Consider the following 57,671-nt stretch of genomic DNA (forward strand, 5'->3'; position numbering starts at 1 on the left):
TCAAGTAACCGACCCCCAGAGCCAAAACCAATGCCAGCGCGGGCAGTGCCGCAGCCAACAGACGAGCCCAGGAGAACCGGGCGCCTTGCTCGGCCGGCGCTCCTTCCGCATCGTCGTCGGCCACTCCTTCGTCGACGTCAAGTGATTCTGCGTCGTCGGCCGCCTCCGCCGCGTCGGCCAAGTCATCGCGCTCGGCAACGTCGTTGGGCGGCAGCTCGTCGGCGACCGGATCAGCGTCACCGGAGATCGCGGAGTCCTCCTCTTGCGCAACGAGAGCGGTTCGGCTGTTGCTCACGGCACGAACTCAACCTTCGACACCTTGCCGCTATCCCCTGTCTTGTCGACGGTAAGGCGCATCCGCCACCTGCGGGGCTCTTGGTCTGCTGGCGCTGCGGCCATTGACGTCTTGACCGCTACCGCGACGAGCACTTGCGCTTGGTCTTTCGTAGAGGAGAGCAGCCCCGCCTCGGCGATGGTGCCTTCCGATTTCGACTGCACTTTCTTGATGACCTCGACGAATGGTTGCGACCGGTCCTGGAATTCATCGTGAAAGGCGCCGGTCGCCGAGTCCAGGACCCGCTTGATGTCGGCATCGACCTCGGTGTAGTTGATCGTGGTGAGATTGATCGCGGTCTGCCGCGCGACTTGCACGTACAGGTTGCGCTGCGCCTGCACCTGGTTGTCTTCGTGCACGCGGTAGACCAGCCAGCCCCCTAACCCGACCAAGGCCAGGATGGCGGCAACACCCGCCGCGATCAAGCCTCGGGTGCCCGAAACCCACTGCCGTGCTGACTTTTCAGTGTCCTGGTCCGCGACGTCTTCAGTATCATCGGCGTCGATATCCTCCGCATTGAGCTCGTCGGCGGCGCTTTCCGCGTCGACGAGTTCAGCGGCGTCTACGGATTCGGCTTTTTCGGCGGCACCATCATGCTCTGCCATGTCTTGCCTTTCGAAGTAAAAGCCAGGTCGGATTGGGTGTAGGGGCGGCCGTCGGGGCCCACGTAGTTTCCGGTCGCCGGGTCATAGGGGATGGCGACCGGCGGCCGTGCCGCCGAGTCAGCGGGTGGGTGCCAGTGCTCGCCCGGTGAATACGGTGCGCCGCCCTTGGGGTACTGCGGCACACTCTGGCCGCTCAACGTGGCGTTGGGATCACCCTTCCAGAACAGACCGTCGTTGAGCGGGACGTACTGCTCGTCGCTTTCACACATCTCGACCGTCGGGGCGCGCTTCCCCGGCTTGGTCTCGCAGGGATCGTTGCGAACACCGCGGACGTTCATGTCGGAGTCCTGCGGAATGCGGCAGTACAACTCACCGGCGGGCCGGTCGGGATAGTCCTGCCTGACCGGGATCCGCTGCTGTTGCACCGGAAGGAATCCGGCGTTGCATGGTGGCGGCAGGTTGAGGTTCAAGTTGAAGTCGAGGTAGATGCCTCGGTAATCCTGCTTGTCAACCATGTCCGGCACGATTATCGACGACATCACCGCGGTACCCTGCGGAAAGAGAACCAACAGTTCCTCGAGATCGTTTCGGTAGGCCACCGCGATCTTGCCCAGACTGACCAGGTTGGCCAGTAGCACCGGCAGCGTGGGCGCCAGCCGGTCGAATAGCGCGGTGCCTTCATCAAGTGCTGGGCCGCCAACGTTGAGCAGATCGGCGAAAGAGCTGTCTTGTGCCTTGAGCTGGCTAGTGATCGCGTTCACCCGCCGCGCCCAGGTCGCGATCGAATCTTTGGTCCGCACTTGGGATTCGGCGACGGGCGGGAACTCGTCAATCAGTTTGGAGAAGGTATCGCTGGTCTTGCCGGCGTCGATCGCCAGCGCCGTGCCACCGTCGACGAGACGGGACAAGTCCGGCCCCAAACCCGCGACGGCTTTGGAGGCTTCATCGACGACGGTGTGCAGATTGTCCTGCGGAATCGCCTGCAGAGCCTTGTTGGTTGCGTCGAGCAGGAATCCGATATCGACGGGAACTTGTGTCTTGCCGACCGGAATGACGTCGCCGTCGCGCAGTTTCGGGCCGGTGTAGCCGGCGCTGCCGGAATGTGGTGTCAGCTCGAGGAACTGTTCACCGACCGCCGAGCGGCTGTGGACTGCGGCGGTCACGTCGGAAGGTACCGCGATGCCGGAGTTGAGAGAAAGAACGGCGCGAACCCCGTCGCGGGTGACATCGACCGATTTGACGCTGCCGATTTCGCTACCGCGATAGTTGACCACCGACGTCGGATACAACCCACCGGAGGACGGAAGGTCGACCGTCACCGTGTATCGGCCAATTCCCAACAGCGCGGGCAGTTTCACGAAGCCGAACGCCATGACGCCGATGGCGATGATGGTGACCGACGCGAGGATCGCCAACTGTGTCCACACCCGACGCGACAGGCGCAGCGTGCTCGAACGCGCCATGCTAGTAACCCCCCCAGTGGTAGGGCGCGATCAACGGGTTGGCAGCGGTGTATGGGCTGGGCATCTGGCCGATGGTGCGGCCCCACTGCAATTCGAGTTCGGTGAGGTTTCCCTCCCACTTCGACCCGGTGAAGAAACCGCTGTCAAGGCGGCTCAGGGTCAGGTCGACGACGAGCGTGATGTTGGCGAAGTCACCCCGAAACCAGTTGGGGGCGGTGCTCTTCACCCACGGGAGCGTCGACAGGAAATCCAGACCTTTGGTGAGAGCAGGCCCGGCGTTAGCCAGTTCCCGCAGGGCCGGAGCAAGGTTGCGGAAATTGTCCGTGAGTGACTTTTTGGTCTGATTGATCGTCGAGGCGGCGACGGCGCTGAACTTGCCCACCGCATCGATCGCGTTCACCAATTTCGTTCGTGAATCCGACAGCACACCCAGCGCCTGCGGGATCGTGGTGAGCGCCTTGTCGACCGTTTGATCCTCCTGGGCCACCTGGCCGACCAACGAGTTGAGACTTTCGGTCGCCGTGATGATGTCGTCGGTCTGAGCGTGCAGCTGGGTAATAAAGATATCCAGTTGGCTCAGCAGGCTGCGCATTTCCTTTTCACGGCCGGTCAAGGCCGTTGCGAACGCCTGGGTGATCTCCTGAATATGACCCAGCCCGCCGCCATTGAGCAGAATCGCCACCGAGGCGAGGGTCTGCTCGGTGGTCGGATACGTCGCGGCTCTCGAGAGTGGAATCACCGAGCCATTCTTGAGTTCACCTTGCGGTGGCTCGTCGGTCGGCGGCGCCAACTCGATGTGCATGGACCCCAGCAAGCTGGTCTGGCCCACCTTGGCGGTGCTGTTCGCCGGCAAATGGATATCGCCGTTGATCCGCATGGTCACCAACGCATGCCAGTCCTGAACCTCGATCTTGGTGACGTTGCCGACGTTGACGTCGGCGACACGTACCCGGGTGTTCGGCTGGATGACGACCACGTCGGGCAACTGCGCCTGAATGGTGTACGCGCCCTTGCCGATGCCCTCGGTTCCCGGCAGCTTCAGCGTGTTGAGGCCCTTCCAGCCACAACCCGTCAGCATGCACAAGCATGAAACGACAAGCCCTGCGACCACTGTGCGTCTCACGGCGTGCCTCTCGGTGGCACGGGTGCCGGCGCAGGCACCATCAATCCTTGCAGACCCTGGCTAGGGTCGGTGGAGCGAACCACGGCCGCCGGTGGCGGTGTGCTGCCCCCTGGCAGCGCTTGGGGCGACGAAGGTGCTGCGCTGGTGTCGTTGGCGGGCTGGGCACCCGGGGGCGGTATGTGCGGATTGAGCTTGTCTTCGCTGTAGGTGATCTCGTTGGGCCGTGCCGAGGCACCCACGAATGGGTTGAGGCCGATCGGCGGGAAGTTGTACTGGCGGTTCTTCATGATCGGAGCCAGATACTGCTCACACAGTCGCGCTGACTGCTTTGCCCCTATGCGGGATGCGGACTCGATTGAACCGCAGAGGAATTGGACGGTGTCGGCGAAGTTCACCGGCGCCAGAATCCCGGTGACCGCGCTTTGCGCCGGTTGATAGATGTTGAGGAAGTTCTGGAAGACGTCCGGTGCAACGTGCAGGGTTTGCTTGATGTCACGACGGCTGTCGTTCAGCGCCGCGGTGATGGCGTTGAGGTGGTCGAAGGTGGTGCCGATGGCCTCTCGGTTGTCGGCGACGAAGGGGCGCAGGTCGTTGACGGCAGTGTCCAAGCCCTGCATCGCCTGTCCCCACTCATTGGGAGTATTGGTCATCACCGTTGTGACGTTGGCCAGGTTTTTGTTGAACGAGGCCAGCAAGTCACTGCTCGAGGTCAGCGCGGATACAAACAGCTGCAGGTTGCGCACCGTGCTGAAGATGTCGGTGCTGTGGTCGCCGAGCGCCGAAACCGCCTGGGAGAGCTTGATGACGGTGTCCCGCGCGGTATCACCTTCGCCGCGGAAGTTGGCCGCTGAGGTGTTGATGAATTCGCCCAGGGGGCTTGTCCCACCTTTGGTAGTGGGTTGCAGGGAGTCGGTCAGCTTCTCCAGCTGCCGGCGCAGGTCGTCCCACTCGACGGGAACTGCGGTTCGTTCCTCGGGAATGGTCGCGCCGTCAGCCAGTTTCGGACCACCGGAGTAGACCGGAACGAGCTGAATCGCCCGCGCGGTGACCAGTGACGGCGACAGGATCGCCGCGCGGACGTCGGCGGGCACCGGGTACTCCGAGTCAACGGTGAACGTGACCTTTGCCGCCTGGGGTTGCGGGTCGATCTGCTCCACGGTCCCCACCGCGACGCCGAGGATACGAACTTCGTCGCCGGTGTAGATGCCGTTGGTGTTGCTGAAGTAGGCGACGTAGGTGTTTCTGTTCACGCTCTTCCACCACGGCGTGACCATCATGCTGATCCCGACGAGCAGGGTCAGGACCAGGCTGACCGCAGTCCCGATCGTCACGGCGCGTCGATGGTTCCCAATCCACGTGCCGACATTGGCGAACGCCATCAGTGACCCCCGCTCGCAGGCACTTCGCCAGGCGCCGGCACATACACCGGCGTCGGCTTGGGCGGTGGCTTCAGATCCGCCGGGGGCCCTGGAGGAGGCCCACCCGGGGGCGGCGCCGGCGGCGGCTGCCGGTACGGGTAGCAGCCAGGGGCTCCCGGCCTGCCGGGCGCACTGCACGGTTGATCGCCCGGGTTCCCGGTGATCGCATCCGGTATCGACCGTCTCGGCTCGCCACCCTGCCCGGTGCGAGGATAGGGTGGCGGCAGCGGCGGTAGACCGGGCTGGCCGTTGCCCGGGTCGGTAAGTTGCGACGGCAGCAGCACATTGGGATCAAGCCCCAAATCGGAAAACGCCGCGTCGGTGAACGGCTGCACGAGTTGTCCCGGTGCCAGGTTGACCAAAGAGGCCTTGAAGAAGGGCCCGGATCCCAGCACTTCGCCGAACGACATCGCATATTTCGGAAGCAGATACAACGTGCGCTGCAGTTCCTGCTTGCGGTTGTCCAGAATCGACAGCACACCGTTGAGCTTGTCCAGGGCCGGCTTCAGTTGCGTCCGGTTGTCGTTCACCACGGCGGATATCTGCCGCGCCGCGGCGCCGAGGTTGATCATCAACGCGTCGACCGCGTTGCGTTGCGTGAGAAGCTCGGCCAGTAGCGCGTTGGCGTTGACGATGAGGCCGGCGATCTGATCGCTGCGCTTGGCCAGCACCGCGGTGACCTTGTTCGCGTTGCCCAGTAAGTTGCGCAGTTTGGCGTCACGGTCGTCGAGCGTGCTGGAGAACTGTGCCACCCCCTCCAGCGCGACCTTCAGGTCGGGTGGGGTGTCCTTGAAGGTATCGGCCAATGTGGTGAGCGCCGAGGACAGCTTCGTGGTGTCCAAAGCGCTGATGGTGCTGGTCAAGTCGCCCAGCGCGGTCGGTAGGTCATAGGGCGAGCGGGTTCGCTCAACCGGGATGGCGCCGCTCAGTTTGCCGTCACCACGTGGGGTTATCTCCAGCATTTTGGTGCCGAGCACGGTCTCGGTTTTGATTGACGCCTCGGTGCGATCCCCCAGGGCGACGTCGTCGTCGACGGTGAAGCTGACCTTCACCTTCGTCCCATCCAGTTTGACGCTGGACACCCTGCCGACGGAGAGTCCTGACACTCGCACGTCGCTGCCCGACTTGATCCCACCGGCCTCGGTGAAATATGCGGTATAACTCGACTTGCCACTGATGAACGGGATCTTGTCGTAGGAGAAGACGGCGACCACCAAGGCAACAACGATGAGGATCCCGACCACTCCGACCGTGATCCGGTTGCGGTCGGCGAGCGGCTTGATACTGCGCCGCTTCAGCTTGTCCTTCAAAGCGCTTGTCACCGAGGTCATTTGGGCAAGCACCGCCCACTAGCTTGGCTCACCAGCTTGACGAACACCGGCTGGCCGTTCTTTCCGTTCAGCTTGAGAATCACATCGCAGATGTAGAAGCCGAAGTAATCGCCGTAAAGACCGTTGCGGGACAGCACCTGATAGGCGTCGGGAAGGGTTTTGACAAGGTCATCGACGTAGTCGTGATCGGCCTCGACTTGCCCTGCGAACCGGTCGGTTTGCACAACGGTGTCCCTGATCGGTTGGCGAGCGGTCGTCAACAGGTCGGCAACGGATCCCGTCGCGGCGTTGATGTAGGCCACACTGTTGGTGATATCGGTCCTACGTTCGGCTAGTGCCCCGACAAGTTGAGACAGCTTGCCCAGGCCGTCTGAGAACTGTTTGTCCCGAGCGCCGAAGGTGTGCAGCACGGTGTTCAGGTTGGTGATCACGTCGCCGATGAGCTTGTCCCGGTTGGCCAGCGTGGTGGTGAGCGCAGACGTCTGGCCAAGCACCGACGAGATCGTGGCCCCCTGGCCCTGGAACACCCTGAGCAACTGGCCGGACAATGCGTTGACCTGATCGGGATCCAACGCCCGGAACAGCGGCCGGAAGCCGCCGATGAGAGCGTCGACGTCGAGCGCGGGAGAAGTCCGAGCCAACGGAATCGTGGCTCCTGGTAACAACTTCCGCGTCGAGCCAGCGCCTTCTTCGAGCGACAGATAGCGGTCGCCGATGAGGTTTTCGTAGCGCACCGCCGCCTTGGTCCCTTCAGTGAGCGTCAGCCCCCTGTCGATGGCGAAGTCGACGTTGACCGTCCCATCCTTCCGCAGCTTGAGGCCTTTGACCTTTCCCACCTCGACGCCGGCGATGCGGACGAAGTTGCCGCCTTTGAGGCCTGAGACATTCGAGAAGACCGCGCTGTAGGAGGAGCGGGTGTCAAACCGGAACTGCCCGAACACTGTCACCAGAATGAAGACGAAGACAAGGCACACAACGGTGAACAACGCCACACGCGTAGCAGCGCGAATGGTCCTGCGTCTCATCGCTGTTCCTTGTTCGTTCGGCGGTCAGGGTCCGGGCGGTGCAGGGGGCGCCGGCGGCGTCGCGGCCCCCGCATAGTCCGGCGCCCCGGACGGAGGTTGTCCGGGGTAGGCCGGCGCCAAGCCTGGTGCCGGCGGGCCGGGGAAGCGAATCCACGGCGGCTGCGGTGTCCCCTTGGTGTACGGGAAGTAGTTGTTGTAACCGGGGAAGCCGATGCCGGGATTAGGTCGGATATCCAAGCCGGTACCGAATCCGGTGTCGGTGACCAGGTACTTCACCGGGAAGTTCGCGCTCGCGTCGGGCAGCGAGCCACAACTCGGCCTTCCACCGGGGCCGCCCTTGGCCTGTACGAGAGGCAGGTTGTCGGGATAGCGGTACGGGTCGTCGCCGAATAGCAGCCCGCCGTCGATCATGAGGGATTTGCCGTTGCCCCCCATTGCGTCTCTGCCGCCGTGCTCCAGGTACCACTGGGCTCCCTGGAACGTGCAGGTGTAGGTCGGCGAGTATTTGTTCAGCAGCTCGAAGGTGGGCGCCACGAGGTTGATCGCGCTGATCAGGTTCGGCTGATTCCCGCCGATCGTGTTGACGCCCGAGTCGGCGAATCCGATCGCGGCAAGAAGCACCTCGTCGAGCGCGGTCTTATTTTTCGCGATCGTGACGCTCGTCGTCGAAACCGAATCCAGGGTCGCCAGGATGTCCTGTGCCGCATCCGAGTACGCCTGGGTGGTCTTGCCGAATAGCTGCCAATCTCGCCGAACGGTAGGCATTTTCGGGTTCACGGCGAGCAGGGCTCTATTGCCTTCGGTGATCGCCTGACCGATGCGATCACCCTTGCCACGCACCCCTTCCGCCACGGCCGACAGCACACCGTTCAACTTCGCCGGGTCGATGGCGCGGACTATCGACTCAAGGTTCTCGAACACGGTGTTGACCTCAACGGTCACGTTGCGGCTGCGTAATACAGCACCCGCTACTAGTGGTCGATGGCTGGCGCCGTCAGAAGGAACGATGAGATCGACGTACTTCGCACCGAACGCGGTGCTTGACTTGATCTCTGCCTCGACGTTGCTTGGTAGGTAACGGAATTCATTCGGGAAAATCTTCAGTTTCAGCTTGGAAAGATGGGTGCCGGCCGGATCGGCGTAGGAATCCACCGTCGCCACTTCACCGATCTGGACGCCGCGCAACTTCACCTTCGCGCCGTCCTCCATGACCAGGCCGGCTCTGTCCGAAATGACAGTGAGCGGGATGGTTTTGCGTAGTGTTCCGGAGAACATCAGTGCGGTCAGAGTGCTCACTGCGACGACTACGAGAAGCAGCACCGGGGCCCACCAAATCGGATCGATTCCCCCCCGCCGGGGCGCGTTGCTCATGCCGTCACCCTGACAGGTGGAAGTTGCCGGACTGCCCGTACACCGACAGTGTGATGGTCAGCAGGATGAAAACCCCGGCGGTAATCGAGGTGCGCACCGCGCGACCGACCGCCTCGCCGACGCCGGCCGGACCGCCGGTCGCCGTGTACCCGTAGTAGGTGTGCACCGCCATCACCGCGGCCGCCATCGCTAGCGCCTCGCTGAACGACCACAACATGTCAGTGGGGTGCAGAAACGACGAGAAGTAGTGGTCGTACACGCCGCGGGACTGCCCGTAGATGATCGTCGTGCCGAACCGGGTCGCCAGGAACGACATCAGTACGGCAACGGTGTAGATCGGGATGACCGCTAGAACTCCCGCCACAATGCGGGTTGATGCCAGGTAAGTGATCGGCCGGATGGCCATCGCCTCCAGCGCGTCGATCTCTTCGTTGATGCGCATGGCCCCGAGTTGCGCGGTCGCCCCGGCACCAATGGTGGCGGCCAGCGCCACGCCCGCAGTTGCCGGCGCGATGAATCGAACATTGAGAAAAGCCCCCAGGAATCCGGTGAGGGCCTCGATCCCGACGTTGGACAGCGTGTTGTAGCCCTGTACGGCGATCAACGCGCCGGTGGTCAGCGTCAGAAATCCGACGATGACCACCGTGCCGCCGATGACGGCGAGCGCCCCGGTGCCCATCCCCATGACGGCGATCAGCCGCAGCACCTCCCCGGGGTAGCGGCGGACGGCGTCGACGGTGAATCTGAGCGCGTTGCCATAGAAGGCCGTCTGCTCACCGAGAGTCCGGGTCGCGTCGACCACTCGAGCCAGGGCCTCGCTGCCGGGTAGGGGTTTGCGCTCATCCTCCGCGGTCTTGCGTTGGCGTTCCTTACGTCTCGGGGTTGCGCCGACCGCCCGAGGCCGGCTTTGGTTGCCGGGTACGGTCTCGTCCGTTTCTGTCGCGGTCATGGAGCCACCTTCACACCGAATGCGGTGGCCAAAATGTTGATGAGGAACAGGGCCATGAATGCGAACACCACGGTCTCGTTGACGGCGTTGCCGACGGCGGTCGGCCCGCCGCCGACCGACAGTCCCTTATAACAAGCAATCAGACCGGCTGAGAGACCGAAAAGTGTTGCCTTGGCCAGAGATACGATCACCTGAGGGAGGCCAGTGAGCAGTGTCATGCCGAACACGAATGCCCCCGGCGTGACGTGCTGGACGTATACCACGAAAAAGTAGCTCCCCGAGAGTCCCACCACCGCGACCACCGAATAAAGCATCAGCGCAACGAAAGTCGCGGCGATCACGCGGGGCACCACCAGGGCTTGGATGGGGTTGACGCCGATGACCTTCATCGCGTCGATCTCCTCGCGAATTGTCCGGGCGCCCAGATCAGCGCACATCGCGGTGGAGGCCGCGCCCGAGACGACGATCGCCGTGACCACCGGGCCCACCTGGGTGACCGAAGCAAGCGCTGCACCGGCACCGGACAGGTCGCCGGCCCCGACCTCGATCAGCACAATGTTCAACGTGAAAACGATCAAGACGGTGTAGGGAATCGACAACACCACCGTCGGGACGATCGAAACCCTTGCCACGAACCAGATCTGATCGATCAGCTCGCGCCAGGCGAAGGGTCGGCGGAACATGGCGGCGAAAGTTTCGCCGGCCAGGACGACGAAATCGCCCACGGCGATGGCGGGCTTCGACCAGGCAGCACCTGATTTGGTCAGCGCTGAAGAGATTGTGGACACCGGCCTACCCGATCCGCCGGTAGCCATGACGGCGTGACAATGATCTCATCCTGTCCCCGCCCCGATGCCCCGTGTCCGGATTAGTGGACTCTCGGTCCGGAAAGTCGACATATTCGACATGAGCGAGCATAAGCGAAATTTGCTCATGCGCCTTACGTAGAGTCAACGGCCACTGCGCGACCGAACGCAGTAATTGCAGGTTAGCTACGAAAAAGTCGTTTCGGGCGGTTGCTGGTTTTGCTGTGACCAAAGCGCTCATCGGATTTGCTCGTCCTGCCGATAATGGATACGGCTCATCGCGCTCCTCTGTCTGAAGGGGAAAGCTTTGGGTCACCCGGCTATCTGCAGGTATGGACGCGTGCGGCCGCGCGACATCGACGCCGCTTCTTGACTGCACACACAGACCACGTCGGAAACTTACGGATATCGCGCCATCGGTGCGAGGGTTGGAATCAACCAGAAGAAATCTGACCAGCGCGATACCACCCGACGATCAGCCCAGGCGTCGCCAAGCAATTCGTTGCTCAGCTGAGCCGAATACGTCGTGCGAACAGGCCCTTCGGTCGAAGGGCTCAGCCGACGTTGGTGCCGCCCTCCGCGATCCGGCGTACCGCGTTGAGGAAGACGTCGATCTCCTCGAACGTGTTGTAGAACGCGAACGACGGGCGAACGGTCGCCTCGAGTCCCAGGCGCCGCAGTGCCGGCTGGGCGCAGTGGTGGCCCGCGCGCACCGCGATGCCTTCGGCGTTGAGCGCTTTGCCCACCTCGAGCGGCTCGTGTCCGGCCAGTACGAACGACAACACGCTGGCCTTCTCGGTTGCAGTGCCGACGAGGCGAACGCCGGGAATGTCAGCCAGCCGCGGTGTCGCGTACTCGAGCAAGGCGTGCTCATAGGCCGCGATGCGCTCAATGCCCAACCGCTCGACATAGCGCAATGCCTCGGCAAGCCCGACGGCGTCGGCGATATTGCCGGTGCCGGCCTCGAACTTGGTCGGCGGCCCCTGATACAGCGAACGTTCCGTCGTGACGTCGGCGATCATGTGGCCGCCGCCCTGCCACGGCGGTGTTTCGGTGAGCGCTTCCTCGGTGCCATAGAGCGCACCGATCCCGGTGGGGCCGTAGATCTTGTGCCCGGAGAACACGAAGAAATCCGCGCCGAGTTCAGCGACGTCGACCGGCATGTGCTGGATCGACTGGGCGCCGTCGATCAGCACCCGCGCGCCGTAGCGGTGACCCACCTCGACGATCTTGTCGACCGGGACCACCGTGCCCAGCGCATTGGAGACCTGGCTGGCGGCTACCAGCTTGGTCCGCGGACCCAGCAGCTCCTCGAATTCCGACAGCAACAGGTTGCCCGCGTCGTCAATCGGCGCCCACTTCAGGATCGCTCCCGTTTTCTGTGAAATCAGTTGCCAGGGAACGATATTGGCGTGGTGCTCCAGATGCGTGATGACGATCTCGTCGCCAGGCTGCAGGTGTTTGCCGCCCCAGGCGTGCGCCACCAGGTTGATCGCCTCGGTGGTGCCGCGCACGAAGACGATGTCGTCGGCCGACGGCGCGCCGATGAATTCGGCCACCGTGTCGCGCGCCTCTTCGTAGGCGTCGGTGGCCCGCGCCGCCAACTCGTGGGCGGCGCGGTGAATGTTGGAGTTCTCGTGGGCGTAGAAATGCGACAGCCGGTCGATGACCACTTGCGGCTTCTGGGTGGTCGCCGCGTTGTCGAACCAGATCAGCGGCTTTCCGTGGACGGTCTCCTTCAGGATCGGAAAGTCCGCCCGCACGGCGTTGACGTCGAAAACCTCGTGCTCGTCGGGCAACTGGGGCACCGGGTCGGCCGCGGTCAGGAAGTGATAGTTGTGTTCGTCGCCGTCCGCCGCATGCGGCGCGACCGGCGGCGCATCAGACCAGCCCAGCTCGGGCACCGACGGAGCCTCCGGCAACCAGAACGGCGCTGAGCCGCGGGGAGCCACCGGGACCGTCGGCACTGTGCCGGCCAACACCCCGGGCACCGTGGGCACGATGCCCTCGGTCGGCACTGCGAAGGCGGCCAGATCGCCGGTCGGCAAATAGGGATCCGCGACGCTGCCTGTCGTTTCGGCCGCCGACGGCGCGGCCGTCGTGTCGGGTACGTTGCCGCGCGGGGCGACCGGCACCGTTTGCGGCGGGAGTTCGGGTTCGGGAGACGTCGGAGCCGGGACGTAGATGTCCCCGGCACCCACCAGCGGGACCGGCGTTGGGTACGCATCCGCTGCGCCCGCCACGGTCTGCCCGGCCGAGGCGGCCGCCGTGGTGTCCGGCACGTTGCCGCGCGGCGCGACCGGTGCCGACTGCGGCGGACTGTCGAATCCCGGACGGACGCTGGCCGCATAAAGCTGGTTGGCCAGCACGGCGAGTTCTGCAGCGCTGATGGGCAAGTCGCTTTCGGCGTCTACCGCTCGGTACTCACTTGTAGGCATGGAACTGGTCTACGGCGGCGCCATCGAGCACGGCGAGCGCGTCGTCGGTCAGCACAGCCAAAGACGTGTAGAGCGTGACCAGGTATCGGGCAATCGCCGATTCGTTGATGCCGGTGAACCGCACCGACAACCCCGGCGCCTGCTCGCCGACCAGGCCGGGCTGGAACAGCCCCACGACGCCCTGGCGCTCCTCGCCGGTGCGCACCAGGATGAACTTCGTCTTGCTCTTCTCCACCGGCACCTTGTCCGACGGGATGATAGGGATCCCGCGCCACGTGATGAACTGTGCGCCGAACAGGCTCACCACCACCGGCGGCACGCCGCGACGGGTGGCCTCGCGACCGAACGCGGCGACGCCGAGTGGGTGTGTCAGGAAGAAGCTGGGCGTTTTCCAGACCTTGGTGATCAACGCATCGAGGTCATCGGGCGTGGGAGCACCGGCCAGCGTTTTGATGGTCTGCTCGGGAGTCGCCTGCGCGAGCAGACCGTACTCGGGGCTGTTGACCAGTTCGGATTCTTGGCGCTCTTTGATCGTCTCGATGGTCAGCCGCAGCTGCTGCGTCACCTGGTCGTGCGGGCTGGAGTACAGGTCGGACACCCGAGTGTGGATATCGAGCAGCGTGGAGATGGTCCGCAGCGTGTACTCGCGGGGGTTGGTCTCATAGTCGACGTACGTCTCGGGCAACGGCTCCTCAGTACCGACGCCCTCGTCGGCGTGGATCGCGACCTGCTCGGGGTTGACCACCCGGTTGACCCGGTAGATACCGGCTTCCACCGGCACCCAACTGAGCAGATGGAGCAACCAGCGCGGGGTGATCGTCGAGAGCTGCGGAACAGTCTTTGTTGCGTTCGCGAGCTGCCGGGCACCGAGATCGCCAAGCGCCTGAGACTCGTTTTGGGCCGAGGTCATCGTGGTCCTTCCGTCTTGGTCGAAAAATGAGGCGTGTCGGTCCAGTGACGGCCGACTGAGAGCGCCGCGCCGAGCCTAGGCAAGTGTAAAACTCACCGAGATTTTTTCAACGCGTGGGGGCGAATGTAGCCAAAATAAGCCCGCTCAGAATCATGCCTTATAGTGAAGTGCATGCAACAGGCTGCACCGCTGCGCTTTGTCCCCTCGCGCTGCCTCATCGTGCTCTGTTGTTGTTGTTGTTGATTTCCTGACGCCCATCTGACGTTCAAATCGTCGCGCATTTATCCCGCAAGCGGGCGGCCATGCCAGACCTTGCGGCGTTACCAAATCGCGCGCGATTGCACTCTCCCAGGAAGATCAACCAGACCCATGACTGTTTTATCCCTACCCGCGCCGACGCAGGTGACGTCCCGCCGACGCGTCCTCGTCCGGCCGGCGAACGAACTTCCCCGGATGACCCGCTACCGGGGCGGAACCTATTCGCACACGGTGGACAGGATCGTGTTCACTGACGGCACCACCGCGCGCACCGACCTGATCAGGCTCAACCCCAACCTGGACGCCTACTCCCTGGACTTCACCGGTATCGCGCCACACCTTCCGTCGCGCTATCGGCTGGGAACCTGGTCGGCACTGCCCCACTTACGCGGTGGTGGACGCGAGGCCCAGATCGGCTGGATCCTGCGCCATTCCTTCCCGATCACCACAACCGCCGAATTGAGCCGACAACTACGCGCCGCCGGCTATCCGTTGGGGGCAGCCAACATCAGCGAGCACGAAGCCATCGCGGCGACCCAGGCCGCGATCTGGTACTTCACCAACGGTCTGGCTCTGGACACCCAGCCACTGAACGTTCCGGTCGCGGTGAAGAGGGGTCCCGGGCCGGTAATCACCTATGAATTCGACGGCCAACCCCAACTGGGCGGCTATTCGGTCTGGACCACGTCGGATGACCCTGTCAGCCTGCGATTGCAAAAGTCAGCCAACGGCGTTGACTGGTATGACGTTTCGGGTTCACAGCTGATCACCGATCCAGCCAAGGGCCGCTACCAACGCGCGCTGGGTGTGGGCAGCACCTTGTCATCGAGTAGCCACGGCCGCCGTGGGCGCGGCTTCCGCTTCTACCGACTTATCGCTGCGACCCAGAACGGCGCACCCGGCATCGGTCACGTCGGTTTCTGGCTCACCGGCACACGGCACTACCGCAACGCCGACCGGGTAGTGCACCTCTACAACTACTTGCTCACCGGGGCGAGCACGGTCCTGCGCGAAGCCGGCGAACCACGACTCGTCGCCACTCACGCAGTTGCTGAACCCGGCCTGGTGGGTCCCTTCCAAGTTCGAATTCCCCTGACGCTCAAGGTAACCGATGGTCACACGTTGATCGATGCGGACGGCGCAACGATCGATGGGACAGTTCAACCGGGCAGCGACTTCTACCTCCGACCGGCGCCGGGCACGACGACGACCACCTTGACCGCAACGACAGCGCACAACGTCGCCGGGCGGGTGCTGACCGGAGTGGCGTTAGAGGGGGCGGCGCAGCGATTCACACCGGTCGCCCTGGCGATACCCGCTGACGTTGCAATCCACTTCGACATCCGCTGGGATGGCGACTGTGAGCATCGCTGAGAACATCACCCAACTGATCGGAAACACACCCCTGGTCCGGTTGAACCGGGTCACCGACGGTGTAGATGCGGATGTTGTCGCCAAGCTGGAATCGTTCAATCCGGCGGCCAGCGTGAAGGACCGTCTCGGGGTGGCCCTGATCGACGCGGCCGAGGAAGCCGGCCTGATCAGACCCGACACCATCATCCTCGAGCCAACCAGCGGAAACACCGGCATCGCTCTCGCGCAAGTGGCGGCGGCACGCGGCTATCGACTCGTGCTGACCATGCCCGAAACCATGAGTGTCGAACGGCGGAAGTTGCTGCTCGCCTACGGCGCCGAACTCATCCTGACCCCGGGCGCCGAAGGCATGCCCGGCGCTATCGCCAAGGCCGAGGAACTGGCCAAAACCGACCAACGGTATTTCGTGCCCCAGCAGTTCGAGAATCCGGCCAACCCGGCGATTCACCGCAAGACCACCGCCGAAGAGGTGTGGCGCGACACCGATGGCAAGATCGACATCTTCGTGTCGGGAGTCGGCACCGGCGGGACCATCACCGGTGTCGCGCAGGTCCTCAAGGAACGCAAGCCCTCGGTGCAGATCGTGGCCGTCGAGCCGGCCGCGTCGCCGGTGCTGTCCGGCGGCCAGAAGGGACCCCACCCCATCCAGGGCATCGGGGCAGGATTCGTCCCACCGGTTCTTGACTTGGATCTGGTCGACGAGATCGTCACCGTCGGCAACGACGACGCCATTAACTTGGCTCGGCGGCTGGCTCGCGAAGAGGGACTGCTCGCCGGTATTTCCTCGGGTGCGGCGACGGTGGCTGCGCTGCAGGTAGCCCGACGTCCCGAAAACGCCGGAAAGCTCATCGTTGTCGTGCTCCCCGACTTCGGCGAACGATATCTGAGCACACCGCTGTTCGCGGACGCGACCGAGTAGCCCATGCTGACGGCGATACGCCAGGACATCCGGGCGGCCAAGGAGCGGGATCCGGCCGTCCCCAGCACGCTGCAGGTCATCTTCGCCTATCCGGGCGTGCACGCGATATGGGGCCACCGGATCAGCCACTGGCTGTGGAACCGCGGCGCGCGAGTGGCCGCGCGGGTTTTTGCGGAGCTCACCCGCATCCTGACCGGCGTCGAGATCCATCCCGGCGCGATCCTGGGCAGCGGCCTATTCATCGACCACGCCACCGGTGTGGTGATCGGAGAAACAGCCGAAGTGGGCGACGACGTCACGATCTACCACGGCGTCACACTCGGCGGCAGCGGCAACGACACCGGAAAACGCCACCCGACTATCGGTGACCGGGTGATCATCGGCGCGGGCGCTAAGGTCCTCGGCGCGATCAAGATCGGCGACGACAGCCGGATCGGCGCCAACGCCGTCGTGGTCAAAGAGGTGCCGTCGAGCAGCGTGGTCGTTGGGGTTCCCGGGCAGATCATCAGCCGCGCCGGGCCGGGCAGCGCGGATGACTCCCTGATGCCTGACCTGGTGGGCGTCAGCCTGCAGTCGTTGCTGACCAGGGTGGCCAAGCTAGAGGCCCAGGCCAATACCCCTCAGACCGGTCGCGTCATCCGGCCGCCGGAGGCCGGAGTGTGGCACGGCGAGGACTTCTCCATCTGATGCGCCGTCACGCGGCGCCGGCGCCCTGCCAGGCTTCGTAGCCGCCCATCAGGTCCGATACATCATCGAAGCCCGAAGCGCGAAGTAGGCTCGCAGCCACCAGCGAGCGGTAACCGCTTGCGCAGTAAGCGACCACCGGGGCCGTCTGATCGAGGCTGGCGATCGAATCGGTCAGTGCCGGCAGCGGGATCTCGCGTGCTCCGGGGATGACGCCGTCCGCCGTCTCACCAGGGTTGCGCACATCCACAAGCTGCACACCGGGCTGCAGGCTACGCAGTTCGGCTAGCTGCCCGCCGGTCAGCCGGGAAGCGGTCCGGATAAGATCTGGCCGCCGCGTGAAAACGCTTGGCAAATCGCGTAATTGACCAATTACCCGGTCGAAGCCTACCCGGGCGAGGCGGGTCTTGGATTCCTGCGCATGCGCAGGGTCGCCGACCAGGACGATGTCCCGATCGGGCGGCACGACGATACCGACAGATTCGGCGAAGCGCCCGCGCAGGCCCACATTAACCGCACCGCGTAAGTGACCGGACGCATAGTCGGCCGACTCCCGGCCATCCAGCAAAATGGCGCCCGCCCGGGCATGTGTGCAGACTTCGTCGATGTCCATCAGGGCCGGCGCATTTCCGTCCAGCAGCGGATGTTGCTCACGGTTGCGCAGCGAGTCGAACTCGAAGTACCGCGGTCGCGGGGGCTGGTCCTCGGTGAGCGCGGCGACGAACTCGTCGGCATCGATCATCTGCAGCGCATAGTTGGTCCGGCGCTGCTCACCGATTGTTGAACTGGTTTCGCTCGACAGCTGCTTGCCGCACGCCGATCCGGCGCCGTGCGCGGGAAAAACCCGCGTAGCGTCGGGCAGCTGCAGAAGTTTGTCGTGCAGTGACCCGTATAGCGTCCGGGCCAACGTCTCCGCCGACAGGCCGTTGTCCGCGAGCAGATCCGGACGGCCCACGTCGCCGACGAACAGCGTGTCGCCCGTGAGCACCCCGTAGGGCACCTCATCGTCGGCATTCTCGTAGACCACGATGCATATCGACTCGGGAGTGTGCCCCGGTGTCGCGAGAATCTCCAGGGTGACTTGGCCCAGCGAGATCCGCTGGCCGTCCCGCAACGGCTCGATCGGGAACTCGACGTCGGCGTCTTCGCCGTAGCTGATCAGCGCCCCGGTGGCGGCGGCCAGCTCGAGGTGACCGCTCAGAAAGTCGGCGTGGATGTGGGTTTCGATGACCCTTTCGATGCGCAAGCCATGTTCGGCGGCTTCGCTCAAGTAGTCATCGATGTCGCGACGAGGGTCGACCACGACCGCACGGCCGGTGGTCTCATCCCCGATCAGATAAGACCCCTGCGACAAACAGTCCAGATAGTGCTGCGTGAAGATCATCTTTTTTCGCTCCCCACCCGGAGGGCCGTCACAACCCACCATCGAATCGTGACCCGGGCCCGGTGACCAGGGTTTGACTCGACCAGACTCGATACCCGACGAAGCGGACGAATCGGGCTCGACAGGACAATCGCACCGACGTGGACGATAATCGTCCGATGCGACTGCCTCTGATGCTTGCCACCGTGGCCGCCATCGTCGGCGTGGCCGTGGCCGTGCCAGCGCTGGCCGACCCCCCTCCCGGCCCCGTTCCGGACGATCCTGTTGCTGATCAAAACTTTCTGGCCTCGCTCAACAATGCGGGCATGACCTACCGCAGCGCCCCCGATGCCGTCGCGGCGGGCCGAATGGCCTGCAACATGATGATCTCGGGGCGATCGGAAAAGGACGTCGTCGATGAGCTGGCCATGCGCAACCCCGGATTGAACGGCGGCGGTGCCATGAAGTTCGCGGCGCTTGCGTCGAGCACGTACTGCCCGGACTACTTGAGCAAGTCGAGCCAGCACACCACCCAGCCGCTGATCCCCGGTCTTGGTCCCAAGCCACTAGGCCAGTAACAGACGTTTGCTGCCCCGCCTGGACTCAAACCCGACCTGTGATGTCGGCGGCTGATCCCGGCATCAGCTGATCGACCGTCCTCAACCATCTGCGCCACAGCAGCTTTGGCGCCATCGCGCCGGTCAGAACCATCGTCACTTCGCCGCGGCGGGCCTAGAGGGCTGAGCTGTGTTCCGGTCACACCGTGAGACTGAATCGCCACGGCCGGGCATTCATCGAACTAGACTCTCAGTCATGGACGCAGATGGCGTCCCGCGCGAGAAGACGGCGTCGGCAGCACCCTCGGAAGAGACCGAGGCCATCAGCGCTTGGTCGCTCAGCGACGACGCGCCCGGCGTCGCGCCCTTCCAGTCATCCCGATCACGCAGCGCCCTCCTGCGGTGTGTCGCCATCGTCCTGGCGCTGGGGACGGCCGGTGTCGTCGCTTGGTTCGGGGTGACGCCGTACGGGGAGCGGGGCATACCTGCCGCCACCGCCGAACCACCGTCAGCGAGCACCGAGCCGCCGCCTCCCACGCCTGACCAGCAATTTCTTACGTCGCTGCACCAAATCGGCGTTAACCCTGAGGCGGACGCCGGCGCACTGATCGGGGACGGCCACCACGTCTGTCAGGCGCTCGGCCACCGTGAGCCGTTCAACGAGGTCGTCGCTGACATCCAAGCCGGGGCTTGGGTTAATTCCAGCCAGGCGAATATCGAAACGTCTCGGGAGTTCGCCATGGCCGCCATTGACGTCTACTGCCCGCAATACCAGGCTGGGGCGCCCCCGCTGCTGCGCACCCCACCGATGCTGCTCAACCCGAAATAGGTTCCGCCCGGCCTCTGAGCCGCAACGATCGAGGCGCCCGCCTGGACTCGAAGTCATCACGCCTGTTTGCTAGCGCAGGGAACACCAAACCGTTGCGGCGCGAGCCGTGTAGCAGAAGCCGAGTGTGAAATGCCCTGCCCCGTGCAATGCACGGATGCGCTGCAATGAAAGATATTCCTGTGCAAGTGATTCCGCGATATCATCGCGGGCATGTTTGATGAGCCACCGACATTTATACCGGCGTGTGATGATGCCGACAGGGGCGCTGCTTTCTGCTGTGGGTTAGCAGTTAGACGTTGTGGTCGCACGGCACGGTTAGCGGCTTAAGTTGCCCGTTACCGTAATTGCAAGCCGCGCATGACCCTATCGTCCGGTTGTAGATCGACGTTGAGTCGCACTGTGTCGGATCCACTGTTGGCCCGAACGCTGGCGTAGGAAACGTGCCAGGCGGAACGCAATCAGCTATCGGCGCATTGGGCGGGCATGCCGGGGCAGTTCGATATGCGTTGCCGCACACCCCGGCTTGCTCGCACGCTGGACCACGCGGTGGTGGCGCGCCACAGAGATTCGGCGCTTGCGGGTTGGGCATAAGGGAGTTTACGCACGCTTGGCAGGCTTGCCCGTTAGCGCCGCCGCCTTGCGCCGTACCCGCGTATTGGCACGGCCCCTCGGTGCGGAATGCGTTGCCGCAGACGACCCCTTGAGCGCAGGTTGGCCGGTAGAAGTACGGCTTACCACAGAGCATCGCCGAATTAGGGCTGTTGCCGTGGGAGTTTAGGCAGGACGTGCATTCCTGCGCGTGAGCGCCCTCCTCCGCTGTACCAACATAGGCGCACGGCCCCGCTGCGCTAGCCACCGGGGCGACGATCACCGACAACGCGACCGCCGCAGTAGCCAGAATGGTTGAGACTGTTTTCATTTCAAGGTGTCCTATCGTGGGGTTTCTGTGGGTCAGTCCGTAGGGCGCGTGTCCTGGCATACGCCGATCAGGGAATCGAAGGACCAGCCGCTTTGTCTGGTCAAACGTGCAGCCTATGTCTTCGTGTCATTGAATACCGCGTTATCGCGTGACGCGTGACGATGGCCCCCGCGCGCTGACTCTTCGTGTAGGGCAGTCCATCGGCCTCGATATGCATCAGGAATAGATCATCCGCGTTCGAGGTAACGAGATCCGGTTTCGGCCATTGCGCGGGCGGCGGCGGAAACACTGGTGATTGCGAATACTTTGCGGGCCGCTGGTACGCGATCACAGGGACGTGTAACGGGCGGTAGGCGATCTGGTTCCTATGGCGCAGGTATGACGCCGAAACAAGACCAGTAGTGGACTACTCGCGTCAGTTGCAACTGCTTCGCGGCACCATCGAACGGTAGCCATTCGCCCCCCTCCAAGGGGTCACTCATACGGCTTAAGGGAGAAGAACTCATGGGATACATCCCTGCTCTGTTGGGAGAGGCCGGCGCGACGGACGATGTCGCCGGGGTAACCCACGGCATCGACTCGGGAATGTTTAACAGCACCGACGAAGACATGGAGGTGCTCATGCCGACCGACAGCTACTTGCCGCAGGGAGGCACCATCCTGGTCCGTTGGCAGAAGCCGGCGCGACGGACGATCTCCCCGGGGTAACCCAGGGCTCGGGTGCGGCCCGCCACGTGGAGAGAGCCGTGGCGGGCCGAGTCCCTTATTCAGACGTGGACTAGGACGATCCGGTTCCCGACGGCGCGTTCCAAGTCCCGGTCCCAGGGTCGTACCGGAACCCACATGCCAGCATGGCCGCCGGGCACCGCGGAGGGTAGACCTGGGCGCCTGGGAGCACCGGCCCTGCCTGCGTCGGTATCTGGTATCCGGGGCGGGGTGAGGGTGCCAGCCAGGACGCCACCGTTAAGCGCTTCATGCGTCGATGTTCGCGTCGGGGTCCGACAAGCTGTTGACCTCATCGGCCGTGGTGTTCATTTGCTGTGCCTCCGACTCACTGGTTGGTGAATGAGTGGAGAAGCCGGCGGACCGTTTGCGTCCGAAAGCCACACGTAGGGCACAAAGCTTGCTTTGCAGGTCTAGATACATGGTCTGACCTGCGCAAAGACCTGCTCCCCCGCCTGGACTCGAACCAGGAACCTATCGGTTAACAGCCGAACGCTCTGCCAATTGAGCTACAGGGGACTGCTGGTGTCCGCGCGCACGCTCGCGCGGATCGCTGGACGACTCTAGCGTACTTGCGTGCCGACGCCCAAGCAGACTGATCGCCCGCCGAGGGGCGCCTGCCCTCGAGCATGGGGCAGGATGGACGCATCGCAGCAACGTCAGGAGGGACAGCTTTGATCCGGTATGTCGTCGTCCTGGGACTCGGCTATGTGTTGGGCGCGAAGGCCGGACGGCGTCGCTACGAACAGATCGTCGGCACCTACCGCGCCCTGACCAGCAGTCCCGTCGCCAAATCGGTAATCGAGGGAGGACGACGCACCATCGCGAATCGGGTCTCGCCCGACACGCGAATGGTGACGTTGACCGAGATCGACGACGAGACCGCTGTGGTCGAGCCCCAAAAGCCGCGCAGGGCCACCTAACCGCGAATCGCTCAGGCGGTGAGGTCGTCGCCGCTGGCCTGCTGCAGCAGGCTGCGCCGATATGCCTCCATCGCGACCAAGTCCCCGAACAGGGCGTGGTACTCGTCACCCTGCTCCACCGGCGACATGCGCTGCAGTTTCGACTTGACCTCCGCGATCTGACGGCCGATCCAGACCTCCTGCAGGCGGGCCAGCACGCCGGCGATATAGCGCGGCAGCTTGTCGTCGTCGTCGACACGGATCGTCTCGACGCCAAGCTCGCTGACCAGCCCGGCAGCCGCCGGCGATGGGGCTTTTTGGCGCACCGCATCGAGCCACTCCGCCCCACCGACACCGGTCCCGGTCCCGCCGGCCGCCCCGATCGCCATGCACACCGCGGCGTAGCCGGGATGGGTGAAGCTTTCCACCGTCAGAGTGTCGAACACCGGCCCGGCCAGCGCCGGGTACTGCAACGCCGACTTGAGCGCCTCACGCTGGGGCCACAGCGTGGGGTCGCGGGGGTCGGGACGAAGGGCGGTGAATGCCGGCACGCGTGTGTCGGCCTCGGTTGCGGCAGTACGACGGGGCTTGGCACGGCTCTGGCTGGTGGGGTTCTTCGCCTCCTCACGCACCCGGCCGAGCACCTGCGCGACATCCGACCAGCCGACCCAGCCCGCCAGCTGGCGCGCGTACTCGTCACGCAGCGTCGGATCTTTGATCTGGGCGACCGTCGGCACGCATCGGCGCAGTGCGGCCACCCTGCCCTCGGCGCTTTCCAAGTCCACCTCGCTCAGCGCAGCGCGAATCGCGAACTCGAACAACGGAGTTCGCCGCGCCACCAGATCCCGCAGCGCGCCGTCGCCAGACGCCAGCCGCAGATCACACGGGTCCATACCGTCGGCGGCGACCGCGACGAAGGACTGACCCGCCAGATGCTGCTCGCCGCCGAACGCCTTGAGCGCCGCCGCCCGGCCCGCCTCGTCGCCGTCGAACACGTAGATCATCTCACCGCGAAAGAAGTTGTCATCCATCATTAATCGGCGCAGCATCGCCAGGTGCTCGTCACCGAACGCGGTGCCGCAGGAGGCGACCGCCGTCGTCACTCCGGCCAAGTGCATCGCCATCACGTCGGTGTAGCCCTCGACGACGACGGCCTGATGCCCCTTGGCAATGTCGCGCTTGGCCAGATCAATACCGAACAGCACCGATGATTTCTTGTACAGCAACGTCTCCGGCGTGTTGACGTACTTGGCTTCCATCGGATCGTCCTCGAACAGCCGCCGCGCCCCGAACCCGATCACTTCTCCCGCCGATGACCGGATCGGCCACAACAACCTGCGGTGAAACCGGTCGATCGGGCCGCGGCGACCTTCCCGCGACAGACCTGCGGTCTCGAGCTCCTTGAACTCAAAACCCTTGCGCAGCAGATGCTTTGTCAGCGAATCCCAGCCCGACGGCGCAAATCCGCAGCCGAAGTGCCGCGCCGCGTCGGCGTCGAAATTCCGCTCGGTCAGATAATTGCGCGCCGGTTGTGCCTCCGGGGACTCCAGCGCCGCCGCATAGAACGCCTGCGCCTCGGCATTGGCGGCGATGAGCCGACTGCGACTGCCCCTGTCACGCTGCACACTGGTGGCAGCGCCGGTGTAGGTGATCGTGTATCCGATCCGGTCGGCCAGCACTTCGACGGCCTCGACGAAGCTGACGTGCTCGATCTTCTGGACGAACGCGTACACGTCACCGCCCTCACCACAGCCGAAGCAATGGAAGTGACCGTGATTGGGCCGCACGTGAAACGACGGCGACTTCTCGTCATGGAACGGGCAGAGGCCCTTCAGGGAATCCGCACCTGCGCGACGCAACTGGACGTAGTCGCCGACGACCTCGTCGATGCGCACTCGTTCGCGGATGGCGGCGATATCGCGATCAGAGATACGGCCAGCCATCGGCCAAGTGTAGAGCCGCCGCCCGACGATGCTCCGAAGATGAACTGTATCGGCGCTAACCGGTGCCGATCACGCCGCACGCGATGCGCTTCTCGGCGTCTGGACCGTAGTCCCCGCCGTGCAACATGAGGGCTGTCTTGTTGCCTGCCAACAGGTCGTCCCTGGTGAACGCGTCGGTGGTGGTCACCAGGTAGGCGGCGCCGTCGTTGCGGACCTCCAGCGTCGACAGGTCACCGCTGGGGGGTTCCCCGGTGTGCCCCGGCGCCTGGTAGTGCATGCCGGCCGACATGAAGTCGCCGGGCGCACCGCCCATCGGATCGGGCGAGTTGGGCTCGCATTTGCCGATCTCGTGGATGTGCAGGCCGTGGAGTCCCGGCGTCAGGATGCCGTTGGCGGTCGTCTTCACCGTGACAGTGGCATAGCCATTGGCGAAGTCGAAGGTGGCAGTGGCCACCGACCTACCGTCAGCGGTGTGCAGTTCAGCGCTGAGTGTTTGGGCACCCTTTGAAGCGCTCGTCGACGAGGGCCCAGAGGGCGAAGTGCCCGACTGCTGATGGGAGGTGCAGGCGCTGAGTGCGACGACGGTGGACAACGTGGCGACAACAGCATTGGTGTGCTTGGACATAAACCGCAGCCTAGTGCGGCCGGGGTGCCTTACCTATCGTCGCGGTTCACGCCTGGTGGGTCTCGATGCGTTCCAGCCGTCCCTCGGTGAATGAAGCGATCTGGTCGACGACGACCCGCAGCCGCTCACCGTCGTCGGCGGCGGTGTTGAACCCGGGCACGAACAGCGGGTCGAGGGTCCGAGGCGCTCCGGCCAGCAGCCAGTGCGCCACCCGATGGATGCGTTCACGTTGCGAGCGCTGACGTTCCTGATGACGCGCATCGGACATGATGAACTGCAGCGCCAGGGTCTTGAGCAGCGCAACCTCGGCGCGCACCACCTCGGGAACCTGCAAGTCGGTTTGGTAGCGGGCGAGCCGTCCGGGGCCTGCGGTCGCCCGGGTGGCCGCGACCGCCGCTGAGGCGAAGCGGCCCACCAGCTCGCTGGTCAGCCGCTTGAGCGCGACCGAGGCCGCCAGCGTGGCGTCGTACTTGCCGACGGCGGCGACCGCCGGCAGCCCGGAAAGCCGATGCGCCGCCGCCACCAGGTCGTCGGCGCGCACCCGGGCGAAGTCGCGTTCCCCCAGCTTGGCCAGCGCGGCGGCTTCGTCGTCATCGGCAAGCACCCGTAGGTCGATCCGGCCGGAAACGACGCCGTCTTCAATGTCGTGCACCGAATAGGCGACATCGTCGGCCCAGTCCATCACCTGGGCCTCCAGACAGGCCCGATCCGCAGGCGCTCGCTCGCGCACCCAGGCGGCGGCGTCGGCGTCGAAGTCGTAGAAGCCAAACTTGCGTCGATCCCGCCCCCGCGGCCAGGGATATTTGGTGACGGCATCCAAACCTGCCCGGGTCAGGTTCAGACCGACGCTATGGCCTTGCCGGTTAAGAACTTTGGGCTCTAAGCTGGTCAGGATCCGAAAGTTCTGCGCATTGCCCTCAAACCCACCATGAGCCGCCGCGAACTCATCCAGCGCCTGCTCGCCGTTGTGGCCGTACGGCGGATGCCCGATGTCGTGGGCCAACCCGGCCATGTCGACAAGGTCGGGGTCGCAGCCCAAGCCAATCGCCATCCCCCGCCCGATCTGAGCGACCTCGAGCGAATGGGTCAGTCGGGTGCGCGGGGTATCGCTATCTCTCGGCCCGACCACTTGCGTCTTGTCGGCAAGGCGGCGCAGCGCGGCGCTGTGCAGCACCCTGGCACGATCCCGGGCGAAGTCGCTGCGGTGCTGGCCCTCGGTGCCCGGCAACCCCGCGGTCTTCGGCGCTTCGGGAACCACCCGCTGGCGGTCGAAATCGACGTAGGGGTCTTCCTGAATCATCGACGAACAGTCTGCCAGTCCCTCCCGCTGGGGCCGCGGAGCGCACTAGATTGTCGGGCATGAGCACCGTCCGCTCGTTCGCCGTATTCATGGCCACTCTGATCACCGCACTACTGGTGGCACCGTCCGCTGCTGCACAGCCGCCCTTCCGGCTGTCCGACTCCATCACCGACGAGGCCGGGGCGTTGAGCGGCTCGGGTCGCATGGCGGTCCAGGCTGCCGGCAGCAAGCTCTACAACGACCGCCACATCCAGCTGTGGGTGGTTTTCGTCGACGACTTTTCCGGGCAACCAGCCGTGAGCTGGGCGAAGAACACCCGGTCCGAGAGCGACTTGGGCGACTTCGATGCGCTGCTCGCCGTCGCCACCGTCGACCATTCCTACGCGTTCCTGGTGCCCAACAGGGTGCAGGCCCTCAGCCCAAGCCAGGTCGATGACCTGAGGCGAAACCAGATCGAACCTGCGCTCCGCCGCGGCGACTGGAGCGGTGCTGCGATCGCGGCGGCCACCGGGCTCGACCGCGGGCAAGCGTCACAGAATCGGACCGCACTGCTGATCGCGGCGGGCGTGATCGCGATCGTCGTGGTGGGTTTGCTTGTGGCCGAGGGGTACCGGCGCCGCCGGCGGCGCGAAGCCGAACGGGCTGCCGCGCGCCGGGTCGATGCCACCGACCCGGATGCACTGGCGGCGCTGTCGCTGGGTGCTCTCGATGACCTGTCAAGGTGGAAAGTCGTCGATGTCGACAACGCGGTTCGCACCAGCGCCAACGAGCTGGCGCTGACCATCGAGGAGTTCGGCGACCAGCGAACCGAGACGTTTAGCCGTGCCGTCAATAATGCCAAAGCCGCTCTGGCACAGGCGTTCACCGTCCGCCAGCAACTCGACGACGCGATACCCGAGACGCGGGCGCAGCGGCGCGAACTCTTAACACAGGTGATCGTCTCGGCGGCGAAGGCCGATCGTGAGCTGGAGTCACAGCGGGAGGCCTTCGAAAAAATGCGTGACCTGGTGGTCAACGCACCATCACGCCTCGACGGCCTGACTCAGCAGATGGTCGAGCTGACGGCGCGCATCGCCCCGGCCGAACAGCGAATGATCGAGCTGCACAACGAATTCGACCCTGATGCACTGACGTCGGTGACCACCAACGTCACAACGGCCAAAGATCGGCTGGCATTCGCCGACCAAAACCTCACCCGCGCGCGCGACCTGGCGGCTAAGCCGGTCACCGGCGAGCAGAGCGGCCTGGTCGACGCCGTGCAAGCTGCTGAGTCGGGGCTGGGACAAGCCCGTGCGCTGCTCGACGCGGTGGACAGCGCCGCCAGCGACATTCACCACGCCGTCACGACGCTGCCGTCGTTGATCGCCGACATCCAAACCGGAATAGAGCACGCCGACAAGCAGTTGAAGAGCGCGCAGCAGACCGAAGCGGCGCACCTTCGCGAATTGGCCGCCGCCCGGGATGAGGCGAATAAAGCCCTCAGCGCTGCCCGCGCGAGCGGTTCGGCCGACCCGCTCGGTGCCTTTACCCAATTGACGAAAACCGACGCCGACTTGAATCGGCTCCTGGACACCGTCGCCGAGGAGCAGGCAACCTCCGAGCGCCTCAACCGGACATTCGAGCAAGCTTTGTTCACGGCCCAATCGCAAATCCACGCGGTGTCCGATTACATCGACACCCGCCGCGGCAGCATCGGGCCCGAGGCACGGACTCGTCTCGCCGAGGCGAGCCGGCAACTGCAAGCCGCGCTTGATAGGCGGTCGACCGATGTGAACGAAGCGATCACCCGCGCCAACACTGCGGCGACACTGGCCGCTCAGGCGCAGTCACTGGCCGACGACGATGTCCGATCCGCCCAACTCGCGTACACCGGACGCTATGGCGGCGGGAACAACATGGGCGCGATGATGGGCGGGATCATCATCGGCGACATGCTCGGCGGAGGAGGCTTCGGCGGCGGCTGGGGTGGCGATTGGGGCCCGACATCGTTCGGCGGTTCGTCGGGGTCATCCGACGGCGGCTTCATGGGCGGCGGCGGGCGGTTCTGAGGTTGCGGATTGCGCCGGCGCACGATCACGGGAAAGGCGCGGCAGCTCACCACGCCCTAGTGTGCTGCCGCGCCATGTCCGGCGGGTCGGTCAGATCATCCGCCTGGCTAGATAGTATTGGCCACGTGAGCAATAGTCGATAACGATGACGAAAATTTTTTCTCGCGCTTGCTTCCGCAACAATCCCGTTAGCGTCTAGCAGCCCCGGAGCCGCGATCCCAGATAATCGGCCACCGCGTCGATCGCCACCCGATCTTGAGTCATGGCGTCGCGCTCCCGGATGGTCACCGCGTGGTCCTCGAGCGAGTCGAAATCCAGCGTCACGCAATATGGCGTGCCGATCTCGTCCTGGCGCCGGTAACGCCGCCCGATCGCGCCGGCGTCGTCGAATTCGACGTTCCAGCATTTGCGCAACTCGGCGGCCAGATCGCGGGCCTTAGGGCTGAGATCGGCGTGCCGGGACAGCGGCAGCACGGCTGCCTTGACCGGCGCCAACCGGGAATCCAGCCGCAAAACCGTGCGCTTGTCCATCCCGCCCTTGGCGTTGGGCGCTTCGTCCTCGTGGTAGGCGTCGACCAAAAAGGCCATGAACGACCGCGTCAGCCCCGCCGCCGGTTCGATCACGTAGGGCACATACCGGGTATCGCTGACCTGGTCGTAGAAAGATAGGTCGACGCCGGAATGCTTTGCGTGCGTGGATAAGTCGAAGTCGGTCCGGTTTGCCACACCCTCCAGTTCGCCCCACGGATTGCCGGCGAAGCCGAACTTGTACTCGATGTCGACGGTGCGGTCGGAGTAGTGCGACAACTTGTCCTTGGGGTGCTCGAAGAGCCGCAGATTCTCGGGATCGATGCCGAGGTCGATGTACCACTGCAGCCTGGTGTCGATCCAATACTGGTGCCACTCCGGCGCGGTCGCGGGCTCGACGAAGAACTCCATCTCCATCTGCTCGAACTCGCGGGTGCGGAAGATGAAGTTGCCCGGCGTGATCTCGTTGCGGAAGCTCTTGCCGATCTGGCCGATGCCGAATGGCGGCTTGCGGCGTGCGGTCGTCACCACATTGGCGAAGTTGACGAAAATCCCCTGCGCGGTTTCCGGTCGCAGATAGTGCAGGCCCTCCTCGGTCTCGATCGGACCGAGGTAGGTCTTGAGCATCATGTTGAACTCGCGCGGTTCGGTCCACCGGCCGGGCTCACCGGTTTCCGGATCGCGGATGTCGGCAAGACCGTTGGGCGGCGGATGGCCGTGCTTGGCTTCGTAGGCCTCGATGAGGTGATCGGCGCGGTAACGCTTGTGCGTGATCAGCGACTCCACCAACGGATCGTGAAAGACCTCGACGTGCCCGGAGGCGACCCATACCTCACGCGGCAAGATGATCGACGAGTCCAGGCCGACGACGTCGTCGCGGCCGGTGACCACCGCGCGCCACCACTGCCGTTTGATGTTCTCTTTGAGCTCCACCCCCAGCGGCCCGTAGTCCCATGCCGATTTGGTGCCGCCGTAGATTTCGCCGGAGGGGTAGACCAGGCCGCGCCGCTTGGCGAGGTTGACGACGGTGTCGATGACGGACGCCACGAGGTGATTACACCTGACTTTCGATGCGGGAACGATTCGGCCGGCACTGAACCGGTGCGCACCGGTGCGCGCCGGCGAGCACCCGTCATCGTAACGATCGACCCCGAGCTCTTTGACATGCGTGATCATGCATGTGACAGTGGAACTAGCCGGCAGTGTTTTCCAGGTTTCGCCGCGATCCCCAGCAGCCGGCTCGAAAGTGATGGTCATGTCCCCCGCAGCGTCGACTGAGAGCCACGGCGACCTCGGCTCCGGTTTGGATGAAGGCCATCAGCACGGCGTTTCTGACTTCACCGAGCTGCCGGCGCCACCCCCGCGGGAAATTCTGGAAGCCGCGGGCGAGTTGCTGCGCGCGCTGGCTGCGCCGGTGCGGATCGCCATTGTGCTGCAGTTGCGCGAGTCTCAGCGCTGCGTGCACGAGCTGGTCGATGCGCTAAATGTGCCGCAGCCGCTGGTCAGCCAGCACCTCAAAATTCTCAAGGCGGCAAGTGTGGTCACCGGGGAACGGTCGGGTCGCGAGGTGCTCTACCGACTGGCCGATCACCACTTGGCGCATATCGTGATCGACGCCGTCGCACACGCCGGCGAGGACAAGCCATGAGCACCTCTAGCGTCCGCTCCACCCGGCAACGGGCGGCGATCTCGTCGCTGCTGGACACCCTCGACGACTTCCGGTCCGCCCAAGAGCTACACGACGAGCTGCGGCGCCGCGGTGAGAACATCGGCCTGACCACCGTCTACCGGACGCTGCAGTCGATGTCGGCCGCGGGCATGCTCGACACGCTGCGCAACGACACCGGTGAGTCGGTCTACCGGCGTTGCTCGGAAGACCATCACCACCACCTGGTGTGCCGCAACTGCGGGTCGACCGTGGAGGTGGGCGACCACGAGGTCGAGGTGTGGGCGGCTGAGGTGGCGACCAAACATGGATTCTCCGATGTCGGCCACACCATCGAGATCTTCGGCACTTGCGCGGACTGTCGCGATCAGACTTAGCCCGTTAGCGTGTGCCGGATCTCGGCGCCCTTGTCGAGCACCATCAGGATCAGCGTGCGTAGCGCGTCGTCGCTCAGGCCACCGCCCGGAAAGTTGTAGCGCAGCATCACGTCTGCCGTTTTGCTTGAGTTGCGTTTGCCGGTCGCCTCGCCGGCCTTCTCTATCAGCGCCACCGATCCCAGCAGAGTGCTCTGCGCGTGCTCGGCCACGCTGTCACGAATCTTCTTGGTCAGCACCAGATCCCACGCCAGAACCTGGGTCAGGGACACCAGGTCGAGCTCGTCGGTGATGGTCACGACCCGTAACGACGCGATCGTGCCGTCGTGGCGCACGGTCAGCGCGCCGTCGGATTCCTCGTCGAGGGGTAATACCTCTGACAGCACCGCTAACAACCGCTCCTGCAACGAAGGCATCTAGGCCGTCCCGAATCGTCGATGACGCAGTGCGTACTCTTCGCAGGCCGCCCACAGATCGCGGCGGTCGTAATCGGGCCAGAGTTTATCCTGGAAGATGTACTCGGCGTAGGCCGCTTGCCACAGCATGAAATTGCTGGTCCGCTGCTCGCCCGAGGTCCGCAGCAACAGATCCACGTCGGGAATGTCGGGGCGGTGCAGGTGGCGAGCGACAGTCGCCTCGGTGACCCGCTCCGGGTCCAGCCTGCCCGCGGCGGCTTCGCGCGCGATGTCCCTTGCGGCCTCGGCGATTTCGGTACGGCCACCATAGTTGACGCAGTAATTCACCGTGATGACGTCGTTGTGCATCGTCATCTGCTCTGCGATCGCCAACTCGTTGATGACACTTCGCCACAGGCGCGGCCGCGAGCCCACCCAGCGAATCTTCACGCCCATCTCGTTGAGGTTTACCCGGCGCCGTCGCACCACGTCGCGGTTGAACCCCATCAGGAAGCGAACTTCCTCGGCTGACCGCTTCCAGTTCTCCGTGGAAAAGGCGTAGAGGCTGAGCCATTTGATGCCGATTTCGATTGCACCACAAACGATATCGATAACGACGGCCTCACCCATCTTGTGGCCTTCGACGCGGGTCAGTCCGCGCTGGGTGGCCCAGCGGCCGTTACCGTCCATCACAATCGCAACGTGGTTGGGCAGCTGGTCCGCGGGGATCCGCGGTGCGGCCGCCTTGGAAACGTGTTGTGGGGGCCGGCGGGGGCCGCCGTCGGGTGCCGGCGGGAGCGCCGGAAACACCACCGGCCAGGTGGATTTGTCGGGAAAGGTCGGGTAGTCGTCGGGGGCAGGCGGCAGCTGTGGGAAGTGGGCGACCTTCCTCGTGCGCTCAGCCCTCCGCTCTGAGCGGCTCACCCGACTCATCCCCATGGGCCACATCCTGCCTGACCAGAGCTACGCGACGGTCGGCCAGGCTCGGGTAGACGCTGAAAGCCGAGTCGACTCGGCCTGGCCGCTCGACCAGCGGCAACGTTCGCAGCTGCCGCTCCAGATGCCATTGCAGGTGGGCGGCCACCAATCCGCTGACGTGGCTGCGGGCCGAGTGCGGTGCGGTCTCCGCGGTCTCCCAATCACCGTCATGCAGCGCCGACATCAGATCCAGCACACCCAGCGGCGGCGTCGTCGCACCGGCGGGGCGGCAGTAGCCGCAGACGCTGCCGCCTGCGGCGATGTGAAATGCCCGATGCGGGCCCGGGGTGCCGCAGCGGGCGCATTCGGTCAGCGCGGGGGCCCAACCGGCGATGCTCATGGCCCGCAGCAGATACGCGTCCAGCACCAGCTCGCGGGGTCGGCGACCGTCGGCCACCGCACGCAGCGCACCGACCGTGAGTCGGTGCAATGTCGGGGCCGGTGCTCGTTCTTCACCGGCGAGGCGCTCGGCGGTTTCCAGCATCGCGCACGCGCAGGTGTATCGGCCGTAGTCGCTGACGATGTCGGTGGCGAACGCGTCAAGCGAGACGACCTGGGTGACGATGTCCAGGTTGCGGCCCGGGTGCAACTGCACGTCGATATGCGCGAACGGCTCCAGTCGCGCGCCGAACTTGCTACGGGTGCGGCGCACACCCTTGGCCACTGCACGGACCAGTCCATGGTCGCGGGTGAGCAGGGTGACGATCCGGTCGGCTTCGCCGAGCTTGTGCTGGCGCAGCACCACCGCCCGGTCTCGGTACAGCCGCATCACACCAGTGTGGCATTGAGTGGCCACATCCCCTCATACCCGCGCCGATACGCTCATAGGCGATGACTCACTCGCCCGCATCACGCTTCCCCACCCTGACCGACCAGCTCTACCAGCTGGCCAACGGTGAGGTGACTTCCGACAAGCTGGTCCGTCGCTCGCTGCACGCCATCGACCTGAGCCAATCGACACTGAATGCTTTCCGCGTGGTGCTCACCGAGACGGCGCTGGCCGATGCTGCCGCGGCCGACCTGCGGCGCGCCAACGGTGATGAAGCGCCGCTGCTGGGTATCCCAATCGCGGTCAAAGACGACGTCGACATCGCCGGAATACCAACCGCCTTCGGCACATCAGGGTCCGTTCGGCTCGCCACGCAGGACGCCGAAGTGGTGCGCCGGCTCAAGGCGGCCGGCGCAGTGATCGTCGGCAAGACCAATACCTGCGAACTGGGCCAATGGCCGTTCACCAGCGGACCCGGGTTCGGCCACACCCACAATCCGTGGTCGCGCAAACACACTCCGGGCGGGTCATCCGGCGGCAGCGCGGCCGCGGTCGCCGCTGGCCTGGTCACCGCCGCGATCGGCTCGGACGGGGCCGGCAGTGTCCGGATCCCGGCGGCCTGGACGCATTTGGTGGGCATCAAACCGCAACGTGGCCGCATCTCGACGTGGCCGTTACCGGAGGCGTTCAACGGCATCACGGTCAACGGCGTGCTGGCCCGCACCATCGCCGATGCGGCGCTGGTGCTCGATGCGGCGTCCGGCAACGCCGAGGGCGATCTGCACAAGCCGCGGCCGGTGACGGTGACCGACCACGTGGGCATCGCTCCCGGGCCGCTGCGGATCGCGCTGTCAACAGGGTTTCCCTTCACCGGGTTTCCGGCTCGCTTGCATCCGGAGATCAGGGCGGCGCTGGAGTCGGTCGGCGATCAACTTCGACTGCTCGGCCACAGGGTGATGTCGGGCAACCCCGATTACGGACTGCGGCTGTCGTGGAACTTTCTGTCACGTTCCACTTCCGGACTGATCGACTGGGCCGAGCGCTTGGGTGACGGCGTGGAGCTCGATCCACGCACGATGTCGAATATGCGGATGGGGCGGGTGCTCTCGCAGTCGATACTGCGTGCCGCGCGTAGGCACGAAGCCGCCGATCAGCGACGGGTGGGCTCGATTTTCCGCATCGTGGACGTCGTGGTGGCGCCGACAACCGCGCAGCCGCCTCCGCTGGTGCACACGTTCGACAAGTTGGGCGGCCTGGGCACCGACCGCGTGATGATCGCTGCCTGCCCGGTGACCTGGCCGTGGAATGTGTTGGGGTGGCCGTCGATCAACGTCCCGGCAGGCTTTACCTCCGAAGGCTTGCCGATCGGCGTGCAGCTGATGGGACCGGCCAACAGCGAGCCACTGCTGATCTCTCTGGCCGCCGAATTGGAGGGGCTCAGCGGCTGGGCGGCCAAGCAACCGGAGGTTTGGTGGAACACCGGCACGGACAAGCCACCGATCTCCACCGGACCGCAACTGCGCTGAGGGCCCAACCTTAGCTCAAAAGCCAAGCCGACCAAGTTGTTTGGGGTCGCGCTGCCAATTCTTGGCGACCTTGACGCGCATGTCGAGGTAGACCTTGGTACCCAGCAGCTTCTCGATCTGGCCGCGCGCCGCGGTGCCCACCTCGCGCAATCGGGCGCCACCTTTGCCGATCACGATGCCCTTCTGGCTGTCGCGCTCGACGTAGAGAACGGCGTGCACATCGATCAGGTCCTCACGCCCCTCGCGCGGATTGACCTCGTCGATAACCACCGCCAGCGAATGCGGCAACTCCTCGCGCACGCCCTCCAGGGCGGCCTCCCGAATGAACTCGGCCATCAGAATCTCTTCGGGTTCATCGGTCAGCTCACCATCGGGGTAGTACGCCGGCCCAGCCGGCAACGCGGCAGCCAGCACGTCGATCAGCACGTCCATCTGCTCACCGGTGACCGCCGAGACCGGGACGATCTCGGCTCGACGACCGTCGGCGATTCCGACCAACTCGCCGACCGCGGCCAGCTGCGCAGCCAACTTGTCCTTGGTCACCCTGTCGATTTTGGTGACGACGACGACCAACGTCGTTGTGGGCGCGACGGAGTCGATCTGCTCAACGATCCACTGGTCTCCCGTGCCGATCGCCTCGTCGGCGGGTATGCACAAACCGATGGCGTCGACTTCTGCGTAGGTATCGCGGACCAAATCGTTGAGCCGCTTGCCCAGCAGGGTCCGCGGCCGATGGAGTCCAGGAGTGTCGACCAGGACGATCTGGAAGTCCTCTCGGTGCACGATGCCGCGAATCGTGTGCCGGGTAGTCTGCGGGCGACTCGAGGTGATCGCCACCTTCGAGCCGACCAGCGCATTGGTCAGCGTCGACTTCCCGGTATTCGGCCGCCCGACGAGACAGACGAAGCCGGAATGGAATTCAGTCATGGTTTGGCGGTGAGCCCGCGACGGGCATGGTCATGGCAGGACGTTGCCTGCGCCGTCGGTGATGATGACCGCCGCCGTCCCCGATATTTCACGGACAGCGGCGATGCCGGCGTCATCGGCGGAACCGGCCACCAGCACGGCGGCCTCCAGCCCGACCGCTCCGCTGGATACCGCCCCGGCCACCGCCGTTTGCAGCGCGGTCAGCTGCAACGTCGACAGATCCACCGGCGCTGCGGCGTAGGTCCGGCCATCGACGTCACGCACCGCTGCGCCGCTGCCGGCCTCGGCGCGTGCCATGGCCGAGCGGGCCAGCACGACGAGCTTTGCGTCCTCGGCATCGAGCGGCTCAGCCGTCATGGTTTACCTCCTGGCCGTCGTCGCCGGCGGGACTGAGCAACACGGTGCCGATCCGGACCCGGCCGCGATGGTCCGGGCCGCCCTCGGCGTGCAGCCGCAGCCCATGTGATACCACCTCGGCGCCGGGCAGTGGGACCCGACCCAGCTCCAGAGCCAGCAGCCCGCCGACCGTGTCGACGTCAAGGTGCTCGTCGAACTCGACGCCGTACAGTTCGCCGACATCTTCGATCGGCAGTCTCGCCGAAACCCGGAACCGGTTGTCGCCCAAGTCTTCTACCGGCGCGACCTCGGCCGCGTCGTACTCGTCGGCAATCTCGCCGACGATCTCTTCCAACACATCCTCGATCGTCACCAGTCCGGCTATCGCGCCGTACTCGTCGACCAGCAGCGCCATGTGGTTGCGGTCTCGCTGCATTTCGCGCAGCAGCGCGTCCAGGGGCTTGGAGTCCGGCACGAACACCGCTGGTCGCATGACCTGCGCAACAGGGGTGTCCCGTCCGCCATTGCTCGAGTGATGTGTTTGCTGCACAGCGTCTTTCAGATACACAACACCGACGACATCGTCGACGTTCTCACCGATCACCGGAATGCGGGAATGCCCGCTGCGCACCGCCAGCGATATCGCGTGGTCGGCCGATTTGTCACTTTCGATCCAGATCATCTCGGTGCGCGGCACCATCACCTCGCGGGCCGGTGTATCGCCAAGTTCGAAGACAGACTGGATCATCCGGCGCTCGTCGGCGGCGACCACGCCGCGCTGCTGAGCCAGATCGACGACTTCGCGCAATTCGATCTCGGACGCGAACGGACCGTTGCGGAAGCCCCGGCCCGGGGTCAGCATGTTCCCCAGCACCACCAGCAGTCGGGTAATCGGGGCGAGCAAGACCGAAATCACTTGTAGCGGTAGCGCTCCCACCAGCGAAATCAAGTAGGCGTTCTGACGGCCGAGCGTGCGCGGGCCGACACCGATGACGACGAAACTGATCACCACCATTGTCGCGGCAGCGGCGAGCAGCCCCCAACCGTGGCTGATGTGCCGGTGAAAGTAGACCGCCAGCAGCACGGTCGCGCTGATCTCACAGATGATCCGCAGCAACACCACCAAGTTGATGTAGCGCGGCCGATCGGCCATCACCTTGGCCAGCCGCACCGCGCCCGGCCGGTCGTCACGTACCAGTTCGTGCACCCGCGCCACCGACACCGTGCTGATCGCGGCATCGACCGCGGCGAACAAACCGCCCAAACCGATCAGCACAATCGCGCCGAGCAGCGGACCGGGCCCATTCAATTGTCGAAAAATCTTGATTTATCCAGCAACCGCTGGTCCCTGTCGCTCTGGCGTTCATGGTGGTAGGCCTCGACCTGGTCGGCGACCCACTCTCCGAGCAGACGACGCTGCAGGCCGAACATCTCTTTTTCTTCGTCCGGCTCGGCGTGGTCGTAGCCGAGGAGGTGCAGTACGCCGTGGATTGTCAGCAGCGCCAACTCATGCCCCAGCGAATGACCGGCAGCCGCGGCCTGCTCAGCCGCGAATTCGGGGCACAGCACAATGTCGCCGAGCATCGCCGGTCCCGGCTCCGGAGCGTCGGGGCGGCCGCCCGGCTCGAGCTCGTCCATCGGAAAGCTCATCACGTCGGTCGGTCCGGGCAAATCCATCCAGCGCATGTGCAGATCAGCCATCGCCGCGGTGTCTAGCAGCACCATCGACAGCTCGGCGGCCGGGTTGACGTCCATTCGGGCAATGACGAACCTTGCGACGCTGACTAATTCAGATTCGGAGACGTCGATTCCCGATTCGTTGGCGACCTCGATACTCACGGCGCGGTCACCGGCGGCTGCGGGCACTCGACGCCCGCCGCGCTGCCCGGTTCATGTTCAGACCGGGTTCCTCGTGGCGTGCGTAGGCATCCACGATTTCGGCGACCAACCGATGGCGGACGACGTCGGCGCTGGTCAATTCGGCGATGTGAATATCGTCGATGCCTTCGAGGATGTCGACCGCGGCCCGTAGTCCCGACCTGTTGCCGCCCGGCAGGTCGATCTGCGTAACATCGCCGGTAACAACGACTTTGGAGCCGAATCCCAGTCGGGTGAGGAACATCTTCATCTGCTCGCCGGTGGTGTTCTGCGCCTCGTCCAGGATGATGAACGCGTCATTAAGGCTGCGACCGCGCATGTATGCCAGCGGCGCGACCTCGATGACCCCGGACGCCATCAGCTTGGGGATCAGCTCGGGATCCATCATGTCGTGCAGCGCGTCGTAGAGCGGACGCAGATAGGGGTCGATCTTCTCGCTCAGTGTGCCTGGCAGAAAGCCAAGCCGCTCACCGGCTTCCACTGCCGGTCGGGTCAGGATGATGCGGGTGACCTGTTTGCGCTGCAGCGCGTTGACCGCCTTGGCCATCGCCAGGTAGGTCTTGCCCGTCCCCGCCGGGCCGATCCCGAAGACGATGGTGTGAGCATCGATCGCGTCGACGTAGCGCTTCTGATTCAGGGTCTTGGGCCGAATCGTCTTGCCGCGACGCGACAAGATGTCAAGGGTCAGCACCTCGGCCGGAGACTCGTTGCCGGTGCCGATCAACATGGCCACACTGTGGCGCACCACCTCGGGCGTCAACGGCTGGCCACCGGCGACGATCGCGACGAGTTCGGAGATCACCCGTTCGGCGAGCGCGACGTCGGCGGGCTCACCGGAAAGCGTCACCGCGTTGCCACGTACATGCAGATCAGCGGCCAGAATGCGTTCGAGAGCACGCAGGTTTTCGTCAGCGGAACCCAGCAGGCCCACGACGAGGTCGGGCGGAACGTCGATGCTGCTGCGAACCTGGGGTGTCAGCGAACCAGCAGCGTTGGTTTCGCGGGGCGTCACGTGGTCTCTAATGCCTGCTTTCTGCGGTGTGCTCAGCGGGATGCTCGGACGGTTAAGTCTACCGCCGGCAGGTTTGCGAACCCAATGGTTGGCCGCGGTGCGGCTACCAGTTCGGCGGCGTCGAGATCGACGCCAGCGCGGAAAAATCGGGGAAAAGACGCGCTAACGTCAATCTCGACGCGGACACGGCCGGTTCACCAGTCCCCGGCGTCGTCGGGTTGGCTCCACCGCGGGGTCAGCACACCCAGCGCGCCCAATGCGACCGCCGCCGCGGTCGACGTGCGCAGCACGGTCGGGCCCAGCCGTACTGCCACGGCACCGGCGTGGGTCAACGTAGTGAGCTCGTCGGGAGCGATGCCGCCCTCGGGGCCCACCACCAACATCACCGACTTCGCTTGCACCAGGTCGAGATCCGTCAGCTGACCGGTGGCTGACTCATGCAGAGCCAACACCGTGCCTCCGGCCGCCACCAGGTCGCCGATCCGCTGGGTCAGCGACGCGGTGGAGAGCACGCCGTCGACCGACGGGATATGCGCTCGACGGGATTGCTGTGCAGCGGCGCGAGCGGCCGCGCGCCAGCGCCGCAGGCCCTTATCGGCGCGGGCGCCGTCCCAGCGGGCCACGCACCGCGCGGCCTGCCACGCCAGCAGGACATCAGCTCCGGCTTCGGTGGCCAACTCGATCGCCAGCTCGGAGCGCTCGGCCTTGGGCAACGCCTGGATGACGGTGACCGGCGGCCGGACTGACGGTACCTGCCAGCGCTCCAGCACCCTGGCCTGCAGCCCGTCGCGGCCTGCGTGTTCGACCACGCAACGGGCCAGGCCCCCGTCGCCGTCGCCGAGAATCAGCTCTTCGCCGCGCCGGATGCGCCGCACGGTAGCGGCGTGAAAGCCTTCGTCACCCTCGACGGCGGCCAGCTCACCGGTCGCGGGCAGCGCGTCGATGTAGAAAAGGCCGGGCAATTAGCGCCCGGTAAAGGTCTCACGCAGCCGGCTGAACAATCCGCCGGTGGCGGCATGCGTGGAACGGACTTCGGCCACGTCACGACCTCGGTGGCTCTTGAGCTCGCGCAGCAGTTCGGTGTCGCGATGATCGAGCCGATCCGGCACGACCACCTCGACATGCACGTGCAGATCACCGCGCGCGCCGGAACGCAGATGGGGCATCCCGTGGCCCCGACGGGTCGTCACCGAACCGGGCTGAGTCCCCGCGGGAATGGTGATCTCGGTCGGGCCGTCGAGGATCGCGTCCAGGGTCACCGTGGCGCCCAGGGCCGCGTCGACCATCGGCACCGAGATCGTGCAGTGCAAATCGTCGCCATCGCGCACGAAGATGTCGTGCGGCTGTTCGTGGACCTCGACGTAGAGGTCGCCGGCCGGCCCTCCCCCGGGCCCGACCTCGCCTTGCGCGGCCAGCCGGACCCGCATGCCGTTGCCGACGCCGGCGGGGATCTTCACGGTGATCTCCCGGCGAGACCGCACCCGTCCGTCGCCACCGCACTGGTAGCACGGGTCGAGAATGACTTCACCGACGCCGCGGCAGGTCGGGCACGGTCGCGATGTCATCACCTGACCGAGCAGGGAGCGCTGGACCGTCTGCACCTCCCCGCGACCGCCGCAGGTGTCGCAGGCCACCGGTGCCGAATTGCCGTTGGTGCCGCGGCCCTGGCACCGGTCGCACAGCACCGCGGTATCCACCGTGACCTGTTTACTGACGCCCGTCGCGCATTCGGTGAGGTCGAGCCGCATCCGCAGCAACGAGTCCGAACCTGGCCGGACCCGTCCAGTCGGTCCGCGCGAGGTCGCGCCCCCACCGAAGAACGCCTCGAACACATCGCCCAGACCACCGAAACCACCGAATCCGTTCGCAGCCGACGCCGCGTTCGCCAGCGGGTCGCCGCCCATGTCGACGATGCGTCGCTTCTCGGGGTCCGATAACACCTCGTAGGCGACGCTGATCTCCTTGAATTTCGCCTGGGCGACCTCGTCGGGGTTGATGTCGGGATGCAGCTCACGCGCCAGCTTGCGATAGGCGCGTTTGATCTCCGCATCGCTCGCGTTCTGGCTGACGCCGAGCAGACCGTAGTAGTCGCGTGCCACGCCTGACCTTTCTTAGGCCCTTAGGCCTTTTCAGACCGCACTACCGCGGCCTTCCACAGATTGTGCAATGAGTGGGCGCTCATCGCCCACCCAGCACTTCGCCGATATAGAGAGCAACCGCTGCGACGCTGGCGATAGTTCCCGGATAGTCCATTCGGGTGGGCCCGAGCACACCCATGCCGCCGTAGACGGTGTCGGTGGTGCCGTAGGTGGTGGACACCACCGATGTGCCCATCATCTGCTCGGCCTCGGTTTCGTGCCCGATGCGCACCGTCACTTTACCGGCTTCTTGCTGGGCAGCCAGCAGCCGCAGCACCACGACCTGTTCCTCGAGTGCTTCCAGAATCGACCGCAGCGAACCGCCGAAGTCGGCGGTATTGCGGGTCAGGTTGGCGGTGCCGCCGAGCAGCAGCCGCTCCTCGGTGTGCTCGACCAGGGACTCCAGCAGCACAGTCGCCGAGCGTCCGACCGCGTCGCTGAGGCTGGTGCGCTGCCCGCCGCGGCCGTCGAGCTGGGCGGCCAGATCCGCGACCGCGATCGATGCCGCCGAAAGCCTTTTGCCTTCCAGCGCTTGGCCGAGCATCTCGCGCAGCTGGGACAGCTGGTGGTCGTCGATGACATCACCGAGCTCGACGATGCGTTGGTCGACCCGGCCGGAGTCGGTGATGACGACCATCAGCAACCGGGCCGGGGTCAGCGCAATCACTTCCAGGTGCCGCACGGTCGACGTCGACAACGTCGGATACTGCACGATCGCCACCTGGCGGGTCAGCTGCGCCAGCAGCCGCACGGCGCGTCGCAGCACGTCGTCGAGGTCGACACCCGATTCCAGAAAGCCTTGGATGGCTCGCCGCTCAGCCACCGACAGCGGCTTGACGTCGTCGAGCCGGTCGACGAATTCGCGGTAGCCCTTTTCGGTCGGCACCCGTCCGGAGCTGGTGTGCGGCTGGGTGATGTAACCCTCCGCCTCCAGCACGGCCATATCGTTGCGGACCGTGGCGGACGAGACGCCCAGGTTGTGGCGCTCGACCAGCGACTTCGACCCGATCGGCTCTTTGGTGGAGACGAAGTCGGCGACGATCGCCCGCAGCACCTCAAAGCGACGGTCGTCCGCACTAGCCATCTGGATCCACCTTTCCAACCTGACCCATTTTACGGTGATCACCAGCCGCTACGGTTCCGCTAGCCTTTCCTGCATGGCCACGTCGAGCCGCGGCGACGCGCCGGAGACGATCTGCGGATGATCTTCAAGGGTGTGCGTGAGGGCAAGCCGTATCCCGAGCATGGGCTGTCCTACCGGGACTGGTCGCAAATTCCGCCGCAGCAGATCCGACTCGACGAGATAGTCACCACCACGACAGTGCTGGCGCTTGATCGCCTGCTGTCCGAAGACTCCACGTTCTACGGCGACCTTTTCCCGCACGCGGTGAAGTGGAAGGGCATCGTTTACCTCGAGGACGGTTTGCATCGCGCAGTGCGTGCGGCGCTGCGGAATCGCATCGTGCTACATGCCCGGCTACTCGATCTGGATGCGGTCGCTCCCCAGGCTTAGCGCTCGGTCACGTTCTCGCGCCGGCCGGTGTCGAGGTAGGTAGGAACGCCCGACGCCCGGCGACGATGCGGGCCGTGCAACGGCCCGAGAAGGAGCCGGGCATTCAGAAAGGCTTTGAGGAGGACCACCATGCCACGAATCACCGGAGTTTCCGATCGCGACGCCGGCCTCGGCGCCAAGATCGCTTATTTCTTCACCAAGCGGCGCTTCAAGCAGATGACCGGACTCGAAACCGCAACGATGCTCGAGCCGCTGCGGATGTATGCGTATATCCCCAAGCTGCTCAACGCCTATGGCCGCTTGGAACTGGCCGAGTCGAAAATGGATATCCTCAGCCCCCGGCATCGCGCGCTGGCCGAGCTCAAATCGGCGGCGACGGTGCGCTGCGAGTACTGCATCGACCTCGGTTCGGCGATCGCGCGCCGCTGGGGGCTTACCGACGAGGAACTGCTGGCCTTATCCGACTACCAGAACGCCACCTGCTTCTCCGACCTCGACAAGCTCATCCTCGAATACGCCACGGCGGTCAGCCGCACACCGGTCGAGGTGAGTGACGCGCTATTCGACGGCTTGCGCGCGCATTTCGACAACGCCCAACTAGTCGGGCTGACCCACATCATCACGCTCGGCAATCTTCGGGGGCGCTTCAATCTCGCGTTGGGCATCGGGGCATCGGGTTTCAGCGACGGCAGGGTGTGCGCCCTGCCCGACGCTGGTGGACGGTGACCGCAAACACCGACCTGGCAGCTCGTTTCCAGGCGGCCCGGCCGCATCTGGGCGCGCTGGCCTACCGCATGCTGGGTTCGGTCGACGACGCAGAAGACGCCGTACAGGAGGCCTGGCTACGGCTGACCGGCGGCGACCACCGGGATGCCCGGCAGATCGCCAACCTCGACGCCTGGCTGACCACCGTGGTGGCCCGGATCTGTCTCAACACGCTGCGCAACCGCCGGGCACGACCCCGCGAAGAACTCGTCGCCCGAGTGCCGGACCCTATCGTCGACGCGGTCGGCGAACCCGATCCCGAGCACCAGGCGATGCTGGCCGACGCGGTGGGGTTGGCGTTGTTCGTGGTACTGGACACCTTGCCGCCCCCCGAGCGGCTGGCGTTCGTGCTACACGACGTCTTCGCCGTGCCGTTCGACCAGATTGCACCGATCGTCGAGCGGTCACCCGAGGCCACCCGCAAGCTGGCCAGCCGGGCGCGACGGCGCATCCAGGATGCCGCGCCCAACCCGGACACCGACCTGGCGGCCCAACACGCCGTCGTCGACGCCTTCTTTGCCGCCGGGCGTGCCGGTGACTTCGACCGGCTGGTCGCCGTACTGGACCCCGACGTGTCGCTGCGCGGCGATTTCGGCCGCGGGCCGGCCGGACTGCGCTCGGTGCAGGGCGCCTCCGCCGTGGCCGGGCTGGCCCGAGGCTACGCAGCGCCGGAACGCGAAGTCCGCCCCGCCATCGTCAACGGCGCCGCCGGCGCGGTGGTCTACGTCGACGGCGAGCCGACCGCCATCATGGGCTTCGTGGTCCGCGGCGAGCGGATCGCCGCGATCGACGTGCTGGCCGATCCCGAGCGGATCGCGCGGATCGACTTGCGAGCGGTAACCGGCTAGCCAGTGGCCGCTTGCACCAGCGCGATCGCGGCGTCGTGCTGCATGACCCAGGTGCCACCTTGGTCGATGAACGCGAGTTGCTTCGTAACCGGCCCGGCGAACTTGGGACCCGTGATGGCGACGTCAGCACTGACCGCGTTTGGGCCGACCGGCTGGATGTTCGTCACGTTGAACTGCTCCGGGAACTTCCCGTCCCGGTAGGCCTTTCTCAGATCGTGGTCGGCCACATGGCCCTCGTCTCCACTGATGCCGTTTTCAACCAGACCGAACTTGTTCTGATACGACACACCAGGGTCGGTGACCTGGTTGCACAGGCTGGACAACTGGTCCGGGCTCGGCAGGGGCGGCGCGCCCGGCGGCGGAGGCGGTGGGGGGTCCTGCGCAAAGGGCACGCCCAAGGCGGCAGGCTGCACCTGCAAGCCCGGCGTGGCGCCAATGGCAACCGACGTCAAGCCGGCCGCCGCGGCGGCGATTGCGGCGACGGCCGCCGCCCCGGCAAGCAATTTCACGGTCATAACTGTCCCTTCGATTCGGACTTCAACATGGGCGTCATTGTGCCGGTCGCAGCGTAGTCGCCAGTGGCGCTGACCCCGGCGTGTCGTATCACTGGTTGTCTCAACATACCCGCTGGGTCCGCGACGGAACCGTCATAACTCGCCGGCGTGGATTCGCCACTCGGCGGCGTCCTGCTGCTGCCGCCAGAATTCGTCGAACCGTCCGCCCGCGCTGAGCAACCCGTCGACCGGACCGTCCTCCACCACCCGGCCGTTGTCGAGAAAAAGAACCCGGTCGGCATGACGAAGGCTCGCCAGGCGATGGGCGACGATCACCCGGGTGCGCGATTGCGGATCCGCGGTCAGCGCGTCGACCACGGCGGCCTCGTTCTCGGTGTCCAGCGCGCTGGTCGCCTCGTCGACCAGCAGTATCGGCGCGGGTTTGAGCAGAGCGCGAGCGATGCTGACCCGTTGCCGTTCACCACCCGACAGGGCGGAACCGGCCTCGCCGACGGTCGCCTCGACACCCTCGGGCAACCTGTCGGTGAGCTCGTCGACCCGCGCCAGCGCGACAGCCCGGGTGAACTGATCGTCGGTGGCGGCGGGATCGCCGGCGTACACGTTCTCGCGAATCGTCCCGTGGAACAGGTAGGGATGCTGAAACACCACGCTGCTTGTCGCGCGCCGAGTTTCGGCATCGAGTGTCGCGGCGTCGACGCCGTCGACCAGCACACGGCCGCGGGTCGGTTGGTGCAGGCCGGCGATCAGCGCCAAGATGGTGCTCTTGCCCGACCCGGACGGCCCGACTATCGCTGTCGTCGTTCCGGGCTGCAGGGTGAAACTCACGCGAGAGAGCACCGGCGCGGTTGCGCCGTCGTAGCTGAACGCGACGTCTTCGAACTCGATTCGTGGTGAGGCGGCATCGGCCCGCAGCGTGTCGGTTCCGGCTTCCATGACCGGTGCGGTGAGCACGGCACGAATGCGGTCGAGCGTTGCGCGAGTGCTCTCCAAGGCCGGCGCCAGCTCGCTGATGGTGGTGAAAGGCTCCAGATAGCGGGCGATCACGACGATCAGGGCGATCGCCGCCGGCACGCTGAGCGTGTGCGTTACCGTCAGCGCGGTGGTCGCACCGGCAAGCAGGATGAGAGCCAGCTGGCTGGCGATGCTGAACAGCAGCTGGCCCGGGATCTGCATGCCCAGTAGCCGCATCGTCGCACCGTGCTGCGCGGCCAGCGCGTCGCCGACCAGACTCCGAGCCGGTTCGACACGCCGCGCGGCCCGCAACGCCTGCTGAGTTCTGGCGAACTCGATAATCCGTTCGGTGAGCGCGCTGTTGGCTTCACCGGCCGCAGCATCGGCGCGACGCGCAAGCCGTACCGACGCCCACAGCGCTCCCAACAGCAGTGGCAGGCCACCCATCGCGGCCAGGCCGAGCTGCCAGGAGACCGGCACCAGGGCCAGCGCGATGGCCGCCGGCAGCAGGACCGCGGTGACCAGCGGCGTCAACAGGTTGACCACGAGTCCGACGAGTTGAGGACCCGTTGCGGCGATCGCTTGCCGTGCCGTCGCGGTGTGGTCGGCGCTGAACCAATCCAGTCGCACATCCGGAAGTCGGTCCGCCACGTCGTGCTGGGTGTGGTCGAGCACGGCGAAGCCCAGATTGAAACCGATCCGCGCGGTCGCGGTGTCGATCACCCATCCGGCCACCGTCGCCGCGGTGAGCCAGCCCAGCCACACCAGCGCGCGTTGCGGCGCGTCGCTGAACAACGCGGTCACCAGGGGAACCAACAGCACGGTGGCGATCGCCCGCACGACCACGGAGACCAATGCCAGCACGACATACGCGACCACCTCGCCCCGGCGATCGCCCGGGACCAGGCGCAACCAGGTGCGGATCATCGCGTCGCCTCCTGAGCTGCTGTCACAGTCAGCGAGGCGCGATGGCCGCTATCCCACAACCTTCGATAGCGTCCATCCGCGTCGAGCAACTCCCGGTGGGTGCCACGCTCGGCGATCCGGCCGTGGTCGAGCACCACGATCTGGTCGGCTCCGGTAACGGTGTGCAGCCGATGAGCGATCACCAACACGGTGCGCTCTCGGGTCAACCGGTTGAGCGCCTGCTGGACAAGGTATTCCGATTCTGGATCGGCAAACGCCGTGGCCTCGTCGAGGATGAGGACGCCGGTGTCGGCGAGGATGGCACGGGCGATGGTGAGCCGTTGCCGCTCTCCGCCCGAGAGTCCGGTGCTCGCACCCAGCACGGTGTCGTAGCCCTGCGGCAATCGCATGATGCGATCGTGGATTTGCGCCTCGCGGGCGGCGGCCTGGACCTGGGCGGCAGTGGCATCCGGGACGGCCAGCGCGATGTTCTCGGTGACGGTGCCGTGCACGAGCTGCGTTTCCTGCAAGACGAAACCGACTCGCGTGTAGAGCTCGTCGGCCGTCATTGACCGGATATCTTGTCCGCCAACGCGTATCGTGCCGTGCTGAACATCATGGAATCGAGCCAGTAGCGCGGCCAACGTCGACTTTCCGGATCCTGACGGGCCGACGAGGGCAGTAACCGTGCCCGGCCGCAGCGTCAGCGAGACATCCTTGATCACTGGTACGTCGGGGCGGTAGCCGAAGCTCACGTGGTCGAACACGACGGTCGCAGACGCGTCGCCATCAGACGCGTCACCCGGCTGTTCACGCACGGAGAGTTCCGGTTCGTCGAGGGTGATCTGCAGGCGCCGGGCGGCCAACATCCCGGCGCGGATGCCGCCGAGCCCATAGGCGATGTTGAGCAACCGCGCACCGAATGTGGTGCCCAGCAACAGGAACGGCAACAGGTTCACCGGATTCATCCGGTTCGCGACGACCAGCAGAGTGCCGGTGACGGCGATGAGCCACAGGAAAGTCGCGGGACGGGTGGCCAGATCCATCAAGGTCTTCTTGCCGGCCAGCGGACGTTGCCAGTCGACCAGGAATCGGATGTATTCGTCCAGGCGGCGCCGGAAGCTCGAAGCGGCGGCACCGCCGAAGACACGGATCACCGGCTGCCCCTCGAGGTAGGCGCCCGCCTCGCCGTTCATCTTCTCGGCCCAGCGCTGCGATTGAGGGATGCGCGGCCCGGACTGAATCGTGATCGACGACGTCAAGAGCAGATAGACCACCACGGGCACGAACAACACCAGCGCTACCCGCCAGTCCACGACGAACAGGTAGACCAGCACCGCCACCGGGGCAACAAGCGCGGCAACCGCGTCCGGGATGGCGTGGGTGACCAGGTAATGCAACGATAGTGTGTCGTCGGCCACCAGCTGCTTGATCGACCCCGAACCGCGGGCGGTGAACCAGCCCAACGGCAATCGAGACAGCTTGCTCAACAGCCGTGAGCGCAGGTCGCTGGCGAACCGGGCGTCGATGACGTGCAGCCACAGTGTCAGCGCGGCACCGAGCACGGTGCCGAATCCGAGTAGCGCGACGGCGGCGATTCCGATCTCCCGCAACCGTGCCGCCTCGGCACCGCCCGCGAGTTGCCGCGCCAATTCGACCAGCAGCACGAATGGCGCCAGCTGCAGCAGCGTTATAACTACCTGCAGCACACCCGAGGCGATCAGCGCTGAACGCAAGGGCGCGAGCAACCGGCCGGCGGCCTGGGCGCGCCAACTGCCACGGGCAGGCGCCGCAGCTGATGCATCAGCCGATTCTGGCTGTGCTCCAGCGCCTTCCGGTTCGTTGCCAGGCTGCGCCACGACGGTGGCGGTATCCGTCTCGTCGCCGCGGCGGGTGCCCATCGCACGCCCGGCGCTCCAGTAGGCCTGGGCGTGTATCTCGGACTTGGGAAAACCGAACTCGTCGCGCAGCCGCGTTCGGATGTGCTTGAGTGTCGTGGCCTCCGGTGTCGCCCACGCGTACCAGTCCGACCAGTCCCGATTTTCGATCGCCGCGGCGAGTGATTTCTCGTCGCGACGGCCAACCCAGTGCACGCGCAGTCGGGGATGTGCCGCGAGCGGGATCAGTGTGTCGTTGTCGTCGTGTTGCTCCAGATACATCTCGATCGGGACGTCATCCGGAACGACCCCGATGATTCCGTTGATCCCGGGTATCGACGCCGAGTCGCCGATCAACAGGTATCCGGCGGGCTGCTCGTCGGGAATGTCGAAGCGCGACGAGCCCATCAGCGACATCACGGCGATCGCCGCGCCGGGCGCGACGGTGCGCGCCCACAACGACGCCGGACCGGCCGCGTCGTGCAGCACGACGTCGATCGCGAAGCGGCCGGCGGAGACGTCGGCTTCGGAGATCGTGTATGCGCGCTGGAACTCAGCGCTCGACCCGTCGGGGTCGGGAAACCAGAACCGCAGCCACGCCGCGGGTTCGGCCTGCACATCGTCGAACAAGGTCGGTGATTGCATCCATATTCGGATGAAATGCGGTGCGATCCGGACGGTTTCGATGACGGTTGCGGTGTGGTCGCGAGCGCCGAAGCCCCGCAGCATCGCCCCCTGGAATCCGCGTGCCATTAGCGGTCCATCGCCTCGCGGAGGCTTTTGGGCCGGATGTCGGTCCAGTGCTCCTCGACATAGGCCAGGCACTCCGCACGACTGGCTTCACCGAAGACCTTCCGCCAGCCCGCCGGAACATCGGCGTACGCCGGCCACAGGCTGTGTTGGTCTTCGTCGTTGACCACCACCAAAAAGGTGCCGGCTTCGTCATCGAAGGGATTGGTGCTCATCGTCTCTCCTGGTCGAGGGGTCGGTACGGGGGCCCAGTTCGGCGCCTAGCACCCGGTCGGACAGCAGTCCCAGACAGCTGAGGTTGGGGAATCCGGGACCCTGGTTGAGGCCGGCGAGGTTGGGCAAGAACAGCTTGGGGGCAACATCGGTGACGGCGAGGTCGTGCCCGATGGCCTCCTGCAGGCGATCCCCGCTCAGCGGGCCACCCAACCCCAGCTCGAGCAGGTCGAGTGCGTCCTGGCTGAACAGCGTGGTGAACCACAGCGGGTCGGCACCGGATCCGTCGATGACCAAGTCGAATCCGTGCACCGTTTCCAGGTTTTCGCTGCCCCGGTTGGTCGACAGCGTCAACCGGATCTGCTCGTCGCGACCCACTGCATGAGCAACCCGTCCGCGCAGATGACGGATGCGGTCGTCGGCCAGTAAGGCGTCCTGCACGTTGGCAGAGAACACCCCACGGTCGGTGCGGGCGATCGCATCCCGACGTTCGTCCAGCGTCAGCGCCGTCCAGTCGGTGGGGTCGGAGAACAGCGTGTTCTCAAAGAAGCTCTCGCCGCGGGTGAACAGCGTCACCTGCGGCGAGATCACGGTGATGGTCGAAACCCGGTGTCGGAAAAGCTCGTTGAGCATCGCCGCGGCGGTCTCGCCGCCCCCGATGACCGCGACGCGTTCAGCGCTGATCCGCTCGTGCTGGCCGGCGCGATGCCAGAACTGCGCGATCGAGAGCACCCGCGGATTGCCGGGCAGCAAAGAACGTTCGGCTTGGCCAGGGCCGGTGATCATCAAACCGTCTGCGTGCACGGTGGTTTCGTTGGTGTGTAGCGCCCAGCGGTCACCGTCGACGGCGAGCTGCTCGACGTCGCCGTAAACCACTGTCATGTCGATCTGCTCGGCGACCCAGCGCAGGTACTGGCTCCACCGCCGGTGGGTGGGCGCCGGTCGACCGCGGTCGATCCATGGTGCGAACTGACCGGTGGCGATCAAATACGACTGCCAGCTGTAGCGCGTCATCCGCTCGTCGAGTTCGGCGTTGCGGCGAGGCACCAGCGACGAGCGGTACGGGAAGCCGACGTCCTTTTCCGGGCTCGTCCCCAGCCGCTGCGCGCCGTCGGTCCAGCCCCCGCTGGACTGCCAGTTGGCGCCAACCCCGATCCGCTCGACGGCTACCACCTCGGGTGTGTGGACACCCATCTGGCCGAGCACGCAAGCCTTCGCGGCGACGGCCACCGCCTTGACCCCGGCGCCAAGCACCGCAAGTGTGGTCACGTCACCATCTCCTCGAGCACTTGCGTCCAAAGCGCTTGCAACGCGGCAATATCCGACTCGACCAAAATGTCAGGCAACCCCCGCCACTGCGTCACCAGGATCTGGTGATCACTGGTTCCCAACACGGTGGCCACTATGCTCAGCTCGTAGCGCACCGCTAGCTCGGGTTCGGGTACCGGCGACACCCCGGACAGCAGGCCGCGATCGAGCCAGAGCCCGCTGGCATTACCGACATCAGCGCGGCCCAGGTAATTGAGCAGCAGCTGCGGTTCGGGCAAGGCGCCCAGTCGACCCGCGGTGTCGGGCCGCAGATGGCGAAGCAGCCCATAGTCGATTCCGTCCCCCGGAATTGCCGACAATCGTTGCGCCACTTGCCGCGGGTCCTCGGTGTCGACACGCCAGGGATAGATCGCGCTCAACAGACCGACTGTCTCGGTGGTGTCGATGAGTTCGCCGTCGGGTGCTCTATTGCCGTCGAACAGCGTATCGGCGCGCCCATGGGTCTCCAGTGCGAGCAGCGGTGGCGGGGTCGGCTGACCGCGGCGCTGGCGCCACCGCGTGACCATCCGCGCTGACGCGGCAATCAGCAGCTCGAGCATCGGCACACCCGACTTCAGCAGCCGGCTGGTTGTGCCCGGATCGAGCACGGTCGTTCGGACCAGCAGATCGCCGGCGCGGTCACTGTCCGGGTTCAGTCGTCGCGCCCCCAGATCAGGATCGTCGCCGGCGAGCTGCGATGCCCAAAACAGTTCGCTGTCGAGGGATTCCGCACGGCTGATCAGCGCCTGGGTCCAACGTCGGTAGCTGGTGTGCTCGCGAATCGGCGCTGGCAACTTTCCGGCGAGGAGCGCATGCAGGGCGGCGTCGAGTTCGCCGAGAACAAGCTGCCACGAGACCGGGTCCATCGCCAACACGTGAGCGGCCAGGACCAGCACGCTTTGACCATGCGGCGGGCGCAACCACACCGCCGCCAGCAGCCGTCCGCGTTCCGGGTCGAGGCTGTCTATCGCCCGCTCGGTGGACACGCCGACGGCGGCCTGCAGGTCGTCGGACACCGAGACCTCGGTGAGAAAGTCGCCGTCGGCGTGCGGAAGCAGGGTCATGCTGGCGCGGTCCAACCGGGTGCGCAGTACCTCGTGGCCGTCGACGATGGCCGCCAGCGCCGTCCGGAGATGCTCCCCCGTCACGCCTTCCGGCAGTCGGATCGCTTCGGCCTGGGCCAGCCTGCGGGGCTGGCCGTACTCGTAGAGCCAACGCGCATTGGCCAGCAGGGGTATCGGGCCGCTCTCGGCCCTCACATCGGGTGTGAACCCGGCAGTTTCAAAGTCGACCGCGGCCGCCAGTTCCCGGATATTGCCGCACTCCAACACCAATCGGGCGCGCAGCGCGATACCGCGCCGGCGAGCGGCCTGCACCACCGAGAGCGCCGCGATACTGTCCAGCCCCAACTCGAGCAGATCGGCATCGACATCGACGCGCGGAATCTTGAGCATCTCGGCGAGCAACTCGGCGAACGCCGATTCCGTGGGCGTCGCCGGTTCGGACTCACCGCCACTCGGCGCCGCAGCCGAATCCGCAGCGGCCAAGGCGTTTTCATCCAGTTTGCCGTTGGGGGTCAATGGGATTTCGTCGACGATGACGATGCGCTGCGGGATCATGTATCGCGGCAACCGGGAGTTCAACATGAGGCGCAGCTCAGCGGTGGACGGCTGCATACTCGCCGGATCGGTTGCCGCCACGTAGGCGGTCAGCCGCGCAACGCCCTGCCGTTCGCTGACCAACACACCCGCACGCCGGATGCCCGGATGGGATTCGATCACGGCGGCGACCTCGCCGGGTTCGACGCGGTGGCCACGGATCTTCACCTGGGAATCCGCGCGCCCGATGTACTGCAGTGAGCCGTCGGGTTGGCGGCGCACCAGGTCGCCGGTGCGATACATCCGTTGAGCCGCAGAGAACGGATTGGCGAGGAAGCGCTGGCTGGTCTCCGCGGGGCGTCCCAAATAGCCCCGGGTCAACTGGGCGCCCGCCAGATACAGCTCGCCTATTGCGCCGCATGGCACCGGCCGCAATCCGGAATCCAGCACGTAGCCGCAGGTGCGCCCGGTCGGTCGCCCGATCGATGGTTCGTCGTGCTCGGCGATCGCGGCCACCACCGCCTCGACCGTGGTCTCGGTTGGCCCATAGCAGTTGAAGGCCGTCATCGACGCACGCGCGCACTCGGTGCGGATGAGCGTCCACGCCGCGCTACCGACCGCTTCGCCACCCAGCGCCAGTACCGCCAGCGGAACCTTGCTCAGCAAGCCAAATGCCGTCAGTTGGGCGAACATCGACGGGGTGGTGTCGATCATGTCGACGCGGTGCTCAGCGATAACCCGAACCAGCGCCTCGGCGTCGGTCTGGGTGTGCTCGTCGACGACGTGCACTGCGTGACCGTCGAGCAGCGCAACCAACGGCTGCCAGGCGGCGTCGAATGCGAACGACCAAGCGTGCGCGATGCGCACCGGGCGACCTAGCCTTGAGGCCGCGGGCCGCAGCACCTGGTCCAGATGATCGTCGGCGTATGCGCCGATCGCGGCGTGAGTACCGATGACACCCTTGGGCTCTCCTGTCGTCCCGGATGTGAAGACGACATAGGCGGCCTGCTCGGGCTGGACGTTGGCGGGGCGGTAGTCGCCGTCCGAGTCAACCGATGCGTTGCGGAACTGGTCGAGGAACTGCTCGTCAACGACGATTGTCGCGCCGCATTGGCGCAGAATCGAATCCACCCGCTCCGGGGGCATCCCGGGCTCCAGCGGAACACAAACGGCACCGGCCTTGAGCACCGCGAGCACCGCGACGATGTACTGCGGACCGCGCAAAAGCTTTATTGCGACCGGGCTTTCGGCACCGGTTCGGTGATGGGGCAGCATACCGACGAGCATGCTTGCCAATCTGTCAGCCGACGCATCCAGCTCGCGGTAGCTCAGCGTGCCACCGGCCCAGCTGACCGCGAGATTGTCGGGCATCCGCTCCGCGATCGCGGCAAACCGCCCGTGAATGCTCAGCGGCACAGGCGGTGTCGCTGAGGCAACCCCCCGCAGGGGCGCAGCTTCGCCGTCGAGCAGCACGCTGACCTCATCCAGCGGGCGCTCCCAGCTCTGCAGCAGCCGCTGGGCAGTGGCAGTCACGCGGCGCCCCAGTGTCGCTGCGGTCGTCACGCCCAGTGCGCCGTCGATCGCTTCCACCTGCACAACTAGTTCACTGCCGGCCATATGGGCGGCGATCACCACCGGAAAATGCGTCAGGCTCTCCAACGCGGCGGGCCGGAATGTCACGCCGGCACCACTTAATTCGCCGTCTGCTGCCATTCCGCCCAGCGGGAAATTCTCGTAAACCAGCAAGGTGTCGAACATCTCGCCGACACCGCCCAGTGCTCGCAGCTGCGCGTGTGCGAGGTAGCCGTGGTCACGCAGCATCGCCGCATCGCGCTGCAGGGATCGGCATTGCTCACCGACCGCGACTGCCGCGTCGAGCCGCACTCGCAGCGGCACGGTGTTGATGAACAACCCGATCATGGTTTCGACGCCGGCCAACTCGGCCGGCCTGCCGGACACGGTTACCCCGAACACCACGTCGTCGCGGTCGGCTAACCGCGACACCACCAGCGCCCAGGCCATCTGCAGCAGCGTGTTGACCGTGACACCCCGCGCACGGGCCCCGTCGACCAGCTCCGCGGTGGCCTGGGGGTCTATGCGCAGTTCAGTGCGCCGCGGAAGACCGGTGGAGCCTGACGGTGTACCGCCCAGGGCGGCCGACAGCAGCGTCGGACCCGGCAGGTCTGCCAGGTGTTGACGCCAGATCTGCTGACTTGCAGCTTGATCGCGGTTCGCCAGCCACCCGATGTAATCGCGGTATGGCCGCGGCGCCCCCGGTAGCGCTTCGAGATCGCCACCGGCCCGATACAAGATCATCATCTCGTTGACGAACACCGGCAACGACCACCCGTCAATCACGATGTGGTGGGCGGTGATCACCAAACGCCATCGCGCGCCGGGCAATTCAATCAGGAGAAAGCGAATCGCCGCCGCGCGTTCGAAATCAAACGGCCGTCGACGTTCCGCGGCCTCCAGTGTCTCGACGTCTTCGGGTGCGGCGGCCACGCGTCTCCACGGCAGCTCGACACGTGACGGCACGATCTGCACCGGCCGCGGAATCCCCTGGCTGAAGAAGCTGGCCCGCAGGTTCGGGTGTCGCGTCAACATCTTTGCCGCACAGTCGCGGAGCAGGTCGGCGTCCAGCGCACCGGAGATGTCCGCGGCCATCCCGATCACGTACGGATCGTCTGCGACAGAATCAGCCAGCGCAGAAAGCACAGTGAGCGAATACAAGCCCTCTTGCAGGGGGCTCAGCGCCATGACGTCTTCGATATCGGGTGCGATGTCGGGACGAGAGTCGGTTTCGGTTCCGGTGGCCGTCATGTCGCACCATCGCGCGACGTTGCCCAAAGCCGAGTCACCGCAGCCAGATCGGCAGGTGACAGACCGGAGGTGCTCATCGGCTCGAAGCTGGCGTCGGTCGGCTCGAGGGCACCCTCGATCAGAGCACCGTCGTCGTCCAACGCATCTAGCGCAGCGGCCAACTGCTGTACGGTCGGGTTCTCAAACACCATGCGCGGGTTGACCGCAAGGCCGGCGGTCCGTGCTCGCGCGGCCAACTGCACCGACAGAATGCTGTCACCCCCGAGGGTGAAGAAGTCGTCGAAGCGGCCGACTTTCGCGGTGGACAGTAGCTCGGCGAACACCGCGGCCAGCGCACGTTCGGTGTCGGTGCGCGGTGGCTCGGTCTCGCCGCTGGTGCTGACCGTCGGCGGCGGCAGCCCGGGCCGGTTCAGTTTGCCCGAGTCGGTTTTGGGCAGCGCATCGAGCACGGTCAGCGACGACGGCACCATATATCCGGGCAGCGTTGCAGCAACCGTTGCCCGCACCGATCCCGCGAATGCCGCCTTCTGCGCCTCGTCGGCGATCGGCTGATGCGGCACCACATATCCGGCCAGCGTGCTGCTGCCCTGGACTTCCCAGGTGCGGGCCGCGGCTGCGCCGACACCCTCGGCCGCCGCCAGCGCGGCCTCGACTTCGGCCAGCTCGACTCGGAAGCCGCGCACCTTGACCTGGTGGTCGGCACGTCCGACGAACTCCAGTTGGCCATCCTCGGTCCAGCGGGCCAGGTCGCCACTGCGATACAACCGCGTACCGGGCTCGGTGGCATACGGATTGGGCACAAACCTTGACGCGGTCAAGCCGGGTCGCTTCCAGTACCCCCGGGCCAATTGGTCGCCGGCGTAGTAGAGTTCGCCCACCACGCCGATCGGCACCGGCCGCAAGCCGTCATCGAGCAGATACGTGTCCGCTCCCGGTAAGGGCTTACCAACCAACGGGATCGGCAAGTCCAGCCGCCCTCGTGCCACCGCGCCGGAGGTCTCGGTTGAGCCGATATTGTTCAGCAGGTCGGGGCCTTCCCCCCCACCGTCGCCACACACCGTCATCAGCCGCTGTAACAGCGACGTGCTGACCGGTTCGCCGCCGCAAACCAGCCGGGACAGCGCACGCAGCGCGCCGGGGCTGCTGTCGACCAGCGCGGAGACCAAGCTGGGCACCGCGGTCACCTGCGCGACCGCGTGACGTTGCATCAGCGCCCCCAGTGCCTCGGGGTTACGGTGCTCGGCATCGTCGGCCAGGATCATGGTTGCGCCCGCCGCCAGCCCGGCGAGCAACTCCATACCGCCCTCGAGGAACGTGATCGAGGCCTGCGCCAGCCGAATGTCAGGGGCTTTGGGCGGGTAACGCCGCAGCTGCCAATCGAGCCGCGCCGCCATCGACCGATGGGTGCCGACTGTCCCCTTCGGCTTCCCGGTGGACCCCGAGGTGAATACCAGGAACATCGGGTCATCGGGATGCGGCGGCGGCAATGTCTGCGGATCTAGAACACCCGAGTTCTCCACCGCCGCAAGGGTGTCCGGGTCATCCAGCGAAAGAAGTTGAACTCCGGGGGCGTGCGGCATCGTGTCGATCGCCTCGACCGTTGCCACCACGACACCCGGATCGGCGTCGTCGAGCATGAATTGCTTACGGGCCGAGGGGTAGCCGGGATCGATCGGGAAGTACGCACCGCCCGCCTTCATGATGGCCACCAACGCCACCACCAGATCGATGCTGCGTCGGGTTGACAGCCCGACCAGCGAGCCCGGCCCCACTCCGCGGTCGGCGAGCAGCGCCGCCAGGTTGTCCGAACGCCGGTGTAGCGAAGGGTAATCGATTTCGTCGCTGCCGCAACGCACTGCGACCCGGTCGGGTCCCCACTGCCGGCTGGGCTCCAGCAATTCCGGAATGGTGCGTGCCCGGCCGGGGGGTGGCTGATCGCCACGACTCCAGGAGTCCAGGATCCGGTGTTGCTCCTCGGCATCGATCAGGCCAACGTCACGCAAGGTCTGATCGAGGTTGTCGGCGAACTCGTTGACGACCTGACCCAGCCACCCGGCCAACCGCTCGATCGTCGACCTGCGGTACAACTCGGTCCGGAAGATGATTTGGCCGTCGTAGCCGGTGTCCCCCGAACCATCGGTGCCGAAGAAGTTGACGCTCAGATCGGCGTGCGCCATGTCGAAGGGAGGGTCCAAAGTGGTGCACACCGTGTCCTGACCGCCCGCGCCTTGTGGCGCCGGATCGATCACCCGGGTGGCGGGCAGATGGTCGCGGACGTGCACGACAACCTGGAACAGCGGGTTGCGTGCCAGCGAACGCACCGGGCTGACGCTGTCGACGACGCGGTCGAACGGCAGGTCTTGGTGTGTGTAGGCGGCCAGCGCCGTTTCCCGGGCCCGATTGCACACCTCACGTAGCGTCGGGTTGCCGCGCAAGTCGTTGCGCAGCACCAAGATGTTCACGAAAAACCCGACCAGTTGGTCTAATTCGGCTTCGGTGCGGCCCGCGACAGGCGTGCCCAGCGGGATGTCTCTGCCCCCGCCGGCCTTGTGCAGCACCACCGCGACGGCGGCCTGCAACAGCATGAACTCGGTGATGCCCAGCTCGCGGCACCGCTCGGCGAGCTTGGCGCGGGTAGCGGCGCCGACCCGGAATTCGACCGCCTCCCCGTCACCGCTGGGTACTGGCGGCCGGGGAAAGTCGGGCCGCAACCCGGTGTCCTCCGGCAGCCCTTCCAGCTGCCGAATCCAATAGTCGCGCTGCGCACTGGCAACCGGCGATTCCTGACCGGACGAGTCTGAAAGCAGTGCGCCCTGCCACGCCGCATAGTCCGCGTACTGCACACGCAGCGGCGCCCACG

General features: G+C 65.6%; 48 protein-coding genes, 1 tRNA gene and 1 pseudogene (1 of these 50 running past the window's edge). 14 read left to right on the top strand and 36 right to left on the bottom strand.

Annotated features, from left to right (window positions below):
• From VNW74_RS10870 to VNW74_RS10925, 12 genes and pseudogenes are all read right to left on the bottom strand, one after another.
• Positions 1-295 (bottom strand): annotated as a pseudogene (locus VNW74_RS10870) (hypothetical protein); the annotation flags it as partial.
• Entirely contained in the window at positions 292-939 is a 648-nt protein-coding gene (locus VNW74_RS10875) for a hypothetical protein (RefSeq protein ID WP_325676612.1), read from the bottom strand. The gene VNW74_RS10875 and the pseudogene VNW74_RS10870, both read right to left, overlap by 4 nt.
• Complete coding sequence (locus VNW74_RS10880) at positions 897-2,402, bottom strand: MlaD family protein (RefSeq protein ID WP_325676613.1); 1,506 nt, start codon at positions 2,400-2,402, stop codon at positions 897-899. Before VNW74_RS10880 ends, VNW74_RS10875 begins: the two co-directional genes overlap by 43 nt.
• A 1-nt stretch (position 2,403) precedes the next feature.
• Positions 2,404-3,525, bottom strand: coding sequence for an MCE family protein (locus VNW74_RS10885; protein WP_325676614.1), 1,122 nt, complete (start codon positions 3,523-3,525; stop codon positions 2,404-2,406).
• Positions 3,522-4,904, bottom strand: coding sequence for an MCE family protein (locus VNW74_RS10890; protein WP_325676615.1), 1,383 nt, complete (start codon positions 4,902-4,904; stop codon positions 3,522-3,524). The genes VNW74_RS10885 and VNW74_RS10890 overlap by 4 nt, the downstream gene beginning before the upstream one ends.
• Complete coding sequence (locus VNW74_RS10895; protein ID WP_414686656.1) at positions 4,904-6,226, bottom strand: MCE family protein; 1,323 nt, start codon at positions 6,224-6,226, stop codon at positions 4,904-4,906. Before VNW74_RS10895 ends, VNW74_RS10890 begins: the two co-directional genes overlap by 1 nt.
• Before the next feature lie 44 nt (positions 6,227-6,270).
• Positions 6,271-7,299: an MCE family protein gene (locus tag VNW74_RS10900; RefSeq protein ID WP_325676617.1), complete on the bottom strand. Its 1,029-nt coding sequence runs from the start codon at positions 7,297-7,299 to the stop codon at positions 6,271-6,273.
• A 24-nt stretch (positions 7,300-7,323) separates the two neighbouring features.
• Entirely contained in the window at positions 7,324-8,670 is a 1,347-nt protein-coding gene (locus VNW74_RS10905) for an MCE family protein (RefSeq protein ID WP_325676618.1), read from the bottom strand.
• A gap of 4 nt (positions 8,671-8,674) precedes the next feature.
• Entirely contained in the window at positions 8,675-9,619 is a 945-nt protein-coding gene (locus VNW74_RS10910) for an ABC transporter permease (RefSeq protein WP_325676619.1), read from the bottom strand.
• Positions 9,616-10,302, bottom strand: coding sequence for an ABC transporter permease (locus VNW74_RS10915; RefSeq protein ID WP_325676701.1), 687 nt, complete (start codon positions 10,300-10,302; stop codon positions 9,616-9,618). The genes VNW74_RS10910 and VNW74_RS10915 overlap by 4 nt, the downstream gene beginning before the upstream one ends.
• 677 nt (positions 10,303-10,979) lie before the next feature.
• Positions 10,980-12,863 carry a family 2A encapsulin nanocompartment cargo protein cysteine desulfurase gene (locus tag VNW74_RS10920; protein ID WP_325676620.1) on the bottom strand — a complete coding sequence of 628 codons (1,884 nt, stop codon included), beginning with the start codon at positions 12,861-12,863 and terminating at the stop codon, positions 10,980-10,982.
• On the bottom strand, positions 12,850-13,773 hold the full coding sequence (locus tag VNW74_RS10925) for a family 2A encapsulin nanocompartment shell protein (RefSeq protein WP_325676621.1): 924 nt from the start codon (positions 13,771-13,773) through the stop codon (positions 12,850-12,852). The genes VNW74_RS10920 and VNW74_RS10925 overlap by 14 nt, the downstream gene beginning before the upstream one ends.
• Before the next feature lie 369 nt (positions 13,774-14,142).
• Here VNW74_RS10925 and VNW74_RS10930 point away from each other — a divergent pair, with 369 nt between their 5' ends.
• From VNW74_RS10930 to cysE, 3 genes are read left to right on the top strand one after another with little or no spacing between them, the layout of a single operon-like run.
• Positions 14,143-15,405, top strand: coding sequence for a TQXA domain-containing protein (locus tag VNW74_RS10930; protein ID WP_325676622.1), 1,263 nt, complete (start codon positions 14,143-14,145; stop codon positions 15,403-15,405).
• On the top strand, positions 15,392-16,324 hold the full coding sequence (gene cysK, locus VNW74_RS10935; RefSeq protein ID WP_325676623.1) for a cysteine synthase A: 933 nt from the start codon (positions 15,392-15,394) through the stop codon (positions 16,322-16,324). Before VNW74_RS10930 ends, cysK begins: the two co-directional genes overlap by 14 nt.
• A 3-nt stretch (positions 16,325-16,327) precedes the next feature.
• Positions 16,328-17,011 (top strand): serine O-acetyltransferase, encoded by a 684-nt coding sequence (cysE, locus tag VNW74_RS10940; RefSeq protein WP_325676624.1) that lies wholly within the window; start codon positions 16,328-16,330, stop codon positions 17,009-17,011.
• A gap of 7 nt (positions 17,012-17,018) precedes the next feature.
• On the opposite strand, the gene VNW74_RS10945 is transcribed toward cysE, so the two are convergent.
• A complete protein-coding gene (locus VNW74_RS10945; protein ID WP_325676625.1) occupies positions 17,019-18,392 on the bottom strand; it encodes an MBL fold metallo-hydrolase in 1,374 nt (457 codons plus the stop codon).
• 158 nt (positions 18,393-18,550) lie between these two features.
• Here VNW74_RS10945 and VNW74_RS10950 point away from each other — a divergent pair, with 158 nt between their 5' ends.
• The 3 genes from VNW74_RS10950 to VNW74_RS10960 all read left to right on the top strand — a co-directional run bounded on the left by VNW74_RS10950 (position 18,551) and on the right by VNW74_RS10960 (position 21,384).
• Positions 18,551-18,949 carry a DUF732 domain-containing protein gene (locus VNW74_RS10950; protein ID WP_325676626.1) on the top strand — a complete coding sequence of 133 codons (399 nt, stop codon included), beginning with the start codon at positions 18,551-18,553 and terminating at the stop codon, positions 18,947-18,949.
• A 235-nt stretch (positions 18,950-19,184) separates the two neighbouring features.
• Positions 19,185-19,757, top strand: a complete 573-nt coding sequence (locus tag VNW74_RS10955; RefSeq protein WP_325676628.1) for a DUF732 domain-containing protein — start codon at positions 19,185-19,187, stop codon at positions 19,755-19,757.
• 1,423 nt (positions 19,758-21,180) lie between these two features.
• Positions 21,181-21,384: a hypothetical protein gene (locus VNW74_RS10960; protein WP_325676630.1), complete on the top strand. Its 204-nt coding sequence runs from the start codon at positions 21,181-21,183 to the stop codon at positions 21,382-21,384.
• A 461-nt stretch (positions 21,385-21,845) separates the two neighbouring features.
• Here VNW74_RS10960 and VNW74_RS10965 read toward each other — a convergent pair.
• Positions 21,846-21,918, bottom strand: a tRNA-Asn gene (locus tag VNW74_RS10965).
• 155 nt (positions 21,919-22,073) lie between these two features.
• Here VNW74_RS10965 and VNW74_RS10970 point away from each other — a divergent pair.
• Positions 22,074-22,322, top strand: a complete 249-nt coding sequence (locus tag VNW74_RS10970) for a hypothetical protein (protein ID WP_325676632.1) — start codon at positions 22,074-22,076, stop codon at positions 22,320-22,322.
• 11 nt (positions 22,323-22,333) lie between these two features.
• Here the strand turns inward: VNW74_RS10970 and dnaG are convergent, their stop codons facing one another.
• From dnaG to VNW74_RS10985, 3 genes are read right to left on the bottom strand one after another with little or no spacing between them, the layout of a single operon-like run.
• Positions 22,334-24,244 carry a DNA primase gene (dnaG, locus tag VNW74_RS10975; protein WP_325676634.1) on the bottom strand — a complete coding sequence of 637 codons (1,911 nt, stop codon included), beginning with the start codon at positions 24,242-24,244 and terminating at the stop codon, positions 22,334-22,336.
• 55 nt (positions 24,245-24,299) lie between these two features.
• Positions 24,300-24,869, bottom strand: coding sequence for a superoxide dismutase family protein (locus tag VNW74_RS10980; protein WP_325676635.1), 570 nt, complete (start codon positions 24,867-24,869; stop codon positions 24,300-24,302).
• 46 nt (positions 24,870-24,915) lie between these two features.
• The gene (locus VNW74_RS10985) at positions 24,916-26,169 is read right to left on the bottom strand and encodes a deoxyguanosinetriphosphate triphosphohydrolase (protein WP_325676636.1); all 1,254 of its coding nucleotides are present in this window, start codon (positions 26,167-26,169) and stop codon (positions 24,916-24,918) included.
• Between the two features lie 59 nt (positions 26,170-26,228).
• Here VNW74_RS10985 and VNW74_RS10990 point away from each other — a divergent pair, with 59 nt between their 5' ends.
• Complete coding sequence (locus tag VNW74_RS10990) at positions 26,229-28,217, top strand: TPM domain-containing protein (protein ID WP_325676638.1); 1,989 nt, start codon at positions 26,229-26,231, stop codon at positions 28,215-28,217.
• Positions 28,218-28,412: 195 nt separating this feature from the next.
• Here VNW74_RS10990 and VNW74_RS10995 read toward each other — a convergent pair whose 3' ends face one another.
• Positions 28,413-29,828 carry a glycine--tRNA ligase gene (locus VNW74_RS10995; RefSeq protein ID WP_325676703.1) on the bottom strand — a complete coding sequence of 472 codons (1,416 nt, stop codon included), beginning with the start codon at positions 29,826-29,828 and terminating at the stop codon, positions 28,413-28,415.
• 166 nt (positions 29,829-29,994) lie between these two features.
• On the opposite strand from VNW74_RS10995, the gene VNW74_RS11000 reads away from it, so the two are divergent.
• Positions 29,995-30,393, top strand: a complete 399-nt coding sequence (locus VNW74_RS11000) for a metalloregulator ArsR/SmtB family transcription factor (RefSeq protein WP_325676705.1) — start codon at positions 29,995-29,997, stop codon at positions 30,391-30,393.
• Positions 30,390-30,788 carry a Fur family transcriptional regulator gene (locus tag VNW74_RS11005; RefSeq protein ID WP_325676640.1) on the top strand — a complete coding sequence of 133 codons (399 nt, stop codon included), beginning with the start codon at positions 30,390-30,392 and terminating at the stop codon, positions 30,786-30,788. The genes VNW74_RS11000 and VNW74_RS11005 overlap by 4 nt, the downstream gene beginning before the upstream one ends.
• On the opposite strand, the gene VNW74_RS11010 is transcribed toward VNW74_RS11005, so the two are convergent.
• Genes VNW74_RS11010 through recO form a run of 3 tightly spaced genes read right to left on the bottom strand, consistent with a single transcriptional unit; the run spans position 30,785 to position 32,927 of the window.
• Positions 30,785-31,201 carry a hypothetical protein gene (locus VNW74_RS11010; protein WP_325676642.1) on the bottom strand — a complete coding sequence of 139 codons (417 nt, stop codon included), beginning with the start codon at positions 31,199-31,201 and terminating at the stop codon, positions 30,785-30,787. The genes VNW74_RS11005 and VNW74_RS11010 overlap by 4 nt on opposite strands.
• A complete protein-coding gene (locus VNW74_RS11015) occupies positions 31,202-32,113 on the bottom strand; it encodes a decaprenyl diphosphate synthase (RefSeq protein ID WP_325676707.1) in 912 nt (303 codons plus the stop codon).
• Positions 32,079-32,927 carry a DNA repair protein RecO gene (gene recO / locus VNW74_RS11020; protein ID WP_325676644.1) on the bottom strand — a complete coding sequence of 283 codons (849 nt, stop codon included), beginning with the start codon at positions 32,925-32,927 and terminating at the stop codon, positions 32,079-32,081. Before recO ends, VNW74_RS11015 begins: the two co-directional genes overlap by 35 nt.
• A gap of 62 nt (positions 32,928-32,989) precedes the next feature.
• Here recO and VNW74_RS11025 point away from each other — a divergent pair, with 62 nt between their 5' ends.
• Positions 32,990-34,453 (top strand): amidase, encoded by a 1,464-nt coding sequence (locus VNW74_RS11025; RefSeq protein WP_325676646.1) that lies wholly within the window; start codon positions 32,990-32,992, stop codon positions 34,451-34,453.
• Between the two features lie 15 nt (positions 34,454-34,468).
• On the opposite strand, the gene era is transcribed toward VNW74_RS11025, so the two are convergent.
• From era to hrcA, 8 genes are all read right to left on the bottom strand, one after another.
• Positions 34,469-35,380 carry a GTPase Era gene (gene era, locus VNW74_RS11030; RefSeq protein WP_325676648.1) on the bottom strand — a complete coding sequence of 304 codons (912 nt, stop codon included), beginning with the start codon at positions 35,378-35,380 and terminating at the stop codon, positions 34,469-34,471.
• Positions 35,381-35,410: 30 nt separating this feature from the next.
• The gene (locus VNW74_RS11035) at positions 35,411-35,737 is read right to left on the bottom strand and encodes a cytidine deaminase (protein ID WP_325676650.1); all 327 of its coding nucleotides are present in this window, start codon (positions 35,735-35,737) and stop codon (positions 35,411-35,413) included.
• Positions 35,727-37,025: a hemolysin family protein gene (locus VNW74_RS11040; RefSeq protein WP_325676652.1), complete on the bottom strand. Its 1,299-nt coding sequence runs from the start codon at positions 37,023-37,025 to the stop codon at positions 35,727-35,729. Before VNW74_RS11040 ends, VNW74_RS11035 begins: the two co-directional genes overlap by 11 nt.
• Positions 37,022-37,555: an rRNA maturation RNase YbeY gene (ybeY, locus tag VNW74_RS11045; RefSeq protein ID WP_325676654.1), complete on the bottom strand. Its 534-nt coding sequence runs from the start codon at positions 37,553-37,555 to the stop codon at positions 37,022-37,024. The genes VNW74_RS11040 and ybeY overlap by 4 nt, the downstream gene beginning before the upstream one ends.
• A gap of 7 nt (positions 37,556-37,562) precedes the next feature.
• Entirely contained in the window at positions 37,563-38,606 is a 1,044-nt protein-coding gene (locus VNW74_RS11050; protein WP_325676656.1) for a PhoH family protein, read from the bottom strand.
• A gap of 194 nt (positions 38,607-38,800) precedes the next feature.
• The gene (locus tag VNW74_RS11055; RefSeq protein ID WP_325676658.1) at positions 38,801-39,568 is read right to left on the bottom strand and encodes a 16S rRNA (uracil(1498)-N(3))-methyltransferase; all 768 of its coding nucleotides are present in this window, start codon (positions 39,566-39,568) and stop codon (positions 38,801-38,803) included.
• Positions 39,569-40,705, bottom strand: a complete 1,137-nt coding sequence (gene dnaJ, locus VNW74_RS11060; protein ID WP_325676660.1) for a molecular chaperone DnaJ — start codon at positions 40,703-40,705, stop codon at positions 39,569-39,571. It lies immediately after the preceding gene.
• Positions 40,706-40,784: 79 nt separating this feature from the next.
• A complete protein-coding gene (hrcA, locus tag VNW74_RS11065) occupies positions 40,785-41,828 on the bottom strand; it encodes a heat-inducible transcriptional repressor HrcA (protein WP_325676662.1) in 1,044 nt (347 codons plus the stop codon).
• A gap of 117 nt (positions 41,829-41,945) precedes the next feature.
• Between hrcA and VNW74_RS11070 the strand changes: the two genes are divergently transcribed.
• The 3 genes from VNW74_RS11070 to VNW74_RS11080 all read left to right on the top strand — a co-directional run bounded on the left by VNW74_RS11070 (position 41,946) and on the right by VNW74_RS11080 (position 43,870).
• The gene (locus tag VNW74_RS11070) at positions 41,946-42,257 is read left to right on the top strand and encodes a type II toxin-antitoxin system VapB family antitoxin (protein WP_325676664.1); all 312 of its coding nucleotides are present in this window, start codon (positions 41,946-41,948) and stop codon (positions 42,255-42,257) included.
• Between the two features lie 129 nt (positions 42,258-42,386).
• Positions 42,387-42,983, top strand: a complete 597-nt coding sequence (locus tag VNW74_RS11075) for a carboxymuconolactone decarboxylase family protein (RefSeq protein WP_325676666.1) — start codon at positions 42,387-42,389, stop codon at positions 42,981-42,983.
• Positions 42,980-43,870 carry a sigma-70 family RNA polymerase sigma factor gene (locus VNW74_RS11080; RefSeq protein ID WP_325676668.1) on the top strand — a complete coding sequence of 297 codons (891 nt, stop codon included), beginning with the start codon at positions 42,980-42,982 and terminating at the stop codon, positions 43,868-43,870. Before VNW74_RS11075 ends, VNW74_RS11080 begins: the two co-directional genes overlap by 4 nt.
• On the opposite strand, the gene VNW74_RS11085 is transcribed toward VNW74_RS11080, so the two are convergent.
• The 7 genes from VNW74_RS11085 to VNW74_RS11115 form a co-directional block, all read right to left on the bottom strand.
• Entirely contained in the window at positions 43,867-44,385 is a 519-nt protein-coding gene (locus tag VNW74_RS11085; protein ID WP_325676670.1) for a hypothetical protein, read from the bottom strand. The two genes, VNW74_RS11080 and VNW74_RS11085, sit on opposite strands and share 4 nt — an antisense overlap.
• A gap of 132 nt (positions 44,386-44,517) precedes the next feature.
• Entirely contained in the window at positions 44,518-46,263 is a 1,746-nt protein-coding gene (locus VNW74_RS11090) for an ABC transporter ATP-binding protein (RefSeq protein ID WP_325676672.1), read from the bottom strand.
• Positions 46,260-48,872: an ABC transporter ATP-binding protein/permease gene (locus VNW74_RS11095; RefSeq protein ID WP_325676674.1), complete on the bottom strand. Its 2,613-nt coding sequence runs from the start codon at positions 48,870-48,872 to the stop codon at positions 46,260-46,262. The genes VNW74_RS11090 and VNW74_RS11095 overlap by 4 nt, the downstream gene beginning before the upstream one ends.
• The gene (locus VNW74_RS11100) at positions 48,872-49,084 is read right to left on the bottom strand and encodes an MbtH family protein (protein WP_325676676.1); all 213 of its coding nucleotides are present in this window, start codon (positions 49,082-49,084) and stop codon (positions 48,872-48,874) included. Before VNW74_RS11100 ends, VNW74_RS11095 begins: the two co-directional genes overlap by 1 nt.
• Positions 49,062-50,351: an NADPH-dependent L-lysine N(6)-monooxygenase MbtG gene (mbtG, locus tag VNW74_RS11105; protein WP_325676678.1), complete on the bottom strand. Its 1,290-nt coding sequence runs from the start codon at positions 50,349-50,351 to the stop codon at positions 49,062-49,064. The genes VNW74_RS11100 and mbtG overlap by 23 nt, the downstream gene beginning before the upstream one ends.
• A complete protein-coding gene (locus VNW74_RS11110; protein ID WP_325676680.1) occupies positions 50,348-54,811 on the bottom strand; it encodes an amino acid adenylation domain-containing protein in 4,464 nt (1,487 codons plus the stop codon). Before VNW74_RS11110 ends, mbtG begins: the two co-directional genes overlap by 4 nt.
• Positions 54,808-57,671: the end of a non-ribosomal peptide synthetase gene (locus tag VNW74_RS11115; protein WP_325676682.1), read on the bottom strand. It continues 3,718 nt past the right edge of the window; 2,864 of the gene's 6,582 nt are visible here — the last part of the coding sequence; its start codon lies off the right edge, out of view; its stop codon occupies positions 54,808-54,810. Before VNW74_RS11115 ends, VNW74_RS11110 begins: the two co-directional genes overlap by 4 nt.

The sequence above is a fragment of the Mycobacterium sp. genome (assembly GCF_035570115.1).
Lineage (GTDB): Bacteria > Actinomycetota > Actinomycetes > Mycobacteriales > Mycobacteriaceae > Mycobacterium.

What these genes read in the sequence shown, in the direction of transcription:
- VNW74_RS11000 (WP_325676705.1), top strand. Translation starts at nt 29,995, where the DNA reads ATGGTCATGTCCCCCGCAGCGTCGACTGAGAGCCACGGCGACCTCGGC.
- VNW74_RS10990 (WP_325676638.1), top strand. Translation starts at nt 26,229, where the DNA reads ATGAGCACCGTCCGCTCGTTCGCCGTATTCATGGCCACTCTGATCACC.
- VNW74_RS11025 (WP_325676646.1), top strand. Translation starts at nt 32,990, where the DNA reads ATGACTCACTCGCCCGCATCACGCTTCCCCACCCTGACCGACCAGCTC.
- VNW74_RS10950 (WP_325676626.1), top strand. Translation starts at nt 18,551, where the DNA reads ATGCGACTGCCTCTGATGCTTGCCACCGTGGCCGCCATCGTCGGCGTG.
- VNW74_RS11090 (WP_325676672.1), bottom strand. Translation starts at nt 46,263, where the DNA reads ATGATCCGCACCTGGTTGCGCCTGGTCCCGGGCGATCGCCGGGGCGAG.
- VNW74_RS11110 (WP_325676680.1), bottom strand. Translation starts at nt 54,811, where the DNA reads ATGACGGCCACCGGAACCGAAACCGACTCTCGTCCCGACATCGCACCC.
- era (WP_325676648.1), bottom strand. Translation starts at nt 35,380, where the DNA reads ATGACTGAATTCCATTCCGGCTTCGTCTGTCTCGTCGGGCGGCCGAAT.
- cysE (WP_325676624.1), top strand. Translation starts at nt 16,328, where the DNA reads ATGCTGACGGCGATACGCCAGGACATCCGGGCGGCCAAGGAGCGGGAT.
- VNW74_RS11070 (WP_325676664.1), top strand. Translation starts at nt 41,946, where the DNA reads ATGATCTTCAAGGGTGTGCGTGAGGGCAAGCCGTATCCCGAGCATGGG.
- VNW74_RS10925 (WP_325676621.1), bottom strand. Translation starts at nt 13,773, where the DNA reads ATGACCTCGGCCCAAAACGAGTCTCAGGCGCTTGGCGATCTCGGTGCC.
- recO (WP_325676644.1), bottom strand. Translation starts at nt 32,927, where the DNA reads ATGCGGCTGTACCGAGACCGGGCGGTGGTGCTGCGCCAGCACAAGCTC.
- VNW74_RS11075 (WP_325676666.1), top strand. Translation starts at nt 42,387, where the DNA reads ATGCCACGAATCACCGGAGTTTCCGATCGCGACGCCGGCCTCGGCGCC.
- VNW74_RS10955 (WP_325676628.1), top strand. Translation starts at nt 19,185, where the DNA reads ATGGACGCAGATGGCGTCCCGCGCGAGAAGACGGCGTCGGCAGCACCC.
- VNW74_RS10915 (WP_325676701.1), bottom strand. Translation starts at nt 10,302, where the DNA reads ATGTTCCGCCGACCCTTCGCCTGGCGCGAGCTGATCGATCAGATCTGG.
- VNW74_RS10875 (WP_325676612.1), bottom strand. Translation starts at nt 939, where the DNA reads ATGGCAGAGCATGATGGTGCCGCCGAAAAAGCCGAATCCGTAGACGCC.
- VNW74_RS10930 (WP_325676622.1), top strand. Translation starts at nt 14,143, where the DNA reads ATGACTGTTTTATCCCTACCCGCGCCGACGCAGGTGACGTCCCGCCGA.
- VNW74_RS10980 (WP_325676635.1), bottom strand. Translation starts at nt 24,869, where the DNA reads ATGTCCAAGCACACCAATGCTGTTGTCGCCACGTTGTCCACCGTCGTC.
- VNW74_RS10945 (WP_325676625.1), bottom strand. Translation starts at nt 18,392, where the DNA reads ATGATCTTCACGCAGCACTATCTGGACTGTTTGTCGCAGGGGTCTTAT.
- VNW74_RS11085 (WP_325676670.1), bottom strand. Translation starts at nt 44,385, where the DNA reads ATGACCGTGAAATTGCTTGCCGGGGCGGCGGCCGTCGCCGCAATCGCC.
- VNW74_RS10900 (WP_325676617.1), bottom strand. Translation starts at nt 7,299, where the DNA reads ATGAGACGCAGGACCATTCGCGCTGCTACGCGTGTGGCGTTGTTCACC.
- VNW74_RS11010 (WP_325676642.1), bottom strand. Translation starts at nt 31,201, where the DNA reads ATGCCTTCGTTGCAGGAGCGGTTGTTAGCGGTGCTGTCAGAGGTATTA.
- VNW74_RS10910 (WP_325676619.1), bottom strand. Translation starts at nt 9,619, where the DNA reads ATGACCGCGACAGAAACGGACGAGACCGTACCCGGCAACCAAAGCCGG.
- VNW74_RS11095 (WP_325676674.1), bottom strand. Translation starts at nt 48,872, where the DNA reads ATGGCACGCGGATTCCAGGGGGCGATGCTGCGGGGCTTCGGCGCTCGC.
- VNW74_RS10905 (WP_325676618.1), bottom strand. Translation starts at nt 8,670, where the DNA reads ATGAGCAACGCGCCCCGGCGGGGGGGAATCGATCCGATTTGGTGGGCC.
- VNW74_RS11005 (WP_325676640.1), top strand. Translation starts at nt 30,390, where the DNA reads ATGAGCACCTCTAGCGTCCGCTCCACCCGGCAACGGGCGGCGATCTCG.
- VNW74_RS10985 (WP_325676636.1), bottom strand. Translation starts at nt 26,169, where the DNA reads ATGATTCAGGAAGACCCCTACGTCGATTTCGACCGCCAGCGGGTGGTT.
- VNW74_RS10880 (WP_325676613.1), bottom strand. Translation starts at nt 2,402, where the DNA reads ATGGCGCGTTCGAGCACGCTGCGCCTGTCGCGTCGGGTGTGGACACAG.
- VNW74_RS11035 (WP_325676650.1), bottom strand. Translation starts at nt 35,737, where the DNA reads ATGACGGCTGAGCCGCTCGATGCCGAGGACGCAAAGCTCGTCGTGCTG.
- VNW74_RS11100 (WP_325676676.1), bottom strand. Translation starts at nt 49,084, where the DNA reads ATGAGCACCAATCCCTTCGATGACGAAGCCGGCACCTTTTTGGTGGTG.
- hrcA (WP_325676662.1), bottom strand. Translation starts at nt 41,828, where the DNA reads ATGGCTAGTGCGGACGACCGTCGCTTTGAGGTGCTGCGGGCGATCGTC.
- VNW74_RS11015 (WP_325676707.1), bottom strand. Translation starts at nt 32,113, where the DNA reads ATGAGTCGGGTGAGCCGCTCAGAGCGGAGGGCTGAGCGCACGAGGAAG.
- dnaG (WP_325676634.1), bottom strand. Translation starts at nt 24,244, where the DNA reads ATGGCTGGCCGTATCTCTGATCGCGATATCGCCGCCATCCGCGAACGA.
- VNW74_RS10890 (WP_325676615.1), bottom strand. Translation starts at nt 4,904, where the DNA reads ATGGCGTTCGCCAATGTCGGCACGTGGATTGGGAACCATCGACGCGCC.
- VNW74_RS10920 (WP_325676620.1), bottom strand. Translation starts at nt 12,863, where the DNA reads ATGCCTACAAGTGAGTACCGAGCGGTAGACGCCGAAAGCGACTTGCCC.
- VNW74_RS10960 (WP_325676630.1), top strand. Translation starts at nt 21,181, where the DNA reads ATGGGATACATCCCTGCTCTGTTGGGAGAGGCCGGCGCGACGGACGAT.